Genomic DNA, 56,339 nt, shown 5'->3' with positions numbered 1-56,339 from the left:
GTTCGAGCTCACGCAGCTGGTCGGCGTCCAACACGTCGAACGCCACGCCGCGGTCACGCATCAGGCCACGTTCCCATTCGCCCTTCGCGAAGCTGGCCTCCTCGCTGTAGACGTGCAGGTAGCCGGTGTGCGCGATGAGGTCCTGCGCGCGGATCCGCTCGCCCAGTTCGAGCCACGCCGAGCGCGAGGCGGTATTGATCGCACTCAACGCATCGATGATCGGCAGCACGTGCTCCATCCTGCCCTGGTCGAGGAACTGCAGTAGCCAGCGCGCGTAACTCGGGCTGACGCCCCAATCGAGCTTCAATGGCGCCAACGGATTGGCGAGCATCCGCAGCGCCTTCATGACGATGCCGGGCGTGGACTGCGGCATCACGTTGCCGACGGAAATGGAGCCGGCGTTGCCGAACGACGTTTCGCCAGCGGGTCCCTTCGCATCGATCAGCGTGCACGACAGCCCGCGATCGAGGAGATGGTGGGCCGTCGACAGGCCGACAATGCCGCTGCCGATCACCGCGACATCGGTGGTGCGCGGTGCAGGGGAGGAAAGGGAAGCACTCATCGGATCGGAACGTCGTAGGCGGTCTTGGGGGAGGGTTCGGGGCGGAAGGTGTAGTGCCACCATTCCATCGGATAATTATGGAACCCATGCCGCGCCATCGCCTGCAGCAATTGGTCGCGGTTGCGTCGCTGCTCGTCGTCCAGTTGCGGATGCGCGGTATTGGCGCGCGGATCGAAGAAGTCGAACGGCGTACCCATGTCCAGTTCCGTACACGCGCCACCGTTGCAGCGCACGAGCGTCAGATCCAGCGTCGCGCCCCGGCTGTGCCCCGAGGACTCGGCGATGTAGCCATCGAGCAGGCGCGCCTTGTCCAGGTTCGGGTAGTACGCCGCCTTGGTGCGCTGGTCGGCAGGGTCGCGTGCCCAGGCGACGAAGTGCTTCACCGCGCGTACCGGGCGATAGCAGTCGAACACCTTCAGCGACAGGCCTTCGCGCTGCACGTCCTGCTGCACGCGGGCGAGCGCCCGTGCGACCGGTGCCAGCAGCAGGCACTTGGGCGCGTCGTAACCGGCGACCGGCGCGCCCACGAAATTGTCCTTGCCCGCATAGCGGATTTCCTGCTGCAGACCGGGCACGACCGTCGCCGCATCGACCAGGTCCGCCTGCGCTGCTTCCTGTGCCGGAGACACCTGCACGCCCGGCGCGGAAGCGCAGGCGCCGAGCAACGGAAGCGCACTCAACAGGAGCAGCGCCATGCCTCGCACGTCAGCGGCAGGCCTGCGTGCGGTGGAAATCGAGATCGGCATAGTCGTAGCTGAAGTCTGCTTCGGGGTCGACGTGCGACAGTTTAAGCCCGGCATCGCTGCCGGCCTGGGCTGGGGCGAAGTGAAGCCACGGCTCGGCATCCACGCTGTCATCATCCCAATCCACCAGCCAGCGCTCGTCCACCCGCATCACGGTACCCGTGAGCATGGGTGAGCGCGCCGCGGAAAAGCGCACGCGATCGCCTGTCGCACACAAGGTCACCTCACCGAACCAGGGGTCGCGGTAATGTCCCATCCACGGCGCCATCGCGCGCGCCGTCGCGCGCGTGCGATGCCCCGTGTCGGGCTTGGGCTTGGTGGCCCGCTCACCGGTGCGCTCCTTGTCCAGCAGCGCCGCATAGTGCGCGACGGTGGGCGATGTCCCTGGCGCGGTGAAATGCTTGGTGAGCACCTGTCCCAGCACCGTCCGCGCGGCCTCGCCTTCGCCATTGATCAGGATGACGATGCCGGTGCGCTGGTCCGGCAGCAGGATCACCGAGGAGTACATGCCTGCGAGGGTTCCGGTATGCGCGACCTTCCAGACCCCATCAACGTCGGACAGGCGCCAACCGTAGCCGTAAGCGGAGAAATGGCTGTTGTCCCAGGCACGCATGCGCGCGCTCACGGGCATCGGCATATGCGCGGTCCACACGGCCTTGCGCTGCGCGGGCGACAACCACGCCGGGGTACGCTCCGGCGACAGCCACATGTCCATCCACACCAGCATGTCGTCGAGGCTGCAGCGGATGCCGCCGGCCGCCATCGAGGTGAGATCCGGCACTACCTCGGCGTCTTCTCGGATGACACGATTGCCCTGCGCGGTACGCATGTGCGGTTGCGCCACGTTGCCGACCTGCGCACGGTTCCACTCCCCCACTTGGCACCGGTGCATGCCGAGCGGCTGGAACAGTTCGCGCTTCACCAGTTCTTCGTAAGAGGCGCCGCCTGCCGCCGCTGCGACCTCGCCGGCGACGACGTAGAGCAGGTTGTCGTAGGCGTAGTTGGCGCGGAAGCTGTGCGTCGGCTTCAGGTGCGCCAACCCGGCGATGATGTCCGCACGGGTGAACCGGTTGGGCTCCGGCCACAGCATCAGATCGCCCGCACCCAGGCCCAGGCCGCTGTTGTGGATCAACAGGTCGCGCACCTGCATCTGCTGCGTGACCCACGGATCGTGCATGCGGAACTGCGGCAGGTACTTGGTGACCGGGTCGTCCCATTTCAACTTGCCCGCGTCGACCAGGCGCGCCAGCACGCCTGCGGTCATCGCCTTGCTGTTGGAGGCGATCTTGAACAGCGTGTCATTGTCGATCTTCCCGCCGCCGCCGGCGCGTACCTCACCCAGTGTGCGCGTGTAGACGATCTTGCCGTCTTCGATGACACCGACCGCAAGACCGGGCAGCTGGTAGTGCTCGAAGGTCTGCTCCACTGCCGCATCGAAGGTTTCGTTGCCGGGCGCGGCATGCGCGAGCGGCGCGACCAGGGCGAGACAGACGAGAAGATGTTTCATGGCGTGGCTCAGGGCTCCGCGGAATCGCAGGCGAGGCATCCCGCATGCAGGCGGGCCGCCACCGGAAAGCCGGCGACGGCCCGAACCTTCAGGCGGTCCGATGGCGGATCAGGTCAGTCGAACTTGTACTCGACCATCAATGCGAACGAACGACCGCGCGGATCGGCGACACGCGGCTCCCACGCGGCGCCGGAAGCGAAGTCGTTCTGGTGCGCGGTGAACGGAGGATCTTCGTTGAGCAGGTTGCGTACGACGAAGGTGAACTTGGCATTGTCCAGACCCGTCCAGCCCACGCTGTAGTTGTACGTGATGTAGTCGTCCACGTCCGGGTTCCAGTCTTCCGGAATGTAGCTGCCGTTCCTCACGCTGACCGGCAACTCATCCTTGTACCCGTCGCGGTAGATCTGGGTCAGCGTGTGCGACCAGTCGCCCTTTGCCCAACTGACGCCCAGCGTATGCTTCCATTTCAACGGCAGACTGTAGTAGCGGACGTACTTGCCCACCAGATTGTCGCCATAGGGCGAGTTCTCCAGCGCCTTCTCCTGGAAACTGTCGATGTAGCTGCCGTTGAGGTTGACGCGCCACGTGCCGCCGGCCAGTTCGCCGGTCAGGTTGGCGTCCACTTCCACGCCGCTGATCAGCGTGCCGCCCGAGTTGATGAAGCGGCGGTCGATCGCCACCACTTCGCCGCTGGCGTCGCGGATCCAGTTGTCGACGAAGAGATCGTAGTTGGCGATCAGGGTCGCCTGGTTGGGCGTGCGGATGGTGTTGGTGCGCTCGATCTCCCACCAGTCCAGGCTGATGTTGAAGCGATCATTGGGCGCGAACACCACGCCGAAGCTCTTCTGGTCGGACGTTTCCGGCTGCAGGTCGGCCTTGCCGCCCGTGAAGATGGCGGGCTGGATGGCTTCGCAGCCCGGCACCGCGGGATTCGCCGCACCGCCGGGACAGGTAGCCGGGTCGGCCAGGTCGAAGCCGGTGTACGGGCTTTCGGTGACACCGCTGAACAGCTTGGTGAACTCGGGCACCTTGAAGCCTTCGCTGATGGCGCCACGGAATGCCAGCGAATCGATCGGCTGCCACTTGAACGAGAACTTCGGATTGACCGTGCTGCCGAAGCCGTCGTAATCGTCGCGGCGCACGGCCACGCTCACTTCCAGGCTGTCCAGTACCGGCAGGAAGGCTTCCGCATAGACCGCCTTCACATCGCGCTGCACCTTGGGCAGGTTGTTGGTCGCATCGAACGGCGCACCGAAGATGTAGCTGTTGTCCAGAACAATGCCGTCCGCGGTCGAGCCGAACTCGAACTCCTCGCGACGCAGGTCCACGCCGACCGCTGCCATCACCTCACCGCCCCAGAGGTTGAACCCCAGTCCACCGGAGAACGCCGCATCCAGCGTCGTGACCGTGGACTCGCCGCCGTACAGGCGGACGCCCGCCGCCGACGCGGCCTGCAACGCTGCAACGCCCGCCGGATCGTGCTGCTGGCCGGGCATCAGGAAGGGATTGAGCAGGCCACTGCCCAGCACCGCCTTGAACGCCGGGGTGAAGTAATAGCCGGTGCCCAGCACCGACTCGGCCTCGCTGGAGGCGCGCGACAGGCCGATATCGTAGTCCCAGCTGCCCAGGGTGCCGTCGAAGCCCACCAGGAAACGGTACGCCTTGGTGGTGGTCTCGATCTGGCGCGGTCCGCAGATCTCGCAGCGCCACCGATAAGGGATCGGACGGCCGTAGACGAGGTTGGCGGGACCGAAATAGCCGACCAGCGCGTTGTAGATCATGTTGTAGGTCGCCGTGGTATTCGCGTTCAGCGGATACCACGTGCTCGGCCCGAGCGCCGAGGCCGCGGTCGAGGTGCTGGAGGTGATCTGCTGCGCTTCGAACTGGCGGTTGGACTCCGAACGCGAGGCCATCGCTTCGGCGTAGAAGCGGTGGTTGTCACTGATCTTGAACGTGGCACGGCCCAGGGCCTGGAGGCTCTCCTGTGGCTGTTGCATCACCTGCGCGGCCGGGTAGTCCCACGCACAGGCGTACCTGGAGTTCGCCACGCCCCACAGCTGGTAGGCATAGGGCCCCATCATGTCGCCGCCGGCTTCGCAGCCCGCTGCGCCCGGCAGGTTGAGGATGTTGATCAGGGCCTGTCCGCCGCCGCCAGCCGGATCGGCCAGGGTGCCCGTGATCATGCCGCCGGCCAGGTTGGACACGGTGGCGAACGGCGTGCCGCGCGTGTCGGGCGACAGGCCGCGGTTGAGCTGGAAGGTGTTGGAGAAATCGCGATCACTGCCCAGCAGGATCTCGTTCTCGCGATAGTTCATCGTGCCCCAGACGTTCCAGCCATCGTTGTCGATGTCGCCCATGCCTCCCAGGACGCTGTAGGTGAAGATGTTGCCGCCACCTTCCTGGGTCATGTCGAACCCGGCATTGACCGTGATGCCCTGATAGTCGCTGCGGGTGATGAAGTTGATGACGCCGCCGATCGCATCGGTGCCGTAGACGGCGGACGCACCGTCGCGCAGCACTTCGACCCGGTCGATCGCCGCGAACGGAATCGAATTCAGGTCCACCGCCTGGCCACGCAGGCCGTGGGTGGCGACGCGGCGGCCATTGAGCAGCACCAGCGTGGCATCCGCGCCCTGGCCGCGCAGGTTGGCACCGGACACGCCATTGTTGCCGCGCAGATCCGCCGGAGCGATGCCCGCGTTGGAAGCAAGACTGTCGGAACCGTTGCTGGCGATGTTGAGGAACTGCAGCAGTTGCTCTGCCGAGGTGATGCCCTGCGCCTCGATCTCCGCCTTCTGGATGATGGTGACGGGCAGTGCGGCTTCCACGTCGGTGCGCTTGATGCGCGAACCGGTGACGGTGACGGTATCCAGCGTGCGCGCACCGCCTTCCTGGGCAGGCGCTGCATCCTGCGCGAGGCCGACTGCGGGGATGGCGAGTCCCAGCACGATGGCGGCGGCGAGATGGCTCGGCTTGAGCGGATGGGATCGAACGGGCATGCGGAATCTCCTGGATGAAAGAACGCTGCAATACGCGGCCACTACACTGTCGCTGCGATGCGCCGACGCGTTGTTCCAGGGGAGCTCGATGGTCCTCGCATGGCTTCCGCGACGGACGCGTTGCCTGCCATCTCCCCGGAGCGCACGAATCCCCACTGGCGCCTTCCGGCGCACCCGTCCCGGATGCGCACCGCAGTACGTTGGTACGTTGTTTTGATTGCTATGACGTGCGCCGGCACCCCGCCGGCACCCATGGATGGACGATGCCGCCATCCCTCACAAAAACCCTTGTACATCCGTGTAGCACGCCACCCGGAGTGAGTCAATAATTTATTCTTGTTGCACGAAAAAACTGACTTGAATATTCCTGATCAAGGCGACGGAGCGCCCGCGTCCTGTGCTGGCGCCACGCGGGTCAGCGCATGCAGGATGCGGAGGTCCTCCGCATCCAGTTCGGTTCCTTCCATGCCACGGAAGCGGTGATGGAACGCACGCACGGTGGAGCCACGATCCTCGACGGAGTAGCCGACCGCCTGCAGTGCAAGCCAGGGGTCGAATCCCGCAGGGGGGTCGCCTGCTCCTTCGGCGGGCCAGATGCCGAAGCCGGCATCGTGGAGGCGCTTCCACGGGAACAGCGGGCCCGGATCGATCTTGCGCGACGGTGCGAGATCGGAATGGCCGATCACCTGGGCAGGGGGAATACGCAGGCGTTCGGACAGGTCGCGCAGCAGTACGATCAGGCTCTCGATCTGGGCATCGGGATACGCCGTCTTGCCATCATTGTCGATCTCGATGCCGATCGAGGCATTGTTGACGTCGGTGATGCCGCCCCAGCGGCCGGCGCCCGCATGCCACGCGCGCTGTGAATCCTTCACCAACTGGTAGACCTTGCCGTCCCTGCCGACCAGATAGTGGGCACTGACGCGACCGCCGCTGTTGCGGGTGCGCAGCGTGTCCAGCGACTGCTCGACCGAGTCCTGTTCGGTGTAGTGCAGCACGATGACGACCGGGCGCCGCTCATCGAAGTTCTTCGAGGGTACCCAGCTGGCGAGCGGGTTGCGCGGGCCGGAATGGGCGCAGCCGCCGAGGAACAAGGCCAGCGCAGCAATCAGCGCAGCGCGGCAAGCGAACGGGACGGACGTGGTCATGATGAAACCCTCGTTGGGCAGCCGTGCCAAGAAATAGCACGGACGATGCCGACTGGCGCAGACGGCAGAAAAAGAAAGGCCTGCCGCGAACAGCAGGCCACCGGAGAAAAACCGCTTCGATCGCATGCGCTGCGCGATCAGAAGTTCCAGGTCACGACGAGTTGGGTGTAGCGCGGGGACTGCCAGCGCGTGCCGGTGCCGAAGGTGGAACGCATCTGGCCCGGCTGGCCTTCGTAGCGTGCGCGCACGTTGATGACCTCCTGCTCGTTGAGCAGGTTGAACACCGACAGCCGTGCCTTGAGGTCGATGCCATCGACTGGCAGCGTCCACGTGACATTGGCGCCGAGGTTGTAGATCCACGGCATGCGGCCAAACGCGCCGCGTGGCGAGTACTCATACGTGCGCTGACTGTTGGGCAGCGAGCAGTTCTGCACGCAGAGCCAGCCGGTACCACCGCCACTGCCCTCACTGGTATAGCTGGCAATGCTGTCTTCACCCGGCCGCGATACACCGAACGCCGTGATCGGGCCACCAGAAAGTGCGGTCAGCGTACCGCCAAACGACCACATTTCGTTGAACTTGTAGCTGCCGCGCAACTTGATCTGATGCCTGTGATCGTTGAACAGGTCGCCGTAGCGCTCGTTGTTGGCTGGATGGTCCCAGTGCTGGACCATGCCCGTGTCGCCATAGTTGGTGTCGGAGTTGACCGGGCCTTCATGATTGCCTTCCAGCTTTGACCAAAGGTAGGACGCATTGAACGCCCACTTGTCGTCCCATGCCCGGTCAATCTGGAGTTCGACGGCCTTGTAGGTGCGCTTTGGCTTCGAGTAACCGATGATCTGGTTGGTGCCCGCCGTTATATAACCTTCCTTGGAGGTATCGATCGTCACCCAACCGTCTTCCGCACACCCCATGGCCCGCGTGCCCCACAAGGTGAGCGACTCGCCTGGATTGGCGATTGGCCAGAGATTGGCGTGACGGACGCCGCACAGCGCGTTGATACGTACATCATCCATGGCGTTCGGCATGCGCCGATAGGTTGCATTGACGCCCCATGACCATGCCTGGTTGATCATCGACTGGAATCCGACGATCGCTTCGTCCTGGTAGACCGCATCCAGATCGCGGTCGACGGGTTCGTTGGACAGATTGAAACTGTCATCGATGGGGCCTATCTGCGCACCGATGATCGGCGATACATAAGGAGCGCCGGTAACCGGATTCGTCTGTGGCGTCCAGCCATTCAGCACGTAGAACGCACGCTCGTCGGTCAAACCTCCGGCGAAGTTGTAGCTGATGATGCTGGGAATCGGCAGGTAATAGCGTCCAAGGTTCGCGAAGAGCTTGGTCGTACCGTCACCCTTCATGTCCCAGGAAAATCCGACACGCGGCGAGACGAGGTTGTCGAGCTTTATGTAGCTGCCACCCGCGGCGTCGAGATTCTCGAAATTGTCCACGCGCAGACCGAGATTGATCAACAGATTCGGAGTCACGCTCCATGAATCCTCTATGTAACCTGCGCTGGCCTTGATATCGAAGACACCGCCGTCGGCACGGTTGCGCGCCATCAGGAATGCATTGACGCCGGTTGGGAGCACAGTACCGTTGTCAAGAACCTGCGTGGCACTCGTGCGTCCATACGCCGTGTATTGCGCGCCGCTTCCGGGGTAATAGCTCACCCGATCCGTGGTCATGAGTTCGTGGTCCCAGCCAAAACGCAGCAGGTGGTCGCCGAGGGTCCACTCGAAGTCCAGACGCTTGACCTTGCGTTCGTCCTCGTGGGAGACGACGTTGGAACCCGGGTGGCAGCCGAGGCGCGGCTGTCCCAGCGCCGCGTATGCCGCCCCATAGGACGCAGCGTTATAGGTGACCCAGTCGCAGAGCGAATCTGCGGGCGACAGCGTGAAGCTCGTGCTCCGGTTGATGCCATACATGGCCTTGGCGACGAAGCTTTCGCCGAATCGTCCCGTGTAGGTGACCGATCCGCTCTTGCCACCGCTCGACACTGTCGACTCGTTGGGCGCGCTTCCGCTGATCGTGGACGTATCGAAGTCGTAGCCATACTGCGCATAGTCGGTGTCGCCCTCATCGGAGAAGGCCAGCAACTCGAGGAGATGGTCGTCCGTGATGTTCCAGTCCAGCTTGGCGCCCCAGAACCCGTTGTTGGACTTGCTCTTCGTCCATGTACTTCCCACGGCGTTCGTATAACCGGAATTTCCGTCGCGTTGCTCATACATGGCGAAGAGGAAAAGCTTGTCCTCGACCACTGGGCCAGATGCCCAGACATTCGCCTTCGTAAAGCTGCTCCGGTCGTGGCTGGACCGCACGTTCGGCGCACCGTTGGTGTAGTAGTGGTCGTCTGCGCTGGTCTTCCATGCGCTCGGCTGGAACGTTACTTCAACACCTCCTTTGAACTCGTTGCTTCCGGAACGTGTGACCGCGTTGATGACGCCGCCCGTGGAACGCCCGAACTCTACCGAGTAGCCACCCGTCTTTACTTGGAATTCCTGGAAAAAGGCGAACGGTGCAGTCGAGAAGCTCTGACGCCTGTAGAAGTCGGTGACATTGAGGCCGTTGATGAACACGGAATTCTCGGCCACTGAAGAACCACCGAACGAAATGCCTCCGAAGCTTGAGTTGCCGCCAATCACGCCGGGCGCCAACAGCGCGACAGACGACGCGTCCTGCGCCACGGGGAGTCGGGCGAGTTCTTCACGATTGATGTTGGTCGCTGACTCCGTGGATCGCACGTCCACGCGGTTGACCACACGCGAGCCGACCACCTGCACCGCGTTGAGATTGACTACGCCGCCATCGGCGCCCAGGTTGACCGTGGTCGTGCCGCCGAGCGATACATTCACACCGACGGCGTCGCCGACGTTGGCGCCGTCGCGCTTGACCTGCAACTGGTAATCGCCAATCGGCAACTGGGTCAGGCGGTAACTGCCATTGCCTTCCACCGTGACGGTGCGGCTGGCACCCGTCGCGGTATTGACGATCGTGATCTGGTCGCCCGCACTGGCCCGTCCCGCGACAGCGCCGGTCGCGCTCTGCGCCATCGCCAACGGCGCCATGGTCGCGATGCATGCCCCCAGCGCGATGCCCAGCGCCGCCTTCTTCAATACCTTGCCTTTCATCCCCGCTCTCTCCTGCTAAAGATGTTGGTTGAACTGTCTGTCGTGGTCAGTCGTGCCCGTCCTGCGGCAACACGGTCCATTCGAACCGGTAATCCCATTGATCGAAGTAGAGGTTCCCGCCTTGCCACTCCGCTTCGCCGCGCTGGAGGTCCACCGTCTCCGAACGCACGTGCCGCTTGGCGGGAACGAACTCGCGCGAATAGTCGTCGTTGAATGCGATGCGGTAGGCGTCCAGCCCACCCAGGTAGAACCAGCGCAGCGCGGGATCGTCCGACTGCAGCTGGCCCGTGGTCACGTCCATCGGCACCCAGCCGTAGGGTGCCAGGTACACCCAGCCCCAGTCGTGCATGTTGTCGTAGCCGACTGCATCGTCCGAGTACACCCAGCCGGACTGCCAGCGCGCGGGAATACCGTTCATGCGCAGCAGGGTGATCAGCAACAGGGTCTGCTGCCCGCAATCGGCATGCCCGGCGCGGAACGCGTAGTCGCTGATGTTGCTGATGGTCGAGTACTCGCGCGCACCTGCCCACGGAATGCGATCCACGGCGGCAAACAGCTTCTGCGCGATGCGGTAGGGATGTGTCTCCTCGCCGACGACGCTGGCGCTGAAGCGGCGCAGGTCATCGCTGAAGACCACATGCGGCGCGCGTTCGGCCACGAACGGCGCCAATGCCGGCGTGATGTCCGCGGGCACCACTTTGTCCGGATCAATGGGGAAATGGCGCGCATGGACGGTCATCTCGTAGCTCACCGAGAACGTCGTCGGCGCATCGGCCAAGGCGGGCTGCTCGAGATAGGCCGTCCGCTGCAGCGCGGACTCCGGCGCGACCTGCGCACCCGCCGGCAGACTGCCCAGCAGGCGAATGCCTTCTTGCTGGCCGGGGATCGCTCTCGGGTAAGGGATCCACGCCCGCACCCTCTCTCCCGCCGGCACCGCACCCGGCTTCACCGTCAGCGACTGGGTTACACGGATGCGGCGCGGCGCCACGCTGCTCGATCGCGAGGCTGCGGCCGCACGCACCACTTCATGGTGGTGGGGATGCAGGGATTCGAACGGGCCCTCGGTGAACGGCTTGACCGGTGGCGCCCGGCGCGCGGCCGCCTCCGGGCTGAGCCGGAACAGGTTCGAGACGGAGCGGCTGAAATAGCGCGGCTCGCCATCGATATCCAGCCGCTCGATCAGGCCGGCACGATCCCAACGCTGGAACTCGTCCTCGCGCAGATCCGGTACCTGCGCACGGATCCGACGACGGACGGCGTCTGCGTCGAGCGTGAAGTCCAGGCGGATCCGGCGCATGCGTTCGCGCTGAAACAGCAGCGCCTGGCGGCCGGCGGCGTCGGTGGGGGCCGCCGCCAGCGCTCGGGTGATGGCAGCGTCGGCGTCGCGGAAGCGCCCCTGGTCCACATCGGCGACGATCTCCACCAGCGGGTCTCCCGCCCATGCACCCGGGGGAGCGAGGAGTACCATCGGCCACCCGCACAGGCACAGCCACGCCGCCAGCCGGCGCCTGGGGCGCCTGCCGCGTGCTGCAACCGTGTGCTGGCGCTTGCTGGCATCCACGTCGTACATCCCCACGTCGACTGGTCACGGCTGTGTAACACGGCATTAATGCATGGGTCAATAATTTATTCTTGATTTTTATCTCGGAAGAAATAAATATTCTTGCAGAACCTACCCCCGGCATGGCGTCATGTATGTCCGGCGGACCAGGCCTGACCAAGGGGAGCGGATGAACGCATCGACGCCTTACCGGCCCACGGTGGGACGGGACACTCCGGGGCACGCCCCCCATCGCCGGTGGCTGCACTGCTTCGCCCTGACGGCGTTGCTGTGCGCCACACCGCCCGCGCTGGCACGCGCGTCATTGCCGCTACCGCAGCATGCGGTGATCGGCGTGGAGGACCGCCACCTGCAAGCCGACTACTGGACGGGCAAGCTGGCGCACCCGCAGCGCGCGCTGCTCGATCGTGCCGGCGTGGCCGCGCAGAACCAGCGCATGCAGCAGACCGACCGTCACGTCCATGCACTGGAAGCACTGCCGGCGGAACTGACCCGCGCCGAGGTGCGGGCATGGCTGCTGCCGCTTTCGGCACCGCCCACCCGCACCCTGTACGACGCACAGGGTCGCGAGGTGACGAAGACGCAGTTGGCCGCGATCGCCGCCAATGCGGCCGTGGATACCGTCGCGGAGCGCGCGCCGGCACGCTACGGCCTGGTCGTGCACCGTGCCGACCTGCGCACGTTCCCGAGCCGCGAGCGTGTGTTCAGCAGCCAGGGCGACACGGATATCGACCGCTTCCAGGAAAGCGCCCTGTTTCCCGGTATCCCCGTCGTCATCGCGCATACCAGCGCTGACGGCGACTGGTACTTCGTGGTCAGCCCGCTCTACGCAGCATGGATCGAAAAGCAGTACGTCGCCGAGGGCGATAGAGGGATGGTGTTCGGCTATGGACGCAGCACACCTTCACTGGTGGTGACGGGCGCGACAGCGCGCACCGTCCACAACCCGGAGGAGGCCGGCCTGTCCGAACTGCAACTGGACATGGGCGTGCGCGTCCCGCTGCTTGCCGATTGGCCGGCCGACACGCCGGTGAACGGGCAGCACCCCTACACCTCGCATGTCATCCAGCTGCCCGTGCGGCGCGCCGACGGCGCACTGGCGCTGCTGCCCGCGCTGCTGCCGCGCACGGCGGACGTGGCACCGGACTACCTGCCGCTGACGCAGGCCAACCTGCTGCAGCAGAGCTTCAAGTTCCTTGGCGAGCGTTACGGCTGGGGCCACAGCTACAACACCCGCGACTGCAGCGGCTTCGTCTCCGAGGTCTACCGCAGCATGGGCATCACCCTGCCGCGCAACACCAGCGCGCAGGCCGTCAGTCCCGCTCTCGAGCGGGTAGGCTTCGAGGCTTCCGACAGCCACGAGAAGCGCCTCGCCGTGCTGCGTACGCTGCAGGTAGGCGATCTTGTCTATATCCCCGGCCACGTGATGATGGTGATCGGCCATGACAATGGCACCACCTACACCATTCACGACACCACCGGCATCACCTATCGTGGCGCGGACGGGAAGACCGTGCGCACCCGGCTCAATTCGGTGGCCGTCACCCCGCTGGAGCCGCTGATGTTCAACAGCGAGCAGCCCACCGTGGACCGCATCACCGCCATCCAGAGAATCCGTGCCCAAGGGGCTCCATGAAGATCACCGACATCAAGTTCGGCATGCTGCGCGTGCCGTTGAAGACCCCGTTCAAGACCGCCCTGCGCACCGTCGACACGGTCGAGGACATCGTGGTGATCGTGCACACCGACACCGGGCACACAGGCTACGGCGAGGCCCCCGCCACCGCCGTGATCACCGGCGATACGCATGGCTCCATCATCGAAGCCATCGGCAAGTTCATCCGGCCGCGCCTGATCGGGCAGGAAATCGCCCACCTCAACCGGATCACCGACCTCATCCAGACATCACTGGAGCGCAACACCAGCGCGAAGGCCGCGGTGGAGATCGCGGTCTACGACCTCTGGGCCCAGTTGTACGACGCCCCGCTCTACAAGATGCTCGGCGGTGGCGACCCGGTCATCACCACCGACATCACCATCAGCGTGGACTACATCGACAAGATGGTGGCCGATTCCATCAGTGCGGTGGAGCGTGGCTTCGAGTCGTTGAAGATCAAGGTGGGCAAGGACATCGGCCTGGATATCGAACGGGTGAAGGCCATCTATTCCGCCGTCGAAGGCCGCGCACTGCTGCGGTTGGACGCCAACCAGGGCTGGACCGCCAAGCAGGCGGTGTTCGCCATGCAGCACCTCGAAGATGCAGGCGTGGTGCTCGAACTGCTGGAACAGCCGGTCAAGGCGCGCGATCTCGAGGGACTGAAGTACGTCACAGACCGCGTGCACACCCCGGTGATGGCCGACGAGAGCGTGTTCGGGCCCACCGAAGTCATCGACCTGATCAAGATGCGCGCCGCCGACATCATCAACATCAAGCTGATGAAAACCGGCGGCATTTCCAACGCCATCCGGATCGCCGACATCGCGTCGCTGTATGGCGTGGAATGCATGATCGGCTGCATGATCGAGACCAGCATCAGCGTGGCGGCCGCCGTCCACGTGGCCGCCGCGAAGGCCAACGTGATCACCAAGGTGGACCTGGACGGTCCGTCGCTGGGCCAGTTCAACCCGGTCGAGGGCGGGGTGATCTTCAACGAATCCGAGATCACGATCACCGACGCGCCCGGCCTGGGCATCCGTGAGATCCGCGGCCTCGAGATGCTGCCGGGCTGAGCCCGGTGGCGAAGGCCCGTTGTCAGCACCGCCCACCGCCATCACACTCACGCCATGACAACGCCCCTGGTGAAGATCCGCTCCGAACGCGACCAGATGTCGGCCATCGAGCGCCGCATCGCCGACTTCATCCTCGACAACGCGCACCTGCTGCGCGACTACTCCTCGCAGCAGCTGGCCAGCGCACTGGGCGTCAGCCAGTCGAGCGTGGTCAAGTTCGCGCAGAAATTCGGCTTCAAGGGCTATCCCGACCTGAAGTACACCATCGGCGAGGCAGTCGCGCGCAACGGCAACGGGCAGGCGCAACCCCCGGCGTCCGCAGGTGACGAGGCGGGCGATGCTTACCAGCGACTGCAGGATGGGCTGCGGCGCAGCAAGGCCTCGGCCGAGGAAGAAACCCGCAGCCTCAACCCGCGCTCGCACATCGAGCCGATCGTCGAACTGATCGACCGGGCGGACAAGGTGTTCGTCTGCGGCCTGGGTGACGACGGCCTGTTCGCGCGCGAGTTCGCGATGCGGCTGTCGCTGCTCGGCGTACTGACCGTGCACCATACCGATCCGATCCTGATGATGGCCAACTTGTCGGCAACGCGGCCCGGCGACGTGCTGCTGATGTTCTCCGAATTCGGCAAGTTGCCCGAGCTGTCCCAGGTCAGCCGGCAATTCCAGGCCTGCGAAGGCAAGGTCATCTCGATCACGCGGCATACCGCCAATCCCTTGCGCGCGCATGCCGATGCCGCGCTGTTGATTTCCGCGCACGACCCTGCGCCGCACGTGGAACAACTGCTGTACCGTTCTTCGCTGCAATCGCTGCTGGATTTCGTCTTCGTACTGTTGTGCCAGACCAATCCGGACCGGAACCGGCAACTCGCCATCAATCTTGAACGCATCCATCATCTGCTGGAGTCGTGATGCCCGCACTGCCGTCCATGCGTCACTCGTTCCGCTCGCTCGCCTTCGCAGCCCTCATGCTCGCGTACGGCGACAGCGCATCCGCCGCAGGCACGCAGGCGTCCACTTCGCTACCCTGGCGCGATGCACGCCAGATGGTGCTGGTCCTGACCGATGGCTGGGATGCCACCAGCGGCACGCTGCAGCGCTTCGAATTCAGGGACGGGCGCTGGCAATCCGAGGCGTCCGCCGCGCCCATCACGGTGGGACGCAATGGATCGGCATGGGGCGACGGGCTGCACCCGGCGCAACCGCAGGGGCCGGTGAAGCAGGAAGGGGATGGACGCGCGCCCGCCGGTATCTTCACTCTGGGCGAGGCATTCGGCTACGGATCCAAGGCAGGCACGGCCATGCCGTATCGTCCGATGCATGCGACCAGCTACTGCATCGACGTGCCGGACTCCCCGCTCTACAACCGCATCATCGATACCCGCGAGCAGGGCGAAGCGGCCGCGAAGGGATCGACGGAACCCATGCGGCTGGACCTGCACAACAACGGCGACCCGCGCTACCGTAACGGCCTGGTGATCGGCCACAACCCCAACGCGACACCGCGTGGCGGCAGCTGCATCTTCGCGCACCTGTGGCGCACCCCCGGCGAAGCGACGGCGGGCTGCACCGCCATGGCATCCGGGACGATGGACAGCTTGCTGGCCTGGCTGCGGCCGGACGCACGGCCGGTGTTCGTGTTGCTACCGCGCGATGAATACGCGCGCCTGGCGCATGACTGGCGGCTACCGGAGGCGACGCGATGAGGTGGCCCGGCGCCACGGCGCGCGTACTGCTCGGATTGGGCGCCGGTGCCGTTGCCGGCCTGTCCCTGGCGCACTGGCTGCCGGACAGCGCGGGCACCGCGGTCGCGATCGCGCAGCCGATCGGCAAGCTCTGGCTCAGCGGCCTGCAGATGACCGTGGTGCCGCTGGTGCTGTCGCTGGTGATCCTGGGCGTCGCCACCGCCAGCGATGCGGCGGCCTCCGGCCGCGTCGCACGACGCGCGATGGTGGTCTTCATCAGCCTGCTTTCCCTGTTCGCCGCCTATGCCGCGATCGTCGCACCGCTCGTGCTGTCACTGGTGCCGCCGAGTGCCAGCCTCACAGCCACCTTGCGCGGCACATTGCCCGCAGCTGGCGAGATGGCAACACCCGGGCTCGCGGACTGGATAGGATCGGTGGTGCCCAGCAACGCCATCATGGCGGCGGCACAGGGCGCGATGCTGCCAGTGGTGGTGTTCGCGCTGTTCTTCGGGTTTGCGTTGACCCGCGTGCAGGAAGACCGACGCGTGCAGATCATCGCGTTCTGCCATGGCATCGCCGACACCATGATCGTGATCGTGCGCTGGATGCTGGTGGCGGCGCCGATAGGCGTCTTCGCGCTGGTGCTGGCCGTGTGTGCGCAGGCGGGTATCGGCGTGATCGGCGCGCTGGCCGGGTACATCGGCCTGCAATGCGGCATGTATCTCGGCGCCACGCTGATCTGCTACGTCCTGGTTGCGGCCTTCGCACGCCAGTCGCCGCTCGCTTTCGCCAAGGCGATCCTGCCGGCCCAAGTGGTGGCTGCCAGCACGCAGTCATCCCTGGCTTCGCTGCCGGCGATGGTGGAAAGCGCACGCTTCCGTCTGGGGCATCCGCGCGCGGTGGCTGCGCTGGTATTGCCGATGGCGGTGACGCTGTTCCGGATCACCAGCCCGATCCAGTACATCGTCGCTGCATGCTTCGTCGCGTGGGCATACGGCATCGACGTGAATGCGGTGACGCTGGCAGCCGGCGCCGCGTTGGCGGTGGTGATCAGTCTCGGCTCTATCGGCCTGCCCGGGCAGGTCAGCTTCATGGCAACGGTGATGCCGGTGACGCAATCGATGGGGCTGCCGATCGAGCCGCTGGGCCTGCTGCTTGCAGTGGATACCATTCCTGATGTCTTCGCGACCACCGGCAATGTCACCGGTGATCTCACCGCGACCAGCATCGTCGCGCGCCAGTCTCCCGACGCGCGCGATGCGGATGAAGTCGCCAACTGAGGCGGCGAACTGCTTCCAGGCACAACCGGTTGATGCGATGCGTCGATGCACCATCGGCATCACGGATGACGAGGCAGGATGTCTGGAGCGCCTACGGACCTGCGACCACGCTGCTCAGAGCGGCTGAGGCCGCTGCTCGGCACGCCGCGCGCTTGACGCGGGATGGTTCGAGTTCCGGTAGGCGCTGACAAGCCGGCGCAGGGCATCGGCGACGTCTGGATGGGATTCCAGGGATGCGATCACCACATCCCAGATGCCTTCATGGGTCCATCGCGTGAAGCGGACATAGACGCTATGCCAGGGGCCGCATGCCCTGGGCAACCGGCCCCAGGGCTGCTGCGTGACCGCGACCCACAGCACGCCTTCGAGAAAGCTCCGGGTGCCCACTCCGTTCAGTGCCCTTGCGCGCACCAGTGGCGGCAATGTCGCGACGATCGCATTCCATCGCATTTCATCGAGTAGAACGGCAGGCGTGTCCATGTCCCCGCACCCGTGTTCCAGCACCACCCCACCGCCGTGGTCTTCCATCATCGCGTAGCTCCTGCCGCTCCGAGAAAAGCCTGCGCGCCTGCACGCGCTGCGAAATCCTTCCGCTTGCCAGTTCAATTCGTTGCTTTTTGCCGGAAGAGGACAAACCCAGGTCCACATCAATCAAGGCGCGAAATACAACCGGCAAAAGTTCCCCGCGCGACCACTCAATTTATGTACTGCTAAGTTTGATATTCAGGGCTTGTTGTGAGCTGGAGCGGATACTTCGGCCACCGTCGCTTCCCCGAGGCGACGGATACACAACAACAAAATAAAAAGGCGTTCCCATGAAGAAGTCCTTGCTTGCCCTGACCCTGCTGGCTGCCGCTCCTTTCGCTGCGTCGGCTGCCGAAGGTGTGTCCTACAACTATGTGGAGGGCGGTTATGTCGCCTCCAACCTCAGCGATGGCCTGCCCGATGCCGATGGCTGGGGCGTGAAGGGTTCCGTTGCGATCGCGCCGAACTTCAGCATCTTCGGCGACTACACCACGCAGGAAATCGACAACACCAATTTCGATATCGACAACTGGCGCCTGGGCCTGGGCTACAACCACGAGATCAGCCAGCGTGCCGACCTGATCACCCGCGTGGCCTACGAGCGTTATGAAACGCCGGTCGACGACTTCAACGGCTACAGCGCCGAAGTCGGCGTGCGCGGTGCCATCGCCCCGAAGTTCGAGGGCTACGCCACCGTCGGTTACGAAGACGGCAGCGATTTCGACGGTGATTTCTACGGTCGCCTCGGCGCGCAGGTGAAGTTCAACCAGAACTGGGGCCTGAGTGGCGACGTGAAGTTCGCCGACAACGACACCCAGTGGTTCGTCGGTCCGCGTTTCACCTGGTAACCCGCAAGAGCGTTCCCCGCGACGCGTCCCTCTCTCCCCGCGTCGCACCCAGCCCGGCCCTTGTGGCCGGGCTTTTTCATGCGTCAAAGAAAAAGCCCGGCCACAAGGGCCGGGCTGATTCGGTACGCCGCGTCGGATTACTTGAACAGTGTTTCCGGATACTCCGGCTTCTGTTCGCGCGACAACAGGTGCTGCAGGCCGGCAGCAGGCGTGAGATCGCCATGCAGCACGGCACGCACCGCGCTGGAGATCGGCAGGTCGATGCCATGGCGATCGGCCTGGCGCATGACCTCGTCGGCGGTCTGCACCGATTCCACCACCTGGCCAATCTCGCGTACCGCGTCCTGCAACGACTGACCACGACCCAAAGCGAGGCCAAGCCGGCGGTTGCGCGACAGGTCGCCGGTGCAGGTCAGCACCAGGTCGCCCAGGCCGGCAAGGCCCATGAGGGTTTCCGGCTTGGCACCGATCGCTGCGGAAAGGCGCAGCATTTCGTTCAGGCCACGGGTGATGAGGCCTGCACGGGCATTGAGGCCCAGTTGCATGCCATCGGCTACGCCGGTGGCGACCGCCAGCACGTTCTTCATCGCGCCACCAAGCTCGGCGCCGACCATGTCATCGCCGGTATAGGCGCGGAACGCCGGACCGTGCATGACATCCGCCACGGCCTGGGCGAACGCGGCGTCGGCACCGTGCACCGTCACCGCCGTGGGCAGGCCCAGTGCGACTTCCTTGGCGAATGACGGGCCTGTGACCACGGCCAAGGGCACGTCCGGGCCCAGGATGTCCTCGGCCACTTCATGCAGAAAGCGGCCCGAGCCGGTTTCAAAACCCTTGGTGGCCCACGCCACGCCGGCACGCGCCGGGCGCAGCGGGGCGACCAGTTTCAGTGTCTCGGTGAAGGCGTGCGACGGCACCACGATCAGCACCTGGTCCGCATCGGCGAGCGATGCGGCCAGGTCGGTGGTGGCACGCAGGTTTTCCGGCAGCGGAATACCCGGCAGGTAGCGGGTGTTCTCGTGTTGCTGGTCGATGGCGGCGGACACCACGGGATCGCGGCCCCACAGCGTGACCGCGTGCCCGTGCCGGGCCATCAGGGCCGCCAGCGCGGTGCCCCAGGAACCGGCACCGAGGACGGCGATCTTCAGTGGATTGTCCGGCGCTGGTTCGGCCATCCGTCCCCCTGCGTTCTGCGTCGCGGTATCCGACGGTTGCACGGCCAATCAGGCGTTGCCGACAGGTTCCGAATTGGCCAGCTGGCCTTCGGCTCCGCCCTGGGCGGCGCGCTGGCGCAGCGATTCGGCATACAGGGCTTCGAAGTTGATCGGCTGCAGGAAGAACGGCGGGAAGCCGCCGGCCTGCACCAGGTCGCTGACCAGCTGGCGCACATACGGGAACAGGATGTTCGGGCACTGCGTGCCGAGCAGCACGTCGACAGCCTGCGGCTCCAGGCCGATCAGGCCGAAGATGCCCGCCTGCTGCACTTCCGCCACATACGCCGTCTTGTCGCCGGCCTTGCAGCTCAGGGTCACGCCGAGCACGACCTCGAATGCATTCTCGCCCAGGCGCTGCACACGCTGGTTGAGGTTGAGCTGCAGCTCCGGCTGTACGTTCTCGGCGAACACCGCCGGGGCGCCGGGGACCTCGAAGGAAACGTCCTTGACGTAGATCTTTTCGACAGTGAAAGCGGGGCCAGCGGCTTCGGCGGCAGGCGCGACCGCGCCGTTGGTGGTCTCGTCGGACATTTCTTGACTCCGGAATCTGGATTGCTGCGGTGAATGGAAATTATGTCATGGCGGCACGCGGCGCCCTGTTCAAGGGCGGGACCGCGGCCAAAGCGGACTCAGCGGCCCTTGACCAGCGGCAGGTCGGCCTGCTGCCAGGCGGCGATGCCGCCTTCCAGCGCATAGACCTTCTCGAAACCCGCTTTCTTCAGACGCTTGGCGGCACCCGCCGAGGCCTGCCCGGTGCGGCAGATCAGCACAACCGGCAGGGCCTTGGAACCGGCCAGCAACTTGCTTTCGGGGTCGAAGCTGCTGGGCAGCACGTTGCGGCTGCCCGCGATGTGGCCCTTTTCGAAGTCGTTGCTCGCCGACAGGTCGACCACCAGCGCGTTCTCGCTGTTGACCAGGTGGGTCAACTCGGCCGGGCGCAGCGCCGTGTAGCCGCGGAACAGGCGGGCGATCTCGGTGTAGATGATCGCGACCGTCAGGCCGACAAGGGCCAGTGACAGCATCTGGTTCCAGGGCGAACCGGTGGCAAAGGCCAGGATTTCTTCGAAATTCACGGGATTTGGAGGCAGTGGAGCGGGCGGCGATTGTCGCACAGGACGTCGCCGGGGCGTCGGACGGCTACTCCCCGTCCCACAGGTCCGGCAGACCCACCACCAGCCACCAGCGCTTCATTTCCGGATCCCAGCGCCAGCGTTCGCGGTAGCGCAGGGTCCGCTCGGCCATGGTGTGCTTGTTGATCACGCGCAGTTCGACCGCACGCTCCACCGTCCCGTCCGGGCCGGCACTGGTCGAGACGTCGCGGTACCCGGAGATCTGGACCTGCTGGTAGCGTTCGAACTCCAGTTCGGTCATCGGATGCTCGAGCTTGTAGGCGGGATCGACGGCCTGCCAGGCGTTCTCGAAATCCCCCCAGCGGATCGACGCCGCGTACATATCCTGCAACTGCTGCAGCTTGCCGCGCTGCAGGCGGCTCTGCGCGGCAGCGGGTGCCAGCACCAGCATCAGCAGCCCCGCAGCCAACAGCATCTTCCGGATCACGCGCATGGCACCCCCTCGGTCATGCCGGCATGCTACCGCTTTGCGATGGCGACGAACCGTCCCGCCAGCGTGGTAGCGCTGCCGCCTTCAGGCAACAGAACCCTGGCTTCGACCTGGATACGCGCGCGGCCACGCTGCACCAGCGTATCCACGAAGGTCTCCCAGGACTGTCCTTCGCCGAAGGTGGCGTCCGCCACCAGGTCGGCGTACAGCGGCGCGAGGTAGCGGATCTGGCTGTCGGCCACGTAGACCTCGGCCTTCAGGCCCGCCAGACGGAGTTTCAGCGTCACCAGTCCCCAGCCGGCCACGGTCATCAGCGAGGTCAGGCTGCCGCCGAAGGCGTTGCCTTTGTCGTTGACGTTGGCGGACAGCGGGGCGGTCAGGCGCAATGTCCCATCCTGGAAGCCATCGACTTCCACGCCCATCGCCGCCACGGGCGGCATGCCACGACAGTACTCACGCAGTTCCCGCAAGGCTTCTTCCGCACTCATCACTCATAATCCGCGCATGGGACACCCAACGCCGCCGGCATGGTACGTCATCTCGCTGCGGCCCCAGGGCGGCCACGATGCACTGCGCCGTGCCGCGCGACGCCACGGTGCCGGCTTGCTGGCCCTGTCGCCCTGGCGCATCCAGCGATGCGACGACAGCGCCACGCGTGCTGATCTGCGTGACGCCCTCGCCTGCCCGACCGTCGTGTTCACCAGTCCCGCCGCGGTTTCGGCGGCGCACGCCCTGCAGCCTCTGGAGGCGCAATCCGGGCAGTCATGGCTGGCGGTGGGATCCGGTACCGCGGCGGCGCTGCGCCGCGCCGGCATCGGGCACGTGTCATTCCCTGCGCGCATGGATAGCGAAGGCCTGCTCGCGCTGCCGGCGCTGACCGACGTGCGCGGGACGGATGTCGGCTTCGTCACCGCTCCTGATGGCCGCAACCTGCTGATACCCACGCTGGAATCCCGGGGCGCCCGCCTGCATCGCGCCGAGGTCTATCGGCGTGAACCCGTCGCGCTGACACCCCGCGCACGCTCGGCACTCGCCGGCCTGCACGCACCCGCCTGCCTGCTGGTGAGCAGCGGGGGGGCCCTGGAGCAACTCCTCGCGCAACTGCCGGGTGCGTTGCTGGCACGCCTGCGGGGCACCACCGTGGTCGCCGCGAGTGCGCGCTTGGCCGACGCTGCGCGCGATGCCGGGTTCACGCGCGTCCTCCAGGCGGCTGGTCCGCGCCCGGCGCAGATGGTCATGACGGCCTGCTCGGCCATGCTTCCCGGCATCCGGTAGCATCTGCGGCGTCCATCACGTTTTCGACCGCCGACAAGGATGCTTGTGTGAACGACGAACCCTCCCCTCCCCGCCATCCCGGTGGTGCCGGCCGCCTCATCGCCGTGTCGCTGGTGGTGCTGGTCGTGGGCATCGGCGCATGGCGTGGCTGGTCGTGGTGGCAGGCGCGCAATGCCGACGAGCTGACCGCGCAGTCCGCGCAGTCCGCGGCCATGCAACGCATCGAGGCCCTGGAAGCACGCACGGACGGCTTGCGGCGCGATCAGCGCGCGCAGGCGCAGCGCCTGCTCGATGCCGCGACCACCAATCGCGTGCTGCGCGACGAAGTGATCGGCCTGGGCCAGCGCGGCGCCTTGCTGGAGGAAAGCGTTGCCAAACTGACCGACCCGAATCGACACGGTGCGCAGGCGCTGCGGCTGGACGAAGTGGAACTCCTGCTTTCGCAGGCGGCGCAGCGACTGGACATCGCGCGCGACCTGGACGGCGCGCGACGCGCTTATGCGCTTGCCGCCGGCACCCTGGACGGGATGGACGACCACCGCCTGTTGAACCTCAAGCAGACGCTGGCGCAGGAGCGCGCTGCGATGGATGCGCTGGGCGCTGGAACGCAGGCGGAGTCGCTCGCGCAACTGGGCGCCCTGGCCGATGCGCTCGCGGGCCTCCCGCGCGACAGGATGGTGGATGCGCAGGCTCGCCCGGCGTGGCAGCGCATGCTCGCGCCCCTGGTCGACGTGCGGCCCACGCGCGATACCACGCTGGTGGCACCCGACGATCGCGCCACCGCGGACGCGGCACTGCAGATCGAGATCAGTCTTGCGCGGGCTGCGCTGGAACGCGGGGACGTTGCCGGCCAGCGCGCCGCCCTCGCACGCATCGCCACATGGCTGCCACGGTTGTGGCCCGATTCACCGCAACGACGGCAGGTTCAGGTGCAGCTGCGCACATTGCAGCAAGCGCCCGCACCCTCGCGCCCGGCCGTGCTGGGCAGCACGCTGCAGCAGTTGCGGGCAATGCGCAACGCGGGCGTGCACACGTATGTGCCGACCGCGCCCGCAAACACGTCGGAGGTGACGCCATGAAGCCGTTCCGCACCGTGATGTTGCTGCTGTTGCTGGTCATGGCCGGCGTGCTGGCCGCGCAATGGATGGCGGGCACCGATCGCGACCTGGGCGAGGTGTTCATCCGCTTCGGCGGTTACGACCTGCATACGAACGTGCCGCGCGCGCTGCTCTCGTTGATGCTGGTCGGTACGGTGGCGTGGCTGGCATGGCGACTGATCTCGCTGCCGTTCCGTGCCTGGGGTCGCCATCGCCGCAAGCAGGCGCGCGCACGCCTCATCGAGGGCCTGGACGCACTGCACGCGGGGCAGTGGCAGAAGGCCGAGAAACTGCTGGAGCGCGCCGCGGACGATGCCGAGGTCGGCCCGGTCGCGCGCACCGCCGCCGTGCAGGCGGCGCGGGAGCGTGGTGACGAAGCCGCCGTGCAGCGCCATCTCGCCGCGCTGCGGGATCGCTCCACCACCGCGCATGCATTGGCATCGGCACAGATCGCACTGGACACCGGACGGCCGGACGACGCGCTCACCACGCTCGATGCCGCCGATGTGCAGCCGCTGCCACCACGTGGCCTGGTGTTGCGCACGCAGGCGTTGGCCGCCACCGCGCGCGCGGGCGACGCCTATGGGCTACTCGGTGCGCTGAAGCAGAACCAGGCCCTGGCGCCTGCGGCGTTCGATGCGCTGGAGATCCGCCTGGCCTCGCAGTCGCTGATCGAAGCCGCCGATCCGAATGTATTGGCCGAACGTTGGGAAACGCTCACCAAGCCGCTGCGGCTCCAGCCGGCCGTCGTTGCGGCCTATGCCGAACGCGCCGCCGCGCTGCGCTGGGAAGACGCCGCCACCCGCAGCATCGAGCAGGCGCTGGAAGCGCGCTGGGACGAATCGCTCGCCGCGCTGTACGGGCGCCTGCCCGTCGGAAAGCTCGATTCCCGCCGCGCCAGCGCGCAGCACTGGCTGGCGGCCCATCCTGCCAGCCCTTCGCTGCTGCTTGCCCTGGGTCGACTTTCGCGCCTGCAGGGGCAGTGGACGCAGGCACAGGAATTCCTGCACCGCGCGATCGCGCAGGGCGCGGGTGCCGAGGCATGGGAAGAGCTTGGCGACGGCTTCGGCGCGGCAGGCGACGCCACAATGGCGCAGCAGTGCTACAGCAATGCGCTGAAGGCCGCGCATGGCGGCGCGACCGTCGAATTGCCCGGGCGCGACTTGAAACAGAAGATCCACGCTGAGGCCGTCGTGGAAGAACGCGACGCGCACGGGTTGCCGCGACTCAGGGACTGAGCGCGCGGCGTTCGGTCAGCCGGCCGCCGGCTTCCGGCGCCAGCGCCGCCAGCCCAGCCACAGCGCCAACACGCAGAGCCACAACGGCCACAGTGCCGCCAAGGCAACGACGACCTCCAGTCCCCCGCGCCAGCCGACTGCGAGCGCATCGCCCAGCCGGTTGAAGAAGCCCGGTCCGTTGTCGCGGAACACCGCGTCCACGTCGACGCGCTCGGCCTTCCGGACCTGCGCATCCTGGCGCAGCGACAGCGTGATCGTGCTGAAGGCGACGCGGTCTTCGAACTCTTTCTGCGCGATCAATGCTTCGTCGCGGCTGGCGCGCGCTGCGCCCCGTGACTGGATGGCATCGGTCTTGTCGCCCAGCTTGCCGCCCGCCTGCACGGCGTCGCCCAGCTCCTGCTGTTCGTCCTGCGCGCGCTGGCGTGCCAGCTGCTGGCGCAGCAGATCGAACTGCGCATCGCGGGCCGAGAAACTGCGCTGGTCCAGGAATTCCATCTGCGCAGCGACGGCGCGCAGGAATGCCTGCGTGCGTTCGCTCGGCACGCGCACCGTTAGCTCGCCCTGCAGGGTGTACTCGGTCAGTTCCAGTCGTTTGCCCTGTCCCAGCGGCCGGCTCAGCACGCGCTGCACCTGCGAGGTGATCTCGTTGTCGGCGACGAATCCGCCCTGCGCGGCAACCTCATCCTCGATCGCCAGCGCGGTGCGGTAGACATCCGCCACCTGGAACTGCGCCTGGGCGGTGCGGATGAAGCGGCGCTGCGGATCGACCTGGGTAGACACATCCGAGGCCATCTGCGAAGGGTCGACGCCGGGCCCCTGCAGGGCAGATGCATCCACGCTTTTCTGCGGTGCCCCAGCGCCAGCGAAGTCATCCGGGGCCGCTTCGGCCATCACCGGCGCCGCTCCGGCGTCGGCGCTCGATTCGGCGGCCGCAGTAGCATCGGACTCGGCCATCTCCCGCTTGCTGCAGGCGACAACGAGGATCGAGAAGGCCAACAGCGGAACGACGCAGTACATCCTGTGCAAGCGCATGGAGACTCCAGGGCAGCGGGGCAGTGGCCGGCGGTACCGGCCCGACTACCAACGCATGGCACGGCCCACCGGGGTTGGCCTGCATCATTCCACGCCTGGATGCGTTGTGGTGAAGGTCGCCGCGTGGACCAGCGGGACCGTGTGACAATCGGTTCGCCTGCCCTTCGGTGATCCGCGATGACCCGATTCCTGCGTGCCGCTTTGCTCCTGGTCCTGCTGACCGCCACGGCCACGCATGCCAGGACACCGGTCGCCACTGGCACCGGCGGGGCCGCGGCAACGATCAGCGAGCAGGCCACCCGGTCGGCCATCGCGGTCCTCGACCGCGGCGGCAATGCGGTCGATGCCGCCGTCGCAGCGGCAGCCACGCTCGGGGTGACGGATCCCTTCAGTTGCGGGATCGGCGGTGGCGGCTTCATGGTGGTGTACCTGGCGAAGGAGAAGCGCGTGGTCACGCTCGACCATCGCGAGACGGCACCCGCCGCGGTCACGCCCGCCCTTTTCATCGAAGACGGTCGGGAAATGGATTTCGATACCGCCGTTGCCAGTGGCCTGTCGGTCGGCGTGCCGGGCACCGTGCGCGGCTGGCATGAGGCGCTGCAGCGTTACGGCACGATGTCGTTCGAACAGGTCCTGGCGCCCGCCATCATCGTGGCAGAGCAGGGCTTCACGGTGGACGCGAACTTCTCGGGGCTGGTGGCGCGAAATGAAGGCAAGTTCCGCCGCTTCCCTGCCACCGCCGCGCTGTATCTGCGGGGCGGCAAGGCAATTCCCGCCGGCACGACGCTGCGCAACCCCGATCTCGCACGCACCTACCGCCTGCTGGCTCGCGGCGGGGTGGAGGCGTTCTACGAAGGCCCACTGGCGCGCGCGATCGTCGATGCCGTCAATCGTCCGCAGACCGCTGTCGGCGTTTCCGTGCGCGGCGGCCGCATGACGCTGGCGGATCTGGCCGACTACGAAGCCCGCGTGCGCGCGCCGGTGCGCTCCACCTACCGCGGCTATGAGCTGTACGGCATGCCGCTGCCGAGCAGTGGCGGCGTGACCGTGTTTGAAGCGCTGAACATTCTCGAAGGCTACGACCTGAAGACGCTGCCGCGCGCGCAGGTCGAACATCTTTACCTGGAAGCGAGCCGCCTCGCCTTCGCCGACCGCGATGCCTACCTGGCCGATCCCGAATACGTGGATGCGCCCGTGGCCGGCCTGCTGAGCAAGGATTACGCGGCCCGGAGACGCGCGTTGATCGATCCGGCCCGCGCGGCGTCCGGTCCGGTCACCGCGGGCGATCCGTTCGCCTTCCAGCAGGATGCGAGTTACCCGCTGCGCCCCGCGCCGCGCGCGCTGCTGCCTGAAAGCGCGCACACCACGCACCTGACCGTGTCGGACAAGGACGGCAACGTCGTCGCCTACACCTTCACCATCGAGGACTGGGGCGGCAGCGGCATCGTCGTGCCGGGTTACGGCTTCCTGCTCAACAACGAGCTGACCGACTTCGATTTCACCGGTCCGCATCCGAACGTGCCCGAAGGCGGCAAGCGCCCGCGCAGCAGCATGACGCCGACGCTGGCACTGAAGGACGGCAAGCCCGCGTTCTCGATCGGCAGCCCGGGCGGCTCGACGATCATCACCACGGTGCTGCAGACCATCGTCAACCACGTGGACCTGGGCCTGCGCATGGACCAGGCCGTGGATGCGCCGCGGCTGTCGCAGCGCAATGGCGCGATGACGTACATCGAGCCCGGCTACGCGGACAGCGTGCAGGCGAAGGCGCTGATGCAGCGCGGGCATCGCTGGTCAGGCCTTGTGGAGGAAATCGGCGCCACCAATGCGCTGGTGTTCAACCCAGACGGCACGGTGACGGCGGTCAGCGAAGGTCGCCGCCACGGCATCGGCAGCGCGCAGGTGCAGACGCCAGCGCGGTGACGCGGCGCCTGCTACCGGAAGAAAACGATGAAGGCACGCATCGCGGCATTCACGCCGCGACGGCTCATCGCTCGATGATCGCCACCACGCCCATGCCGCCGGCGGTGCAGATGGACACCAGCGCGCGACCACCGCCCCGTTGCTTCAGTTCCTTGGCGACGGTAGCGACGATGCGCGCACCCGTGGCAGCGAACGGATGGCCCGTCGCCAGCGAGGAGCCGTTGGGGTTCATCTTCGCGGGATCGATCCTGCCCAGCGGTGCGTCCAGGCCCAGACGGTTGCGGCAGTAGTCCTCGCTCTCCCACGCGCGCAGCGTGCACAGCACCTGCGCGGCGAAGGCTTCATGGATCTCGTAGATGTCGAAATCCTGCAGCGTCAGACCATGCCGCTTGAGCATCTCCGGCACGGCCACGGTCGGCGCCATCAGCAGGCCTTCGCCGTGGACGAAATCCACCGCGGACACCTGCGCGTCTTTCAGGTAGGCCAACGGCTCGTGGCCGTGCGCCTTCGCCCATTCGTCGCTGGACAGCAGCACGGCGGCCGCGCCGTCCGTCAGCGGCGTGGAGTTGGCCGCCGTCAGCGTGCCGCGGCCGGACGTCTTGTCGAACGCCGGCTTCAGTGTGGCCAGCTTTTCCAGCGAGGTGTCCGGGCGCAGGATGTTGTCGCGCTCCAGGCCGCGGAATGGCGCGATCAGGTCGTCGAAGAAGCCGCGCTCGTACGCGGCGGCCAGCTTCTTGTGCGAAGCAACGGCGAGTTCGTCCTGCGAGTCGCGCGAGATGCTCCACTCCTTCGCCATGTCTTCGCAGTGGTCGCCCATGCTCTTGCCGGTGCGCGGCTCGGCCACGCCGGGGAACTCGGGCTTCAGCTCGCCGAACTTGAAGCCGCTCACCAGCGCCTTCAGCTTGTCCTGCGTGGTCTTCGCGCGGTTGGCGGCGAGCAGGCGCGCGCGCAGCTTCTTGCCGTAGACGATCGGCACTTCGGAGGTGGTGTCGGAGCCACCGCCGATGCCGGAGTCGATCTGCCCCAGCGCGATCTTGTTGCCGATGTGGATGATGGTGTCCAGGCTGGTGCCGCAGGCACGCTGCAGCGTGATGCCCGGGGTCAGCGGCGACAGGCCGGACGACAGCGCGGCTTCACGGCCCAGGTTCCAGTCGGACGAATGCTTGATTACCGCGCCCATCGCCACTTCGCCCAACTGCTGGCCATGCAGGCCGAAGCGCTCGACCAGCGCGCCCAGCGTACGCACCGACATGCCCAGGTTCCCCACATCCGCGTAGGCCGTGTTCTGGCGGCAGAACGGAATGCGGACGCCGCCGAGGATGGCGACGGGGCGGGGTGCGGGCATGGGGACCTCTTTGCAGGTGATGGTGGTGGGGATGGAGTGAAGACGCCGTGCATGCGGCAGGCATAATGGGGGAGTGTAATGCGCCCCTCCACCGCCTCCAACCGCTGACATGACTCCATCCACAACCAGCCCCGTCGTGATGGGCGTGATCGCCCTGGAGTTGGCCGCCGGCAACCTGCCGCAGCGTGCGGCGCTGGCGGCCGCGGAAGCAAGCGAACTGGCCGGGAAGCTGGGGCGCGACCTCGCCACGCATGCACCACAGGTGCGTGACCTGGATCTCGTCTTCGCCGCTGCGCACTTCGATCCCGCCGAAGCCCTGCGTCCCGGCTGGCCGCTGCACCAGCGGCTGCGCGAACTGCACCAGCGCGCGCCCGGGCGCGGCGATGGTGCCCGTGTGATCGCGTTCGGTGCAGACGATGCCGGCGATGTGCCTTTGCCGCTGCAGGCCGATGCTGGACTGGGCGGCGGGTTGTTGCGCGTGCTGCCTTTCGTGCTGGCCGGCGACCACCATACGGTCGATGTCGTCGCAGAACGGTTGGAAACAGTCTTGCTGGAAACCGGCATGGCGCAGGCCGATACCGCATTGCTCGCACAGACCGCCTTCGGTGCGCAGATCGAGCACGCGCGCTACATGACGCTGCACGACCTCGCCGCGATGACCGCGATGCAATACGAGCATGGCGGCCTGGGCGCGCTGTGGCCGGTCATCGAAACCGCGCTGATGGCGCCGGCGGAAGAACAATGGCTGGATACGCTGCCGGAACCGCTGCTGCGGTATGCGGAGGGTGAAGTGCATATCGCGCTGTTCGAGCCCATGGCGTGGCGCGCGCGTTACGCGCCACGGGAAGCCACCGACGAGCGCCTCGAGCGCGCCTACCAGCACTTCCAGGCGCGACAACAGCAGATCGCGGCGGTGCTGGAAGCACACGGCATCCCGGTGACCTTCGCACACTGCCCGGCCAACGCGGATCCGCGGACTGCGATGGCGTGAAGGCGGACCTCCGCCCCACGCAATCCCTGTAGGAGGGGCTTCAGCCCCGAGGCTTTTTGCGGGGATGTCTTAGAAGCAAGAGCCTCGGGGCTGAAGCCCCTCCTACAGCACCAAGCCGGGTTACCGGGTGATCTTGATGATGCCGCAGGCCACGCGTGCGCCGGCGTTGCCAGCGGGCTGGCTGGCGTAGTCATCCGGTGCCGCGTGCACGATCAGCGCGCGCGTGGCGACGTCATTCACCGCGCCGCCCCCGAGCGTGACACCTTCCACGTGTGCATCCACCTTCGCCACCCCGTCGGCATTGGCGGCGAGGTTGTTCATGTCGCCCGCATGGTGGGCGCCGCTGCCGGCCTTGCCATGGGCCGTGTTGAACGGATTGAAGTGCGGACCCGCGCTGCTGGCATCGGCGGCGCTGCAATCGCCCTTCTCGTGGACGTGGAATGCATGCGTGCTGTTGGCCGGCAGGCCACCGATCTCGCCGGTCAGATGCAGCCCCTTGCCCATCGGGGTGAGGGTGACGCTGCCACTGACCAGGCTGCCGGACGCGGAAGCCAGCACCGCGACGGCCTGCTTGGCGGTGCTGGTGGTGGGAACGTCGGGCGTTGCGGTCGACGGGGGCGAAGACGAGGACGGCGTGGTGCCGCAGGCTGCGAGCGTGAGGACGGATGCGGCGGCCAGCAGGGCGATACGCATGGGAAGCTCCAGGTGCAGGTCGTGGCCCGCTACCGTAACCATCGCTACCTTCATGTTCAATGAAAGAAGCGACGCCCGCCTAGCCGCGCTTGCGACCGGGACCCAGCTTCCGCGTCACGGTGTTGCGCCCCACGCCGAGCCGTGCGGCCGCTTCGGCGCGGCGGCCGTGGGTCAGCTCCAACGCGACTTCCAGCAGCGTGCGGTCCAGTCTTTCGCGCGCCTCGGCATGCAGCGACCCTGCGCCTTCCAGCAGGCGGCGGCGCGCCCATTCGCCCAGCGCATGGTCCCATTCACCACGGGCGCCGGTTGCAGGCGCATGCAGCAACGCACCCTGCAGGTCGGCGGTGTTGATGACGTCGGCCGGTGCCAGTGCGGCCAGCCGCCAGCACACGTTCTCCAGTTCGCGCACGTTGCCGGGCCAGTCATGGGCCTGCAGCAGGTCCAGCGCCGGCGCGCTGAAACGCTTGGGCGCGATGTCGAGCTTGCGGGTGGCCGTCGCGAGGAAGTTCTCGGCCAGCTGCGGCACATCCGCACGCCGTTCGCGCAGGGGTGGCAACTGCAACCGCACCACGTTCAGACGATGCAGCAGGTCGGCGCGGAAGCGGCCTTCGGCCACCAGGCCGTCGAGGTCCTGGTGGGTGGCGGCGATGACGCGCACGTCCACGCGGATCAGCTCGCGCCCGCCGACGCGGAAGAACTCGCCCTCGGCCAGCACGCGCAGCAGCCGGGTCTGCAGCGGCAGCGGCATGTCGCCGATCTCGTCGAGGAACAGCGTGCCGCCATCGGCCTGCTCGAACCGCCCGATGTGCCGTTTCTGCGCGCCCGTGAAGGCACCGGCTTCATGGCCGAACAGTTCGCTTTCCAGCAATTCCGATGGAATCGCCGCGGTGTTGAGGGCCACGAACGGTTTGCGCGAGCGCGGCGACTCATGGTGCAACGCATGCGCAACCAGTTCCTTGCCGGTGCCGGTTTCACCGGTGATCAGCACCGACAGCGGCGCCTGCGCCAAGCGACCGATCGCGCGGAACAGCGCGCGCATGGCGGGCGTGTCGCCGATCAGCTGCGGCGTTGCCGATGCCGCTACGTCGCCATCCTGGGTCGTCCCCGCCGCCTCTTCCGCGTCCGGCAGCGTGCGCGCGGCCAGCGCCACGGCATCGTCCAGGTCGAACGGCTTGGAGAGGAATTCATGTGCGCCACCACGGAACGCGCCCGCCGTGCTGGCGACATCGGTGTAGGCCGACATCACGATGACGGGCAGCTGCGGATGCGTGGCCTTCAGCTTGTCCAGCAGCACCAGGCCGTCGTCGCCCGGCATCCGCACGTCGGTGAACAGCAGGTCGGGGGCGCCGCGCGCGCCAAGTGCGTGCAATGCCGCCGCGGCGCTGTCGAAGCCATCCACCGTGTAACCCGCGTCGCGCAAGGCGGTGGCCAGCACGAAGCGGACCGAGCGGTCGTCATCGACCACCCAGATGCGGCGTGCGTCGGTGGCGCCGCTGGTGGCGGCCAGGCGATCAGTGGACATGACGTTCCTCGTCGTGGTCGTGCAGCGACTGCGGCAGCAGCAGGGTGAAGACCGTGTGGCCGGGGCGCGAGCGGTAGGTCAACGACCCACGGTGTTCACGCGCCACCTGCTGCGACAGCGCCAGACCCAGGCCGCTGCCTTCGGCGCGGCCGCTGACCAGCGGCAGGAACAGGTGTTCGGCGAGCTCTTCGGGCACGCCGCGGCCGTCGTCGACGATCTCCACCCGCAACGCCATCGCGTGCAGGTGGTCGTGGATGCGCGACCCGTGTTCGACACGGGTGCGCAGGATGATGTTGGCGGCGCCCGCCTGGATGGCGTTGCGCACCAGGTTCCAGACCGCCTGGGTCAGGCGGTCGGCGTCGCCGGACAGTTCCGGCAGGCTGGGGTCGTAGTCGCGTTGCAGGCGCACCGACCAGCCACCTTCGTTCTCGGCCAGGCGCAGCACGCGCTCCAGCACGGTATGGATGTTCAACGGCGCGTGCGGTCGCTGCGGGGACGGCGACAGCAGCTGTTCAAGCAGAGTGTTGAGGCGGTTGATCTCGGATTCGATCAGTTCGATCAGCTCGCGCTCGTCGTCGTTGTCGTTGCGATGCGCAGCCCGGCGCGCCAGCAACTGGGCAGCGCCCTTCAGGCCGGCCAGCGGATTACGCAGCTCGTGCGCCAGCCCCTTCAGCGCGGCGCTCAAGGCATTGGGCAGGACCTGGGTGGGATCCAGCGCGGGGAATTCGTCCACCGGATGCGCTTCCAGCAGCCAGCCCCCGCCATCCAGGCGCGACAGCCAGCCCTCGGCGAAGCACGGCGACTCGCCGGGCATGCCCAGCGCCATGCGGTGCAGCCGCAGGACGTCGCGATCAGTGTTGTCCAGGAACCGTGCCATGGCGTCGCCTTCGATTTCCAGGGCCGCCAGGGGTTGTCCCAGCAGGCGGCGGCTACTGACGCCCAGCCAACGGGCGAAGGCAGGATTCACGCCGCGGATCAGGCCGTCGGCATCCGCCCAGGCCACCGGCGTGCTGAGCGCGTCGGTGGTGGGCTCGAAACGCATGCGGGACGGGTCCGGGGACGACATTGCACCAGTTTAGTGCAAAGCCGTCCCCGGTGATCCATCAGGCCTCGTAGGCCGATTCGCCATGCGAGGTGATGTCCAGCCCCTCGCGCTCGGCGTCCTCGGAGACGCGCAGGCCGACCGTGTACTTCACGATCAGGAAGGAGACCAGGGCCACCACGCTGGACAGCACCACCGTGATCAGCACGCCCTGCGCCTGGATCCACACCTGCGAGCCGATCGAGTACTCGGCCAGGGCGGTCTCGGTGACGTAGTCCCAGATGCCCGCACCACCCAGCGAGGGCGCCGCGAACACGCCGGTCAGCAGCGCACCAGTGATGCCGCCCACGCCGTGCACGCCGAACACGTCCAGGCTGTCATCCGCGCCCAGAAGCTTCTTCAGCCCGCTGACGCCCCACAGGCACAGCACGCCGGCGATGGCACCGATCGCCAGCGCGCCGTTCAGGCCCACCAGACCCGCGGCCGGGGTGATGGCGACCAGACCGGCCACCGCGCCCGATGCCGCACCCAGCAGCGACGGCTTGCCCTTGGTGATCCACTCCACCAGCAGCCACGCCACCACCGCCGCGGCCGTGGCCAGGAAGGTGTTGACGAAGGCGATCGCGGCCACGCCGCCGGCTTCCAGCGCCGAGCCGGCGTTGAAGCCGAACCAGCCCACCCACAGAATGGACGCGCCGACCATGGTCAGGGTCAGGTTGTGCGGCTTGATGGCCTCGCGTCCGTAGCCCGTGCGCTTGCCGATGACGTACGCACCCACCAGGCCGGCAATCGCGGCATTGATGTGTACGACGGTGCCGCCGGCGAAGTCCAGCGCGCCCTTGGCCCACAGGTAGCCCGACTTGGCCAGCACGCCGTCGACGGCATCGGTGCCCGTGAACGCATCCGGGCCGGGGAAGAACCACACCATGTGCGCCATCGGCAGGTAGGCGAAGGTGAACCAGAGCACGGTGAACAGCATCACGCCGGCAAACTTCACGCGCTCGGCGAACGCACCGACGATCAGCGCACAGGTGATGCAGGCGAACGCACCCTGGAACACGAAGAACGCCAGTTCCGGGATGTAGACGCCCTTGGTGAACGTGGCGCCGATGGACGAGGCATCCAGACCGGCGGCGAACAGGCGATCGGTGCCGCCGATGAACGGATTGCCCTCGGTGAACGCGAAGCTGTAGCCGTACACCGCCCACAGCACCGCCACCAGCGAGAACACGGCCAGGTTCTGGATCAGGATCGACAGCACGTTCTTCGAACGCACCAGGCCGCCGTAGAACAGCGCCAGGCCGGGCAGCGTCATGAAGATCACCAGCACCGCCGACACCAGCACCCACACGGTGTCGGGCTTGCTGATGGTCGGTGCAGGAGCTTCCTCGGCAGCGGCTTCCTCGGCGGGGGCGGCGACGGCTTCAGCGGGAGCCGCAGCGACCTCCGCAGGCGCGGCGGCGGCTTCGACCGGCGCAGGCGCGGCGTCGGTGGCGGGGGCTTCGGTCGTCGGGGCGGCAGTGTCCTGTGCGGCGAGCGCCGCAGCCGACACGCCAACCGTCATCAGGCCGCACAGCGCGGCCAGGCACAACGTCTGGGCACGGGTCTTCCACCCGGAGAACAGTCGAGTCTTCATGTGGGGCTCCGAGTGTTAGAGCGCGTCCGCGCCGACTTCGCCGGTGCGGATGCGGATGACCTGGTCGATGGTGGTGACGAAGATCTTGCCGTCGCCGATCTTGCCGGTACCGGCCGCCTGCTGGATGGCCTCGATGACGGCATCCAGTCGCTCGTCGGTGACGACGGTTTCGATCTTGATCTTGGGCAGGAAATCGACGACGTACTCGGCGCCGCGGTACAGCTCGGTGTGGCCCTTCTGCCGACCGAAGCCTTTGACTTCGGTGACGGTGATGCCGGACACGCCCGCCTGCGACAAGGACTCTCTGACCTCGTCGAGCTTGAACGGCCGGATGATGGCGGTGATCAGTTTCATGCGCATACCCCGATGGTGGATGGAACCGGCCGACCGGAGCCGGCCGGCGGTTTCAGGTCACCCGTGTGCGCAGCCCCCTGGCGGCGGACACGTTGTCGGTGCGGATCGATGCATGAACCGCATCCATGCCCACCGCGATCATTTGCGGCAGGAACGGATGACGTGGGAGGGAGCAGCGGTTCATGGACCTCTCCTGTGTTTCCCCTGGTACAGCGTTGGCGCGATCTCCGGAAATCGAAGACGGGTGGTGCCCCGGTTCCCCAACCGGGCGAACGCATCGCAGAACGATGCGCTCGATAAGGTGCGGCGATGGCGACGGGTGGGAGGGGAGATCCGTCGCCATCGCCGCGAGAACTCAGTGCGCGACCGCTGCGTCGCGGAGGGCCGGTACCCGGCCCTCCGCATGCATGGCGATGTGCGCGTTCGACGGCATCAGCTGGCGTAGTACAGCTGGTATTCCAGCGGGTGCGTGGCTGCGCGGAACTTGGTCACTTCCTGCATCTTCAGCGCGATGTAGGCGTCGATGAAGTCGTCGCTCATCACGCCGCCGGCCTTGAGGAAGTCGCGGTCCTTGTCCAGCGCGTCCAGCGCCTGGTCCAGGCTGGAGCAGACCTGCGGGATGTTCTTCTCTTCTTCCGGCGGCAGGTCGTACAGGTCCTTGTCGGAAGGCGCACCGGGGTCGATCTGGTTCTTGATGCCGTCCAGACCGGCCATCATCAGCGCGGTGAAGGTCAGGTAGCCGGACTGCAGCGGATCGGGGAAGCGGATCTCGATGCGGCGCGCCTTCGGGTTGGCGACCCACGGAATGCGGCACGAGGCCGAACGGTTGCGTGCCGAGTAGGCCAGCATCACCGGCGCCTCGAAGCCCGGCACCAGGCGCTTGTAGCTGTTGGTGCCCGAGTTGGCGAACGCGTTGATCGCCTTGGCGTGCTTGAAGATGCCGCCGATGTACCACAGCGCCAGCTGCGACAGGCCGCCGTAGCCGTCGCCGGAGAACAGGTTCTGCCCGCCCTTGGCCAGCGACTGGTGCACGTGCATGCCGCTGCCGTTGTCGCCGACGATCGGCTTCGGCATGAAGGTGGCGGTCTTGCCGTTGCGATGGGCGACGTTGCGCACCACGTACTTCATGCGCTGCAGTTCGTCGGCCTTCTGCACCAGCGTGTTGAACTTGGCGCCGATCTCGCACTGGCCGGCGGTGGCGACTTCGTGGTGGTGCACTTCGACTTCGATGCCGACCTGCTCCAGCGTCTTGCACATCTCGGCGCGCAGGTCGTGCAGCGAGTCGGTCGGCGGCACCGGGAAGTAACCGCCCTTGATGCCCGGACGGTAGCCGCTGTTGGCGCCGTCGTAGCTCTTGCCGCTGTTCCAGGCGCCTTCTTCGGAATTGATCTTGAAGAAGGTGTTGCCCATGTCGTTGGCGAACTGCACCGAGTCGAAGATGAAGAACTCGGGTTCCGGACCGAAGAACGCCACGTCGGCGACGCCGCTGGCCTTCAGGTGGGCCTCGGCGCGCTTGGCGATGCCGCGCGGATCGCGCGTGTAGCCCTGCATGGTGGCCGGGTCCAGGATGTCGCAGACCAGCACCAGGGTCGGGTCGGCGTAGAACGGATCGAGGTAGGCGGTGCTCGGGTCGGGCAGCAGCACCATGTCGGACTCGTTGATGCCCTTCCAGCCCGAGATCGATGAGCCGTCGAACATCTTGCCGTCTTCGAACAGGGACGCATCCACGATGCTGACGGGGAAGGTGACGTGCTGCTCGACACCGCGCATGTCGACGAAGCGCAGGTCGACGAACTCGACCTTGTGGTCCTTGATCAGCTTCTCAACGTTGTCCAGGGACATCTTTGGAACCTCGGGTTGGATAAGGGTTGTGCCAACACACAGCAATCCCCGTGCCAACCCCGATATCGCGCCAAGTCACTGATTCATATGGAGGTCGTTGACAAAACCATCACGCGAAATCCCTTTTCTGGTGCGTTCTGGATTCGCCATGAACCAACGCGGTGCGTTGCGGTTTCCACTATTCTTTGCCGCCCTTCTCACTTTCCACGCCCCGATGACCGACCTGCTCGCCGCGCTGCTGCTCGGCATCCTCGAAGGCCTGACCGAATTCCTGCCCATCTCGAGCACGGGCCATCTGCTCATCGCGCAACACTGGCTTGGCGAGCGCTCGGACTTCTTCAACATCGTCATCCAGGCTGGCGCGATCCTGGCCACCACGCTGGTGTTCCGCCGCCGGATCTGGGAGCTGACGACCGGCTGCTGGCGCGATGCCGAAGCCCGCGACTACTCCATGAAGCTGGCGGCCGCCTTCCTGGTCACCGCGCTGGTCGGCCTGCCCGTGCGCCTGGCCGGCTGGGAACTGCCGGAGACCGTCACCCCGATCGCGTGGGCGCTGATCCTGGGCGGCGTGTGGATGCTGGTGGCCGAGCATTTCGCCGAAAAACGCGGCGATGTGGCGACGATCACGTGGAAGGTGGCGATCCTGGTGGGCCTGGCGCAGGTGGTGGCCGGCGTGTTCCCCGGCACCTCGCGCTCGGCGGCGGCGATCTTCATGGCCATGCTGGCCGGCACCAGCCGGCGCTCGTCGGCGGCGGAGTTCGTCTTCCTGCTGGGCATTCCCACCATGTTCGCCGCCAGTGGCTATGCCTTCCTGGAACTGGTGAAGGACGACGCGCTGGGCAGCGAGAACTGGGGCGAAGTGGCGCTCGCATTCGTCGCCGCCACCGCCACCGGCTTCGTGGTGGTGAAGTGGCTGCTGGGCTTCATCAAGGCGCACCGCTTCACCGGCTTCGCGATCTACCGGATCGTGCTGGGCGCGCTGCTGCTGTTGCTGATGCCCGTGGGCAGCTGATCCGCCGCGCTCCCTGCTCCCTGCAGGAGCGACGTCAGTCGCGGCCGCGCCCCGATAACAGTACCCCCTGCAGGAACAGGAACCGCGCCGCAGCGCGCCCGCACGGAGAACCACCGGGTTTCCACGTGGAGGTTCGCCGTGCGGTCGCGACCGACGTCGCTCCTGCAATCAAGCGCGATGCCCGGCCTTCACCCCATTCCAACCTGCCGCGCGTTTGCATTGGGCCACCTTCGACGGAGAACGCCATGAAACGACTGCTGCTGCTTGCCTTGCCACTGGCCCTTGCGGGCTGCCCCAAGCCGGCGGAACAGGCCGACACGCCCACCGTGGCCACCACCCCGGATACCCCGGTTGCCGCATCGGTCGACGCGGCTGCCTTGCTGTCCCAGCACCACTGGCAACTCATGGACGCCACCGACGCCCAGGGCAAACGCATCGACGCCCTGTTCGCACGCGCCGACAAGCCGGTGCAACTCGACTTCAAGGAGGGGCAACTCGGTGTGGCCAACACCTGCAACCGCATGGGGGGAACCTACACACTGTCGGATACCAGCCTCACCATCGGTCGCCTGGTGTCCACCATGATGGCCTGCACCGACAACGCGCTGATGGCGCTGGACCAGGAAGTCGGCAAGCGCCTCGAAGGGACGCTGAAGGTGGCGGCGACGCAGGACGGCGTCACCCAGCTGGCACTCACGACGGCGACGGGCGACAAGCTCCTGTTCGCGGGCAATCCCACCGCCGAAACCCGCTACGGCGGTCCCGGCGAGCGCGTGTTCCTGGAAGTCGCATCGGAAACGAAGCCGTGCAGCCATCCACTGATTCCCGACAAGCAATGCCTGCAGGTGCGCGAGATCCAGTACGACGACAAGGGACTGAAGGTCGGCACGCCCGGTGAATTCAAGCACTTCCACGACAGCATCGAGGGTTATACCCACGAGCCGGGCGTGCGCAACGTGCTGCGCGTGGACCGCTACACCGTGAAGAATCCGTCTGCCGATGCGCCGCCGAAGGCGTATGTGCTGGACATGGTGGTGGAATCCGCCAACGAGAAAAAATGACGCTTCCGTCCCCGCACGGCGCGCACGGTGGCAACGCCGCGCGCGCCGTGGCGACGTGACGCTCCGAAGGCACCGCAGCGGCCGGTATAGTGCGCCGTCACCGGACACGACGCGCGATTGATGAGCCTGCCAGCAAGGAACGCCTCTCCCCTACCCTGGATCGCCGCCGCGCTGCTGGCGGCCTCCGCGTTGCTGATGTGGCTGCCTGCGCTGCAGACCCCCTTCTGGGGCGATGACTACGCGTTCCTGCACGCGGCGCATGCCACGAATGCATCCGGCGCGCCATGGTGGTCGGATTTCTGGCCTGCATCGCCGCCCCGATTCTGGCGACCGCTGTCGCAGGAAGGGTACTGGCGCTGGGTCGATGCCGCGCTGGGGGGCAGCGCACATGCCGCCCACGTCGTGAGCCTGGTGCTGCACCTGCTGGCCACCCTGGGCGTGGCACTGCTCGGGTTCCGCCTCGCACGCGCCTGCCAATGGCCGCACGCTGGCCGGATCGCCGCGCTGGCGGGGGCCGTCTACGGTGCATTGACCTTGCACACGCTGCCCGTGCACTGGGCCGCCGCCGCCAACAACGCGATGCTCACCCTGTTCACCACGCTGCTGTTGGCGGCATGGGTGAGCGCGCGCGAGGCGAAGCACGCGACACGCTCGGCACTGCTGGCTTCCGTTCCGCTGCTGCTCGCACTGGCGCTGCTGAGCAAGGAGTCGGCAGCCTTGACGCCGGCCCTGATGCTCATCGTCAGCGGATTCGTCGCCGCGCGCCGGCTGGACCGTGGCGAACTCGTCGCGTGGCTTGCCTGTGTCGCCGTCGTGGCGGCATGGCTGGTGCTGCGCGCGCGGTTCACCGCCAATACGGACGCGTCCTATGCCATGACCCTGGGTGGCAACGTGGTGCGCAACGCGGCCTCGTTCGTGGCGTGGCTACTGAATGTCCCGCGCGAAGCCATGCGCATGGCGGTGGCCGGGGAGCGAATGCAGGGGCTGGCCTGGATCGCGGCGACGGCGCTGCCGATGCTCGCGGCGTGGGGCATCGCGGGCTGGCGTGGCCGCAGGCTGCTCGCAACGCGTCAATGGCTCTGCATCGCGGCGTTTGCGGTGTTCGCATACGCGCCGTACTTCCTGTTCGCATGGAACAGCTACGAGTACTACGCAGCCATCGCCGTGGTGTTGCCGGTCATCGCGCTGGCGCGCTGCATCGCCACGGATCGCCTCGCTCCCGTGGTCGCCGTGCTGATCGCGGTGTCGTCATGGATCGCGGTGGAAGGCACGCGCCGCCTCGACCACCCCGGCCTCATCGGTCGCGCCCGCTGGGCGGAAACAACATTGCAGGCCCTGGCGCGGCAGCCGGTCGCCACGCCCTTGCACGTGCAGGTGGCGGACGAACAGCGCTTCTATGCCATCGGCCAGATGGGCCTGGCATGGCGCCTGGGCGTGGCACCGGACACCATCCGCAGGGTGCGCGAATGCCCGCCTTCCGGCGCGTGCCTTGTCATCGAAGCCGATGGGCGCTGGCGCTTGCAGCCCGTCGCGGGCGGCGTGCAGCCGCGTTAGCCGCGCAGCGGCGCATTCAACGTATAGGTGCCATGCACGGCGGCTTCGGCCAGCACATGGCCCTGCATCGCGCGCTCCACATCGCCGGCGGTGAATCGCACCGGCAGGTCGAGCGTGGCGAGATCCAGCGCAAACAGGCGGAAGAAGTATCGATGCATGCGCAGGTCGTTGAAGGGCGGGTACGGGCCGTCGTATCCGTAGTAGTCGCCCCCCATCTGCGCGTCACCGGCAAACCAGCCGGTGTAGTCGTTCAGGCCCTGCCGCGCACCCGCCGGCCCCGCAGGCTGCTGCTTGCCTTTGGCAGTGACGCCGTCGCTGCAGCTGCCGGCGGCGATCTCCCGCACTTCCGGCGCGATGTCGGCCATCGCCCAGTGGATGAAATGCCCGCGCGGCTGCTCGACCGGGATCTGCAGGTCGTCGCGACCGACCGTCTCCGGCACGGTGGGCACGTCGGGATCGATGCACAGCAGGGCGAAGGACTTCGTCCCGGCAGGCACGTCATCCCAGGCCAGGTGAGGATTGCGGTTCGCGGCGAATCCGTCGGGCTGGCCCATCGCGAAGCCAGCGGGGATGGGCTTCGCATTTTCGAAACTGTCGCTCCAGAGGCGCATGCATGACTCCTGCAGATGCGGGGAAAAGGGATCAGGCTTCCGGGTAACCCAGTCGCACCGCCACCGGCGTCAGCGCGGCGAACGGGCCCGCCAGCACGTCGGCATAGTGGCGCCAGTGGCCCGCCGGGAAGCGGCGCGCACCGGAAGACGGCGGCTCCGTCAGCTGCGCGCCCAGCGCCCGGCTCAGCGCCTGCGCCACGGCCGCGGCATCGTCCTTGATCGCATCCATCGCGATCAGCCGGCTCGGGAACAGGTCATGCTCGTGCACATCGGCGACCTGGTCGAACAGCTGCGCCAGCCAGCGCGCGCCGGCGTCCAGGTCGTCCAGGGCCAGCGGGGCCGGGGCACCGAATGCCAGCCAGTCGAGGAAGGCATCGCGTGGATCGCGCACCGCGATGATCAGCAGGGCCTCCGGCAGGTGCGGACGCAGGGCCAGCAGCAGCGCGTTGTCCCACCACGGCAGCCAGTCGACGATGCCGCCATCTTCCGAGCGGGTGGCCAGCGTCTCGCGCCATCCTGCCACGCAGGCTTCGCCCGACAGCTCGCCGGACAGGAGCCGTGCCGGCGTGTGGTAGTTCTGGAAGGCGTCCACCGGCGGATTGGGCAGGAAGCGGTCACCGCGCAGGCGATGGCTGATCGCGCCCAGGACGCCGGCGATCGATTCGACCACGGTGCCCGGCGCGCCCCACAGCAGGATGGGGTACGGGCGGCCGGCGGACGACATCGGAATCGGCGCCACGTCGGGCCAGGGGCCCTGGGCACCGCTCGGGGTCCACAACGGCAGGCGCGTGGGGGCCAGTTCGTGGGCCAGTGCGGCCCACGTGGCGGCGGCATCGGCATAGCGGCCGGCGCGGTCGCGGACGAACGCCTGCCAACTGCGCAGGCTGCGCTTGTGGTGCGGTTCGGAGGCCTGGTCGGCGAGTTCGCCGACGCGTGCGATCGCGGACACCGGATCGCGTTCGAACAGTGCCTCGACCAGCCGCTGCTCGGCACTGGCACGGCCCGGGTCGAGCGCGACGACCCGCCGCGCCACGGCTTCGGCCGCATCACGCTCGCCCACCGCATCCAGCACCGACATCTGGGCCTCCATCGCGGGCACGTGCTGCGGCATCGCCGACACCCAGCGCTCGACCACCGCGCGCGCCTCGGCGCTGCCCACGGGCTCGAACAACAGGCGCGCCAGCCACAGATCGTGCTCGTCCGGCGTGGTGGCCAGGGCGGCATCCAGCGTGTTGCGTGCATCATCCTGCATACCCAGGCGACGCCACGCCTCGATGATCGCCAGCACGGTGTCGCGATCGCGCGGCTGTCCGGCCAGGGCGATACGCAGCGAGGCCAGCGCTTCCTCGTCCTGTCCTGCGGCAAGGCGCAGGTGGCCGATGTAGCGGTGCAGCGCGGGCGCGTTGTTGCGCGCCACCAGCGGGACCAGTTCGTCGGCGGCATCGGCGGGACGCCCCTGCCGGCGGATGATGTCCGCGATCAGGCTGCGCAGGCTGTCCGCACCCGGCGTCCGCTCCACCACACCACGGAACGCCTGTTCGGCGAACGCCCAGTGCCCGAGCGCCATGTGGATGAAGCCGAGCGAATAGCGCAGCTGCACTTCCTCGGGCGCCACCTGCAACGCCGCACTCACGATCTTCAGGGCCGTGTCGGCATCGCCGCGACGCAAGGTCACCATGCCTTCGACGGCGGCAAGCTGCGGATGATCCGGTGACACGCGGGCGGCCAGGCGGTTCAGGCGTTCGGCTTCGTCCAGGTCGCCGCGACCCAGCGCCAGCTGTGCCTGCACCAGGTACGCGGTGAACTGGTTGGGATCCAGCCCGGTGGCCTGGGCCAGCGATGCCTGCGCCTCGTCGGGACGCCGGCTGCCCACCAGCACGCCCGCACGGGCCAAGTGCAGGTCGGCGTTGTCCGGCGCCAGGGCAATGGCGCGGTCGATGCTGGCCAGGGCGGCGTCGGGCTGGCCGCTCTGCAGCTGGGCGGCGGACAGCCAGCGCAACGCCTGGGCGTCGTCGGGGCGTTCTGCCACCAGCGCTTGCGCGGCGGTCAGGGCATCGGCCACTGCGCCGCGGCGAAGGGCATCGAGGATCGGGTCGTACATGGAGAACTACCAGGATTCGGGCAAACGCCGATTGTACCGGCCGTTCCCCGGCTCAGGCGGTGCCGCCGGCCAGGCGTTCGGCCACCCAGCGCTCGGCGTAGCCGTCGCAGGCGGCGTTCTCGATGAAGGCGCAGTGCCCGCCCCAAGGGGCGATCTCCAGCGTGGCCTGCGCCGGCAGCGCCCAGTCGCGGAAGGTCTCGAACGGGATCACCGGATCGTCCTCGGCCATCAGGATGTGCGCGGGCACGGTCAGCCCCGCCAGGCGGCCGCCGGCGATGGCGTAGCCGTCGAAGTAGTCCTCGAGCGTGCCGAAGGCCGTGTGCCGCTGCACCAGCCAGTCGGTCAGCGCGCGGATGTCCAGCGCCAGCACGGTGTCGTCGAAGTCATGCCGCTGCGGGAACAGGCTGCGCTTGCGTTCGAGCGAACGGCGCCATTTGCGCGCGAAGTACCAGTCGTACAGCGGCAGGCCATTCTCGATGCGATCCATCGTCGTGGCCGGATCCAGCAGCGGGCAGACCGCCGCCACGTGAGCCAGCGCCAGTCCCGCCTCCGGTGCGCGCAGTGCCAGCCGCAGCGCGAAGTTGCCGCCCAGCGAATAGCCCGCCACCCGCATCGGCACGTCGCCGGCGAACCGCCGCGACACGTCGAGCGCCGCGTGCACGACTTCATCCAGGCGGTTGGAGTGGAACAGGTCTTCGTTGAGGTGGTGGGTATCGCCGTGGTCGCGGAAGTTCAGCCGGAACACGTCGAACCCGCGCGCCAGCAGCTGCACGGCGGTCAGGCGCATGTAGCTGGAATCGGCACTGCCTTCCCAGCCATGCAGCAGCAGCACCAGGCCGCGCGGACTCTGTCCGGACATCCGGCTGAGGAACCCCTGCAGGCGCACGCCATCGCCGCCATCCACGATGTGCTCCACCGTCACCGCACCACTGCCCGCCAGCGCGCGCAGCCCGCGGCGGCGGCGCAGTGCGCTCGAACCCAGCACCGATTGCAGGTGCGGATTGCGCAGCCAGCGAGGCGGGCGGTAGTCGGCGGCAGTGATCATGGGGTCATCGCAGCGGTGTCGGGACGAGGGTGGCACCGCAGTGTGGAGTATTCCTTCGATTCCGTCGCGATGCCGGCCGAACGCATCCGCTCAGGCTTCCGACATCGCCTGCACGATGCGCTCGCGCGACAGCTCGGCGATGCGGCGGCGCCCTTCCACATCGGCGATCCGGATCGGCTCCAGGAAACAGATGTCGGCCGTGCGGGCCGGCTCACCCAGCAGGCGCACGAAGTTGGCGAAGAAGCTCTCCTTCGGCCCGAACGCCACCACCGGCTGCGCACTGCCGCGCGCACCGTAGCGCAGCGCCACCGGTTGTACCGGCACTCCGGCCTCCACCGCCGCCAGGAAAATGCGCGCGTGGAACGGGCCCACCGACCGGCCGTCGCGGGTACGTCCTTCCGGGAACACACCCACCGGACGGCCCTCGCGAAGGCGCTGCATCATGGCCTGCAGCACGCCGCCCAGTGACTCCTGGCTGCCGCGCTGGTGGAAGATGGTGTGGCCCTGCGCCGCCAGCCAGCCAACCACCGGCCAGCCGCGGATCTCATGCTTGGCGACGAATCCCATCATGCGCTGGCTGTGCAGCGCTTCGATGTCGATCCAGCTGACGTGGTTGGCCACGAACATCGTGGCGCCGGGGAGCGGCGTGCCCACGCGACGCAGGCGGAACCCGAAGATGCGCATCAGCCCGCTGGACCACCAGCGCACCGCCACCTCGCCCACGCTCTCGTCGCCTACCCGCACCCAGGCCAGCAGTGGCGACAGGCACAGCAGGATGATCGGCAGGAAGACCAGCAGGTGGACCAGCAGCAACGGCACGCGGTAGAGGTAGCGGATCGCCCGCGCCACACCGCTGCCGCCAGCAACATGAACAGGGGGCGGCGTCATCCCGTCACGATACCGGATGCGTCGCCGCAGCGGAACGTGCCGTGGTCGATGGAGGTGGCAGGCGTCATGAAGACCTCAGTGCCGCGTGCGTGCGGTCAGCGCCCTGCCTGCCAGCGCGCCCACCAGGAAAGACAGCTGATACAGCTTGAAGCGGCCATCGACCGGCAACAGGCCCAGCAGCTTTGCGGGCAGCCAGAACACCAGTGCCGTCACCACCACCCAGACCACGATGGCGAGCAGAAAGCGCGGCAGCCCGGCCGTGGTGATCCTGCGGGACGCGCGACCGGCGACCTTGTCGAACAGCGGGGTCAGCAACGGAAGCCACGCGCACCCGGCCACGCCGCCCGCGCCGACGATCGCCAGAAAGTGCGTGTCGATCATGCCCATGTCGAGCCCGTCGCCGCTGCCACGCCGGGTCTCAGGCCTTGGGCAGGGGCACCACCGCCAGGGTCAGCCGGGACACGCAGACCAGTTTTCCTTCATCGTTCTCGATGCGGATCTCCCACAGCTGCGTGCTACGGCCCACATGCAGCGCACGCGCCGTACCGGTCACCACGCCACCGCGCATCGCGCGCACATGGTTGGCATTGATCTCCAGGCCCACCACCATCTCCTTGGTGATGTCCACGCACAGATTGCCCGCCACGCTGCCCAGGGTCTCGGCCAGCGCCACCGAAGCCCCGCCATGCAGGATGCCGTAGGGCTGCACGGTACGTGCATCGACCGGCATCGTGCCGCGCAACCAGTCCTCGCCCGCCCCGGTGATGACGATGCCGAGATGGGACACCAGCGTGTCGGCGGCGTGGGCGTTGACGGCGGCGAGATCGACGGGGGCGCGGAAAGCCATGGCATGCAGACCAGGAGGGAGGGTGTCCGGATTCTACCCACGCCCATGTAGGAGGGGCTTCAGCCCCGATGCTTTTCCATCACCGTCCGACAGGCCCGAGGTCGACCAGGCTGCATTCGGGGGCTCTCTGTCGTCTGGTCGAAAAGCATCGGGGCTGAAGCCCCTCCTACAGACCTGCAGACCTACAGGATCGGCACCAGCCCCGCACCGAACGCGGTCAGCACGCGCGTGTACAGCCATTTCGGACCGACATTGACCTCGGGGAAGTCGCCCACGGCCACGTAGCACCGGTGGAACGCCGGATCCTTCGGTCCGACCGGCAGCGGGCAATCGGGGCCGGGCTGGAATTCGTAGCTGGTCGCATACCGCCACGGCCAGATGTCGAAGATCGGCAAGGACTCGGAGACCTTGCCCAGGCTGTAGTCCAGGCCGGAGAACACCAGCGGCTTGGCGCGCGGCGCGATCACCCACGCGTTGCGCGGCGACATGTCGCGGCGGATGCTGTCGGCCAGCGCCTGCGCGAAGGCAGGGTCCTGGATCACCACCGCCGCTTCGGTGTTGTAGTTCTCCGAGCGCGGATCGAAGTTGTGCGTGCCGATCACCGCCGTGCCGCCGTCGATGACCATCGATTTCGCGTGCAGGCCCATGCGCACGCCGGCACGCTTCAACGGCAGCGGCTCGGAACCGGCGCCGCTGCTCAGGAACGACGGGCGCGACTCGGTACGCTGCAGGCGACGCGTGGTCTCGCCCTCGGAGCCGGCCGACGGCCCGAGGGATCCCGACGGCCCGCGAACGCGTCCGCTGCCGCTGCTGCCGCTGCCGCCGCTACCACCGGTACCGCCGGCGGAGGTCGCCAGCGGCGGCCCTTCCGGCATCAGCGCGGCGTAATCCACCGGCGCGTCTTCCGGAAACGGCTTGTACTCATGGATCTGGAAACCGAACTCGCGCAGGTAGCGGCGCTTGTACTTGAACGACATCGAATAGACGACCGGGTTGTCGGTCGCGGCCAGGCTGTTGGTCGACACCAGCACGCGCGGCGGTGGCTGGCGTTCGCGCATCTCGCGGAACATCGCCTGCGCCTGCTTCGACATCACCAGGTACGGCGTCTGCAGCAGCACTTCCGACTGCGCACTGCGCATCAGCGCTTCCAGTTCCGGCGCGGCGGGCGCATCGTCGTCGCGGCGCTCGCGCCGGTGCTTCTGCGGCAGGTCGGCGATGTAGCGCACCGCACCGACCGGAAAGGCCGCCTCCACGAACCGCGTCCGCATGACCTCGGGGTCGCTCGCCTGGCCGCTCGCGGCCTGCACGCGCTCCGGGCGCAGATAGCGCGGCACCGGCATCGCCGGCACGCCTTCGTCGAGCAGCGTGCGACCGACATCGTTCAGGCGTTCCGCCGGCACGCTGCGCCGTGCCTCCCAGAACGCCTGGAAGTTGTCCGCCATCGCGGCCGCTTCCGGGCCGGCCACCAGCACGTCGCGGTCGCGGAAGTTGTATTCCGCGTCCCAGTCGAAATAGTCGTCCTGGTAATTGCGCCCGCCGCTGATGCCGATGCGGTCGTCCACCAGCAGCAACTTGGTGTGCATGCGCTGGTTGAAGCGGCGGAAGCAGCACAGCACGCTGCCCGCATAGTCGAAGTAGTTCAGCTTGGCCTTGCCGAAGCTGGGGTTGTAGATGCGGATGGCGAAGTTCTCGTGCGCGCCGGACAGCGCCGCGAGGATCTCCAGGTCGGCGATGGCGGACAGCTGGTCGATCAGCACCCGCACCTTCACCCCACGCCGCGCCGCCGCCAGCAGTTCATCCAGCACCAGCCGCGCGCTGTCGTCCTTGTCGAAGATGTAGGTTTGAAGGTCGATGCGTTCGCGCGCGCTGCGGATCAGGTTCAGGCGTGCCAGCAGTGCATCGGAGCCCTGGTCCAGAATCACCGCGTAGTGGCGCGGCGCCTGCGGCGTGGACGCGGCGCGCGCCTGTCCGGCCAGGTCGTAGAGCGGCGATGACAGCGCACAGGCATCGGCCTGCGTGCATTCGACCACCGAAGAACGCGCGCCTGCGGCGATGCCGGCAGCACGCTCACGTTGGCGGTCGGACAGGCTGGCGCAGGCGCTGCCCAGCAGCGCGACACACAGCACCGCGCACCGCGCGGCCAAGGCGGGGAAACGGCGGTTCACGGTGTCTTCGCACTCCGGATGCGCGCACGCAGTACGAACACCACGCGGTCACTGACCGCCAGCATCCAGTCGTCCATGTCGTAATCGCTGCGGCGCACCGCGCCCGTCGCCACCACATCGCAACCCACCGCGGGATGCGAGCAGGTGGCCGGGGCCACGTCCAGGCTGCGCGGCCGGTTGATCCCCTTGATGCTCAGGTCGCCCTCCAGTGTGCCGCCGTCGTACAGCAGCATCGGGTCATACGGCTTGGAGGTGAACGTCACCACCGGGTAACGGTCGGCATCGAAGAACTTCTCGCTGCGCGCCCACTCGCTGTAGCGCGGATGCCCGGCGATCTCCACCTCGCGCGTGTACATGCGCAGGCGGACCTGCTGGCGGCCATCGGGCAGGTGTTCCACCGAGCCCTCGTAACGCTGGAACACGCCATCCAGCACCTGCCCCCAGCGCGTGCGCAGTTCGAACCCCAAGCGCGTGTGCGAGGGGTCGAAATCGTTGCGTCCATCGGCCAGGGCAGGCGTTGCCAGCAGCGCGCCCAGCCCCAGCGCGGCCAGCCGCATGATCCCCGGGACTGCCTGTGTCATGGCCACCAGAAAGCGGAAAGCTGTGCCACTCCCGGCTCGATCGCGGTGTCCACCGGCAGCGTCAGCACGACCACGCCGGCCGGCGGCATGCCGCGGTACTCGCTGGTCACGCCGGAATACATCAGCGCAGCCAGCTGCTCGAAACCGGGGTTGTGGCCCACCATCAGCAGGCGCTCGGCTTCACGGTGCTGGTCGGCCAGGTCGGCCAGCGTGCCCGGCGTGGCTTCGTAGATGCGCTCCTCCAGCCGCTGCTCCACGTAGCCGACGGCACCCAGCACCGCCTCCAGCGTTTCGCGGGCCCGGCGTGCGGGCGAGCACAGCACCCGATCCGGCACCAGGCCCTTGTCCTGCAACCAGCGCGCGGCGGCCTCGGCTTCGGCCAGGCCTTGTGGCGACAGGGGACGATCCAGGTCCGACTGCCCGGTGGTCGCGGGTTCGGCATGGGCATGACGCAACAGGATCAGTTCACGCATGGGACAACGACTCCTTCGGGTTTGGCCTGTTCAGGCCTTCTTGATCCATTTCAACAACGGGTCCCAGTCGGCCTGGTGATCGCGCACCTGGGCCGAGCGGTAGTCGAACAGGCTGCGGCCCAGGCCGGCCATCACGACATAGGCCTGGGTATCGCGCAACTGGGTGATCACCGGGTACGGCCAGGTCTTCAGCATTTCGACCGCCTGCTGCGACGCATTCGTCCACGGCTTGCTGCGGTTGACCACCAGGCCTACCGGCAGCTTGCGCTTGTGCACGCGCGGCACCTTGGCCATGGTGTTCAGGAAGCCCACCGTCGCCTCGATGTCCAGCGCCGACGGCAGCACCGGCACCACCACCGCATCGGCGTGCTCCAGGAAGCCGCCCAGGTCGTCGGCCATCGCGCCGGCCGGGGCATCGATCACCACCCGCTCCGCGTCTTCCGGCAGCCAGGCGCGCCAGGCGCGCTTGCCACTGGCATCGATCGGCAGTACGGCGGTTTCCAGCTCCGCCCGGCGCTCGGCCCAGCGGGTGGAGGAATGCTGCGGATCGGCATCCACGAGGACCGTGCGCTTGCCGTCCAGTGCGAAATGTGCGGCCAGATTGGTCGCCAGGGTGGTCTTGCCCGCGCCGCCCTTGGAGCTGGCGACCAGAATCGTCTTCATGCGCGCACCTCGTTGCTGGAGAACCCGGAGGGTACACCGGGGCAAGTTAAGCGGGAACCGGCGCGGCGAAGCACGACCCGTTGTCGCGGGCCGGTCGGCTCCCCGTTCCCGTGCGCGCTTGCTATCGTGCCCGTCCCCACGGACCGGATGCCCCATGAACGAGCTGCAGGACCTGACCGCGCTGATCCGCGCCAACACCCCGCTGATCGTCATCGAGACCCAGGACGAAGCCCGTGTGGTCGACCTGTTCCGGCAGGCCCTGGGCCAGGTGTGGCGGGCGCTGCACCGCTGGAGCATCACCGAAGGCCTGCGCCGGCTGGACATGGACCGCGAAGACGACGCCGTCGGCCCGCCCGACGCCAGCGCCGCCCTGCAGGCGATCAAGCAGGCCGACCAGCGCGGCATCTACCTGCTGCTCGATTTCCATCCCTACCTGGGCTACGCCAGCAGCCAGCGCCAGCTGCGCGACATCATGCAGCGCCGCCACAGTCTGCCGCACGTGGTGGTGCTGGTGGGCGCCAAGATCGAACTGCCGGCCGAACTGGAAGCGCTGGCCGTGCGCTTCAACCCGCGCCTGCCCGACGGCAACGCCCTGCTGAAGATGGTGCGCGAGGAAGCCGACCACTACGCCCGCGAGCACGGCGGGCGCCGCGTGGAAGCCGATGGCGAGGCGGTCAGGCAGATCGTGCGCAACCTGCAGGGCCTGAGTCTGGTGGATGCGCGCCGCATCGCGCGGCAGCTGATCTTCGCCGACGGCGCGCTGACCGCCAGCGACCTGCCCGCGCTGAACAAACTCAAGTTCGAACTGCTCAACCGCAGCGGCCACCTGCACTACGAATACGACACCGCGAAGTTCGCCGAGGTCGCCGGCGCCAGCCGCCTGAAGCGCTGGATCGAGCAGCGCCGCGCGGTGTTCGTCTCCGGCAACCCGCCGCCCGGGCTGGACCTGCCCAAGGGCGTGCTGTTACTGGGCGTGCAGGGCTGCGGCAAGTCGATGCTGGCCAAGGCCACCGCTGCCGGTTTCGGCGTACCGCTGCTGCGGCTGGACTTCGGCACGCTGTACGACAAGTACCACGGCGAAACCGAGAAGAACCTGCGCGCTGCGCTGGCCTCGGCCGAACAGCTGGCGCCGTGCGTGCTGTGGATCGACGAGATCGAGAAGGGACTGGCCAGTGGCGGCGACGAGGACGGCGGCGTCTCGCGCCGCGTACTCGGCTACCTGCTCACGTGGATGGCGGAACGCAAGGCCGGTGCCGGCAGCGCCCAAGTCTTCCTCGTGGCCACGGCGAACCAGGTACAGGACCTGCCGCCGGAACTGCTGCGCAAGGGCCGCTTCGACGAGATCTTCTTCGTCGACCTGCCCTCGCCCGAGGCGCGCGTCGAGGTACTGCGCGTGCACCTGACCCGCCGCCAGCTGGATCCGGAAGCCTTCAACCTGCCCGCACTCGCCGCCGCGGCGAACGGCTTCTCCGGCGCGGAGCTGGAACAGGCCATCGTCTCCGCGCTGTACGCCGCGCATGCTGAGCAGAAGCCGCTCGACACCGACCTGGTGATGCACGAGATCCGCAGCACCCGCCCGCTCTCGGTGATGATGGCCGAACAGGTGCAGGCGCTGCGCGACTGGGCGCGCGAGCGCACTGTCCCCGCCGACTGACTACCTGTTCCGTGGCGTGAGCGACGCGGGCGGCAAGCGCACGCCCCGCCCCAGGCCACTGCATTCACTGGCTGCATACGCGCGCCATCGCATCATGCCGTTCCCACGGAGACCGCCATGACCCGCCGTCGCAGCACTGCACGTGCCCTGGGCACGCAACTGGTTGAACTCGGCACCGCGGCACCGTTCGTCATCTCCCATCGCATGGCGCGGCTGGCGACGGCCGGCGCCAACCCGTCGGCCCGCGACCGGCGCGAGTTCGCGCTGATGTCGAACGAGAAGGTCGCAGCCGCCTGGGAATCCTGGCGCGCCATGGCCGGCTACGCGGTGACGTTGAACACCACGGCAACGCAGGCCGCGCTGGCGTTCTGGATGCCTTGGGCATTCACGGCGAAGCCCCTGCCATCCCCCGAGGACGCCGTGGTCAACATGGCAAGCGCCGGCATGAAGCCCTACCGCCGCATCACCGTGGCCAACCAGCGCCGCCTGAGCAAGCGCAAGCCGTCCCGCTGATCCAGGGCCAGCGGAGGGTTGGGCTGCAGGACTGCAGGATGGGTTGAGCCGCAGCCGATATCCATCGATCCGTTTCTCTGCCATAGCGTGAAGCCGCGACATGAACCTCGCTGCGGCTGATCTGCACGTTGCACTCGGCACTTCATGGGATGGATATCGGCTGCGGCTCAACCCATCCCGCAAGCGGACCACGGAACTCAGGCATCCACGATGACGTTGAAGCCCCCGTAGATCATGCGCCGTGCGTCAAAGGGTGGGACTTCATCGCCGCGGTCCATCCTCGGATCGGCCATGACCTTGCTGTTTCCCTCGTCGCGCGCCTCTTTCGAAGGCCACGAGATCCACGCGAAGACCACCACTTCATCCGGTTCCCGCTTGACGGCCGAGTGGAACGAGGTCACTTCGCCCTCCGGCACGTCATCGCCCCAGCACTCGACGACATTGAGCGCACCATGTTCACGGTAGATCGCGGCGGCCTCGCGCGCCATCTTCCGGTAGGCCTCCAGGTTGGCTGCCGGTACAGCGGCTACGAATCCATCGATATACATATCGCCCTCTCTGAGGTCTCCCACGTCGCTGGTCGATCAACTGTCATGCGAAGCGGGTTCGGTTTGAGTGAACTTCCAGCCAACACCTGGTGGATACATGGCCTCCCACTGCGCTTCGATGACCGAGTCGAATTCATGATTGGAGTAAGGCTTTCCATTTCGATGAGTCATGTAGCAAGCGAGGGCACGATTGCCGAGGACAAACATCTCTCGATCATTCAGGCGCTCAGGCAGGCCCGATTGGATCTTGGACAGGCATTCAGTCCGAGCAAGCTCAACGCGCCGCGCGCACTCGTCCGCGCTGATTGCAAGCAGACCCATGATGGCCCTACTACATTCTGCGTAATTGGATACAGCCAAGCGTGCGGTATCCAGCCGGTCCGCAGGAGCAGGAACGTCTTGAGCGATGGATCGGCCGGGTAGAAGGCACAAGAAAAGCACAATAGCCGCGATCTTCATCATGGCGTCCAACATCCGCATCAGCCTGACCCGCGAGGAGGCTTCATCTCGAATGACCTGTCAGGCAACCACTTGCGTGCCGGAAGGTGCCTCATTGAGCAAGTTTATCTTGTAGTTGAAGTGAAGCGGAGTAAACAGGAGAGTCCAAAGCCCCTTGACCCTTCTCGGGTCCGTTTCAGAGAAAGACATCAGCTTGTTCAATGCGCCGCGTGCATAGAAGCCCCACACAATCATCAGAAGCATCCAGAGCTTATCTGCGACGTTGCTCGCTATTGCAACAGGATGGGTCTCATCGACAAGCAGATAGCCAAAGAACAATGCGAGGGAGGAGTAAGCAAGGACGTAAAGCGAGACGACCAGAGCCCGGGGTATCACCTCAGAGTCAGAGTGGCGATTGATGACCCGGGATTGCCGAGCGCAGTAGTGAGCATAGTAGGTTCCGATAGTGATCAATCCGAAACCTAGCAAGCGCCAGGTATTCTGGCTTTTGAGCTCTTGAAGCAGTCTGTCGGACGTCGTCGGGTCTGTGCAGTCTGCAACCGGCGGGGCATACGGGTTAGTGGTCACAAGGAAAGTTCCTAGCTCTCTGGCGCCCGAATTGAGCCGACCCGCGAAGCGACTTCGACCCGGATGAATTGTTACGCGCCAAACGCGTCACCACAGGCGCATGCTCCGAGGCCACATCAATGACATGGTTGCCGCAGATGAGCCGGTAATGCTTGAACGGCCCAGGATAGCCATCGCTGGCGAACGTTGCAGCTGCCGTGAATTCCAGAAATTTTGATCTGGAGTAGACACGCAGACGCTCTCCAGCCCACACCTCAGTGTCATCCTGGTGGCAGTAGGACTCATTGTGGACGGCGTACGTGATGTACGTGCCCCAGAGAACCTCGAACCGGCGCGACCCATGCGTAACCTCTATGGGCCGAATACCGGTGAGTGAAACACCATTGACCTCAAGCGATTCTTCTCGCTCAAGCACCAGCGCCTCGTCAAGGACAAGGCGCAAGGAATTTTCCTCGGGCTCGCCAATGCCCGCGAGCAACAAGTAGGCGCAAGAGTCAAGTTCTTCGGCTGCACTGATGTTGGTCATTGGCGCCTGACGCCTTAGTTAAGCCGCGCCGAAGGCGTCGGCTTGAATGATGAGTTAGGCCTCACCCTAGAAGTGCTGCCCTTTGCGAGGCTTGGCGATTACTTGCCAGTCATCCTCGTGAACAACAATACCGGGGTCCGTGGTCCGAAGCACGTCTACGTGGAACCCATGGATATCCAGCAGTCCTTTGAGCTGCCACATGCGCCTAATTGCCTCTGCTGCGGCGGGTTTGAACCAGGAGATTGCGCGTCGGTGCTCGGTGCGCTTGAGGACGGCCGGGATGCTGAGGTTCTCGTTGAACCACGACAGGGCAAGCCGCAGCTCCTGATGCTCGTCAACCGTCAGGTCTCCCTCATCGCGAAGCGTGTGAGCAGCTACCAAGACTCCGCTGGTGCGTCCGGAATCTGGGTCCTCGGCCAGAACTGTGAAACGGATGAGCATGAGGTCTGTAGTGAGGCCTAACGCCTGAGTTAAGCCGACCCGCGAAGCGGGTTCGGCTTGAATGAATTGTTAGGCACTGCCCCGCCTACTGGCAATGCCAAATGAGTACGCCTCAAAGGGAAAGTCCTCGCCTGGCGCATAGAACACCGCGCCACCTTGCTCTTTGAAGCCGTGAAGTAGATCGAGTGCTAGTGACGACGCGAGGTAGAGAGCCTGAAACGAGCTCCCGCCATGAGCATCGTGAAGTCGATTGTGAAGTGGAGGTAGCGCAACTGGGCACGCCCACTCGTGCGGATCGTCCCCGACTTGGTAGGGCGCGCCAATCTGAATGCGGATTTCGAATACATCCTCACCGGGGCGCTGCCCCCAGACTCTTTCACTGGCAATCTCTGAGGCCATGAGTGCAGTGCCTAACGCCGGAATTAAGCCGACCCGCGAAGCGGGTTCGGCTTGAATGAATTATTAGCGCTCAACGCGGCGGAAACTGCCACCACTTGAGCTCCTTGACTTTGGAAGGTCCTATGATCGAAGCCAGTTGCTTGGTGAACTGACCAAGTCCCTCTAAGCCCTCAAGCTGCACCGTGAGGCCAGCGGTCCTTTGTAGATAAACAACGCGAGTCTCCTGCGCCTTGCGGGCAACAATGATCGAGGCGATTGATGCAGTTGGCATGATCTGCGAGCCACCCAGCTCAACAAAGCGCAGCGAATCATCAGATAGCTCAATTGCGACCGATGAAAGATGGGAGGCCGCATCCCTGCTCAGCTTTCGATTCTTCATCAGCATGAACAGCGATGCCGCAACAAAAAGACCAATGGAGATTGCAGGATGCCAATCTCCCTCGATCGTCATGCCGGCAGATATGAGTGCCATAAGTGCAGCGAAGACAATTGCGCCCACTAAAGGGCCTCGAACTTTGGATCTAATGTAGCTCTCGCTGAATCGATAAGTGGTTGGTTGCATCTGAGCGCTAACGCCTGAATTAAGCCGACCCGCGAAGCGGGTGGCACTTCCTACGAAAAAGTGGACACCGGTTCTCTAGCAGCACTGCTCGAATTCCACCGGTGATCGATAGCCCAGCGCCGAGTGCAGGCGCTGGTGATTGTAGAACTGGATGTAGTTGTTGATCGCCGAGCGAAGCGC

55 protein-coding genes (1 of these 55 running past the window's edge) are annotated in these 56,339 nt (G+C 66.7%); 16 read left to right on the top strand and 39 right to left on the bottom strand.

Going from position 1 to position 56,339, the window contains the following annotated elements:
* From IB223_RS00270 to IB223_RS00240, 7 genes are all read right to left on the bottom strand, one after another.
* Positions 1–562: the beginning of an FAD-dependent oxidoreductase gene (locus tag IB223_RS00270; RefSeq protein ID WP_192199712.1), read on the bottom strand. Its footprint begins 704 nt before the window's first position; only the first 562 of its 1,266 coding nucleotides appear in the window; its start codon is at positions 560–562; its stop codon lies beyond the left edge, outside the window.
* The gene (locus IB223_RS00265; RefSeq protein WP_192199711.1) at positions 559–1,257 is read right to left on the bottom strand and encodes a M15 family metallopeptidase; all 699 of its coding nucleotides are present in this window, start codon (positions 1,255–1,257) and stop codon (positions 559–561) included. Before IB223_RS00265 ends, IB223_RS00270 begins: the two co-directional genes overlap by 4 nt.
* A 10-nt stretch (positions 1,258–1,267) precedes the next feature.
* On the bottom strand, positions 1,268–2,812 hold the full coding sequence (locus IB223_RS00260) for a serine hydrolase (RefSeq protein ID WP_192199710.1): 1,545 nt from the start codon (positions 2,810–2,812) through the stop codon (positions 1,268–1,270).
* 113 nt (positions 2,813–2,925) lie between these two features.
* On the bottom strand, positions 2,926–5,811 hold the full coding sequence (locus IB223_RS00255; RefSeq protein ID WP_192199709.1) for a TonB-dependent receptor: 2,886 nt from the start codon (positions 5,809–5,811) through the stop codon (positions 2,926–2,928).
* A 371-nt stretch (positions 5,812–6,182) separates the two neighbouring features.
* A complete protein-coding gene (locus IB223_RS00250) occupies positions 6,183–6,959 on the bottom strand; it encodes an N-acetylmuramoyl-L-alanine amidase (protein WP_192199708.1) in 777 nt (258 codons plus the stop codon).
* A gap of 137 nt (positions 6,960–7,096) precedes the next feature.
* Positions 7,097–10,096 (bottom strand): TonB-dependent receptor, encoded by a 3,000-nt coding sequence (locus tag IB223_RS00245; protein WP_192199707.1) that lies wholly within the window; start codon positions 10,094–10,096, stop codon positions 7,097–7,099.
* 46 nt (positions 10,097–10,142) lie between these two features.
* The gene (locus tag IB223_RS00240) at positions 10,143–11,564 is read right to left on the bottom strand and encodes a transglutaminase-like domain-containing protein (RefSeq protein WP_192201181.1); all 1,422 of its coding nucleotides are present in this window, start codon (positions 11,562–11,564) and stop codon (positions 10,143–10,145) included.
* Between the two features lie 262 nt (positions 11,565–11,826).
* Between IB223_RS00240 and IB223_RS00235 the strand changes: the two genes are divergently transcribed.
* The 5 genes from IB223_RS00235 to IB223_RS00215 are packed head-to-tail and all read left to right on the top strand — an operon-like array spanning position 11,827 to position 17,352.
* Entirely contained in the window at positions 11,827–13,293 is a 1,467-nt protein-coding gene (locus IB223_RS00235; RefSeq protein WP_192199706.1) for an SH3 domain-containing protein, read from the top strand.
* A complete protein-coding gene (locus IB223_RS00230) occupies positions 13,290–14,387 on the top strand; it encodes a dipeptide epimerase (RefSeq protein WP_192199705.1) in 1,098 nt (365 codons plus the stop codon). The genes IB223_RS00235 and IB223_RS00230 overlap by 4 nt, the downstream gene beginning before the upstream one ends.
* 54 nt (positions 14,388–14,441) lie before the next feature.
* A complete protein-coding gene (locus IB223_RS00225; RefSeq protein WP_192199704.1) occupies positions 14,442–15,299 on the top strand; it encodes a MurR/RpiR family transcriptional regulator in 858 nt (285 codons plus the stop codon).
* 17 nt (positions 15,300–15,316) lie between these two features.
* The gene (locus tag IB223_RS00220; protein WP_192201180.1) at positions 15,317–16,093 is read left to right on the top strand and encodes a hypothetical protein; all 777 of its coding nucleotides are present in this window, start codon (positions 15,317–15,319) and stop codon (positions 16,091–16,093) included.
* Positions 16,090–17,352 (top strand): dicarboxylate/amino acid:cation symporter, encoded by a 1,263-nt coding sequence (locus IB223_RS00215; protein WP_192199703.1) that lies wholly within the window; start codon positions 16,090–16,092, stop codon positions 17,350–17,352. Before IB223_RS00220 ends, IB223_RS00215 begins: the two co-directional genes overlap by 4 nt.
* Before the next feature lie 114 nt (positions 17,353–17,466).
* On the opposite strand, the gene IB223_RS00210 is transcribed toward IB223_RS00215, so the two are convergent.
* Positions 17,467–17,883, bottom strand: a complete 417-nt coding sequence (locus tag IB223_RS00210) for a transposase (RefSeq protein WP_192199702.1) — start codon at positions 17,881–17,883, stop codon at positions 17,467–17,469.
* A gap of 284 nt (positions 17,884–18,167) precedes the next feature.
* On the opposite strand from IB223_RS00210, the gene IB223_RS00205 reads away from it, so the two are divergent.
* On the top strand, positions 18,168–18,725 hold the full coding sequence (locus IB223_RS00205) for an Ax21 family protein (protein ID WP_192199701.1): 558 nt from the start codon (positions 18,168–18,170) through the stop codon (positions 18,723–18,725).
* A 137-nt stretch (positions 18,726–18,862) separates the two neighbouring features.
* Here IB223_RS00205 and IB223_RS00200 read toward each other — a convergent pair whose 3' ends face one another.
* From IB223_RS00200 to IB223_RS00180, 5 genes are all read right to left on the bottom strand, one after another.
* The gene (locus tag IB223_RS00200) at positions 18,863–19,900 is read right to left on the bottom strand and encodes an NAD(P)H-dependent glycerol-3-phosphate dehydrogenase (protein WP_192199700.1); all 1,038 of its coding nucleotides are present in this window, start codon (positions 19,898–19,900) and stop codon (positions 18,863–18,865) included.
* A gap of 48 nt (positions 19,901–19,948) precedes the next feature.
* Positions 19,949–20,470, bottom strand: a complete 522-nt coding sequence (gene secB, locus IB223_RS00195) for a protein-export chaperone SecB (protein ID WP_142122975.1) — start codon at positions 20,468–20,470, stop codon at positions 19,949–19,951.
* Positions 20,471–20,568: 98 nt separating this feature from the next.
* Positions 20,569–21,012 carry a rhodanese-like domain-containing protein gene (locus IB223_RS00190; protein ID WP_192199699.1) on the bottom strand — a complete coding sequence of 148 codons (444 nt, stop codon included), beginning with the start codon at positions 21,010–21,012 and terminating at the stop codon, positions 20,569–20,571.
* A gap of 64 nt (positions 21,013–21,076) precedes the next feature.
* On the bottom strand, positions 21,077–21,502 hold the full coding sequence (locus IB223_RS00185) for a hypothetical protein (RefSeq protein ID WP_192199698.1): 426 nt from the start codon (positions 21,500–21,502) through the stop codon (positions 21,077–21,079).
* A 26-nt stretch (positions 21,503–21,528) separates the two neighbouring features.
* Entirely contained in the window at positions 21,529–21,987 is a 459-nt protein-coding gene (locus IB223_RS00180) for a YiiD C-terminal domain-containing protein (protein ID WP_192199697.1), read from the bottom strand.
* A 16-nt stretch (positions 21,988–22,003) separates the two neighbouring features.
* On the opposite strand from IB223_RS00180, the gene IB223_RS00175 reads away from it, so the two are divergent.
* The 3 genes from IB223_RS00175 to IB223_RS00165 are packed head-to-tail and all read left to right on the top strand — an operon-like array spanning position 22,004 to position 25,109.
* Positions 22,004–22,774: a uroporphyrinogen-III synthase gene (locus tag IB223_RS00175; RefSeq protein WP_192199696.1), complete on the top strand. Its 771-nt coding sequence runs from the start codon at positions 22,004–22,006 to the stop codon at positions 22,772–22,774.
* 47 nt (positions 22,775–22,821) lie between these two features.
* Positions 22,822–23,853, top strand: a complete 1,032-nt coding sequence (locus IB223_RS00170) for a hypothetical protein (RefSeq protein ID WP_343227117.1) — start codon at positions 22,822–22,824, stop codon at positions 23,851–23,853.
* Complete coding sequence (locus tag IB223_RS00165) at positions 23,850–25,109, top strand: heme biosynthesis HemY N-terminal domain-containing protein (RefSeq protein WP_192199695.1); 1,260 nt, start codon at positions 23,850–23,852, stop codon at positions 25,107–25,109. The genes IB223_RS00170 and IB223_RS00165 overlap by 4 nt, the downstream gene beginning before the upstream one ends.
* 15 nt (positions 25,110–25,124) lie before the next feature.
* Here IB223_RS00165 and IB223_RS00160 read toward each other — a convergent pair whose 3' ends face one another.
* Positions 25,125–26,141 (bottom strand): DUF4349 domain-containing protein, encoded by a 1,017-nt coding sequence (locus tag IB223_RS00160; protein ID WP_192199694.1) that lies wholly within the window; start codon positions 26,139–26,141, stop codon positions 25,125–25,127.
* 177 nt (positions 26,142–26,318) lie between these two features.
* On the opposite strand from IB223_RS00160, the gene ggt reads away from it, so the two are divergent.
* Positions 26,319–28,064 (top strand): gamma-glutamyltransferase, encoded by a 1,746-nt coding sequence (gene ggt, locus IB223_RS00155; RefSeq protein ID WP_192199693.1) that lies wholly within the window; start codon positions 26,319–26,321, stop codon positions 28,062–28,064.
* A 64-nt stretch (positions 28,065–28,128) separates the two neighbouring features.
* Here ggt and IB223_RS00150 read toward each other — a convergent pair whose 3' ends face one another.
* On the bottom strand, positions 28,129–29,409 hold the full coding sequence (locus tag IB223_RS00150) for an acetyl-CoA C-acetyltransferase (protein ID WP_192199692.1): 1,281 nt from the start codon (positions 29,407–29,409) through the stop codon (positions 28,129–28,131).
* Positions 29,410–29,518: 109 nt separating this feature from the next.
* Here IB223_RS00150 and IB223_RS00145 point away from each other — a divergent pair, with 109 nt between their 5' ends.
* On the top strand, positions 29,519–30,400 hold the full coding sequence (locus tag IB223_RS00145) for a hypothetical protein (RefSeq protein WP_192199691.1): 882 nt from the start codon (positions 29,519–29,521) through the stop codon (positions 30,398–30,400).
* A 120-nt stretch (positions 30,401–30,520) separates the two neighbouring features.
* Here IB223_RS00145 and IB223_RS00140 read toward each other — a convergent pair whose 3' ends face one another.
* From IB223_RS00140 to glnA, 7 genes are all read right to left on the bottom strand, one after another.
* Positions 30,521–31,093, bottom strand: coding sequence for a superoxide dismutase family protein (locus IB223_RS00140; protein WP_192199690.1), 573 nt, complete (start codon positions 31,091–31,093; stop codon positions 30,521–30,523).
* A 79-nt stretch (positions 31,094–31,172) separates the two neighbouring features.
* Positions 31,173–32,615, bottom strand: a complete 1,443-nt coding sequence (ntrC, locus tag IB223_RS00135) for a nitrogen regulation protein NR(I) (RefSeq protein WP_192199689.1) — start codon at positions 32,613–32,615, stop codon at positions 31,173–31,175.
* Complete coding sequence (locus IB223_RS00130) at positions 32,605–33,657, bottom strand: ATP-binding protein (RefSeq protein WP_192199688.1); 1,053 nt, start codon at positions 33,655–33,657, stop codon at positions 32,605–32,607. The genes ntrC and IB223_RS00130 overlap by 11 nt, the downstream gene beginning before the upstream one ends.
* Positions 33,658–33,718: 61 nt before the next feature.
* Positions 33,719–35,293, bottom strand: a complete 1,575-nt coding sequence (locus IB223_RS00125; protein ID WP_225590740.1) for an ammonium transporter — start codon at positions 35,291–35,293, stop codon at positions 33,719–33,721.
* A gap of 15 nt (positions 35,294–35,308) precedes the next feature.
* Entirely contained in the window at positions 35,309–35,647 is a 339-nt protein-coding gene (locus IB223_RS00120; RefSeq protein WP_056880236.1) for a P-II family nitrogen regulator, read from the bottom strand.
* Between the two features lie 52 nt (positions 35,648–35,699).
* Positions 35,700–35,831 carry a hypothetical protein gene (locus tag IB223_RS18945; RefSeq protein WP_255431467.1) on the bottom strand — a complete coding sequence of 44 codons (132 nt, stop codon included), beginning with the start codon at positions 35,829–35,831 and terminating at the stop codon, positions 35,700–35,702.
* 248 nt (positions 35,832–36,079) lie between these two features.
* A complete protein-coding gene (glnA, locus tag IB223_RS00115; RefSeq protein WP_192199687.1) occupies positions 36,080–37,489 on the bottom strand; it encodes a type I glutamate--ammonia ligase in 1,410 nt (469 codons plus the stop codon).
* Positions 37,490–37,703: 214 nt separating this feature from the next.
* Here glnA and IB223_RS00110 point away from each other — a divergent pair, with 214 nt between their 5' ends.
* The 3 genes from IB223_RS00110 to IB223_RS00100 all read left to right on the top strand — a co-directional run bounded on the left by IB223_RS00110 (position 37,704) and on the right by IB223_RS00100 (position 41,116).
* Positions 37,704–38,501 (top strand): undecaprenyl-diphosphate phosphatase, encoded by a 798-nt coding sequence (locus IB223_RS00110; RefSeq protein WP_192199686.1) that lies wholly within the window; start codon positions 37,704–37,706, stop codon positions 38,499–38,501.
* Between the two features lie 245 nt (positions 38,502–38,746).
* The gene (locus IB223_RS00105; RefSeq protein WP_192199685.1) at positions 38,747–39,562 is read left to right on the top strand and encodes an META and DUF4377 domain-containing protein; all 816 of its coding nucleotides are present in this window, start codon (positions 38,747–38,749) and stop codon (positions 39,560–39,562) included.
* 120 nt (positions 39,563–39,682) lie between these two features.
* Positions 39,683–41,116 carry a hypothetical protein gene (locus tag IB223_RS00100; RefSeq protein ID WP_192199684.1) on the top strand — a complete coding sequence of 478 codons (1,434 nt, stop codon included), beginning with the start codon at positions 39,683–39,685 and terminating at the stop codon, positions 41,114–41,116.
* On the opposite strand, the gene IB223_RS00095 is transcribed toward IB223_RS00100, so the two are convergent.
* The 10 genes from IB223_RS00095 to IB223_RS00050 form a co-directional block, all read right to left on the bottom strand.
* Positions 41,113–41,727 carry a YbhB/YbcL family Raf kinase inhibitor-like protein gene (locus IB223_RS00095; RefSeq protein ID WP_192199683.1) on the bottom strand — a complete coding sequence of 205 codons (615 nt, stop codon included), beginning with the start codon at positions 41,725–41,727 and terminating at the stop codon, positions 41,113–41,115. The genes IB223_RS00100 and IB223_RS00095 overlap by 4 nt on opposite strands.
* Before the next feature lie 31 nt (positions 41,728–41,758).
* The gene (locus IB223_RS00090; protein ID WP_192199682.1) at positions 41,759–43,828 is read right to left on the bottom strand and encodes a tetratricopeptide repeat protein; all 2,070 of its coding nucleotides are present in this window, start codon (positions 43,826–43,828) and stop codon (positions 41,759–41,761) included.
* A gap of 52 nt (positions 43,829–43,880) precedes the next feature.
* Entirely contained in the window at positions 43,881–44,870 is a 990-nt protein-coding gene (locus tag IB223_RS00085; protein ID WP_192201177.1) for an alpha/beta fold hydrolase, read from the bottom strand.
* Positions 44,871–44,963: 93 nt separating this feature from the next.
* Positions 44,964–45,761, bottom strand: a complete 798-nt coding sequence (locus IB223_RS00080) for a lysophospholipid acyltransferase family protein (RefSeq protein ID WP_192199681.1) — start codon at positions 45,759–45,761, stop codon at positions 44,964–44,966.
* Between the two features lie 75 nt (positions 45,762–45,836).
* Complete coding sequence (locus tag IB223_RS00075) at positions 45,837–46,142, bottom strand: hypothetical protein (protein WP_192199680.1); 306 nt, start codon at positions 46,140–46,142, stop codon at positions 45,837–45,839.
* A gap of 37 nt (positions 46,143–46,179) precedes the next feature.
* Positions 46,180–46,608 carry a hotdog fold thioesterase gene (locus tag IB223_RS00070; RefSeq protein WP_192199679.1) on the bottom strand — a complete coding sequence of 143 codons (429 nt, stop codon included), beginning with the start codon at positions 46,606–46,608 and terminating at the stop codon, positions 46,180–46,182.
* Between the two features lie 182 nt (positions 46,609–46,790).
* Positions 46,791–48,773 carry a phospholipase D family protein gene (locus IB223_RS00065; RefSeq protein WP_343227116.1) on the bottom strand — a complete coding sequence of 661 codons (1,983 nt, stop codon included), beginning with the start codon at positions 48,771–48,773 and terminating at the stop codon, positions 46,791–46,793.
* A complete protein-coding gene (locus tag IB223_RS00060; protein WP_225590738.1) occupies positions 48,770–49,354 on the bottom strand; it encodes a YceI family protein in 585 nt (194 codons plus the stop codon). The genes IB223_RS00065 and IB223_RS00060 overlap by 4 nt, the downstream gene beginning before the upstream one ends.
* A complete protein-coding gene (locus tag IB223_RS00055; RefSeq protein WP_192199678.1) occupies positions 49,351–49,827 on the bottom strand; it encodes a histidine phosphatase family protein in 477 nt (158 codons plus the stop codon). The genes IB223_RS00060 and IB223_RS00055 overlap by 4 nt, the downstream gene beginning before the upstream one ends.
* Positions 49,828–49,857: 30 nt before the next feature.
* A complete protein-coding gene (locus IB223_RS00050) occupies positions 49,858–50,490 on the bottom strand; it encodes a ParA family protein (protein ID WP_192199677.1) in 633 nt (210 codons plus the stop codon).
* Positions 50,491–50,644: 154 nt separating this feature from the next.
* On the opposite strand from IB223_RS00050, the gene IB223_RS00045 reads away from it, so the two are divergent.
* Both IB223_RS00045 and IB223_RS00040 read left to right on the top strand, forming a co-directional pair.
* Positions 50,645–52,144 carry an AAA family ATPase gene (locus IB223_RS00045; RefSeq protein WP_192199676.1) on the top strand — a complete coding sequence of 500 codons (1,500 nt, stop codon included), beginning with the start codon at positions 50,645–50,647 and terminating at the stop codon, positions 52,142–52,144.
* Between the two features lie 117 nt (positions 52,145–52,261).
* Entirely contained in the window at positions 52,262–52,657 is a 396-nt protein-coding gene (locus IB223_RS00040; protein WP_192199675.1) for a polyhydroxyalkanoate granule-associated phasin, read from the top strand.
* Between the two features lie 197 nt (positions 52,658–52,854).
* Here IB223_RS00040 and IB223_RS00035 read toward each other — a convergent pair whose 3' ends face one another.
* From IB223_RS00035 to IB223_RS00005, 7 genes are all read right to left on the bottom strand, one after another.
* Positions 52,855–53,205, bottom strand: a complete 351-nt coding sequence (locus IB223_RS00035; protein WP_192201174.1) for a DUF1428 domain-containing protein — start codon at positions 53,203–53,205, stop codon at positions 52,855–52,857.
* A 36-nt stretch (positions 53,206–53,241) separates the two neighbouring features.
* Positions 53,242–53,667: a hypothetical protein gene (locus tag IB223_RS00030; RefSeq protein ID WP_192199674.1), complete on the bottom strand. Its 426-nt coding sequence runs from the start codon at positions 53,665–53,667 to the stop codon at positions 53,242–53,244.
* Between the two features lie 57 nt (positions 53,668–53,724).
* Entirely contained in the window at positions 53,725–54,231 is a 507-nt protein-coding gene (locus tag IB223_RS00025) for a hypothetical protein (RefSeq protein ID WP_192199673.1), read from the bottom strand.
* The gene (locus IB223_RS00020) at positions 54,221–54,757 is read right to left on the bottom strand and encodes a hypothetical protein (protein WP_192199672.1); all 537 of its coding nucleotides are present in this window, start codon (positions 54,755–54,757) and stop codon (positions 54,221–54,223) included. Before IB223_RS00020 ends, IB223_RS00025 begins: the two co-directional genes overlap by 11 nt.
* A 66-nt stretch (positions 54,758–54,823) precedes the next feature.
* Positions 54,824–55,198, bottom strand: coding sequence for a hypothetical protein (locus tag IB223_RS00015; RefSeq protein WP_192199671.1), 375 nt, complete (start codon positions 55,196–55,198; stop codon positions 54,824–54,826).
* A 469-nt stretch (positions 55,199–55,667) separates the two neighbouring features.
* Positions 55,668–56,096, bottom strand: coding sequence for a hypothetical protein (locus IB223_RS00010; protein ID WP_192199670.1), 429 nt, complete (start codon positions 56,094–56,096; stop codon positions 55,668–55,670).
* A gap of 138 nt (positions 56,097–56,234) precedes the next feature.
* Positions 56,235–56,339: IS3 family transposase (locus IB223_RS00005; RefSeq protein WP_192199669.1), on the bottom strand; the 105-nt coding region annotated here is incomplete at its 5' end.

The organism is Pseudoxanthomonas sp. PXM03, from assembly GCF_014852005.1.
GTDB lineage: Bacteria > Pseudomonadota > Gammaproteobacteria > Xanthomonadales > Xanthomonadaceae > Pseudoxanthomonas_A.
Note: the sequence above shows the minus strand (reverse complement) of the source record. Positions and strands in the feature narration are given on the sequence as shown.

Bases quoted from the DNA above. Each gene is read 5' to 3' on its own strand.
- IB223_RS00265 (WP_192199711.1), bottom strand. From the start codon at position 1,257: ATGGCGCTGCTCCTGTTGAGTGCGCTTCCGTTGCTCGGCGCCTGCGCT.
- IB223_RS00260 (WP_192199710.1), bottom strand. From the start codon at position 2,812: ATGAAACATCTTCTCGTCTGTCTCGCCCTGGTCGCGCCGCTCGCGCAT.
- IB223_RS00255 (WP_192199709.1), bottom strand. From the start codon at position 5,811: ATGCCCGTTCGATCCCATCCGCTCAAGCCGAGCCATCTCGCCGCCGCC.
- IB223_RS00250 (WP_192199708.1), bottom strand. From the start codon at position 6,959: ATGACCACGTCCGTCCCGTTCGCTTGCCGCGCTGCGCTGATTGCTGCG.
- IB223_RS00245 (WP_192199707.1), bottom strand. From the start codon at position 10,096: ATGAAAGGCAAGGTATTGAAGAAGGCGGCGCTGGGCATCGCGCTGGGG.
- IB223_RS00240 (WP_192201181.1), bottom strand. From the start codon at position 11,564: ATGGTACTCCTCGCTCCCCCGGGTGCATGGGCGGGAGACCCGCTGGTG.
- IB223_RS00235 (WP_192199706.1), top strand. From the start codon at position 11,827: ATGAACGCATCGACGCCTTACCGGCCCACGGTGGGACGGGACACTCCG.
- IB223_RS00230 (WP_192199705.1), top strand. From the start codon at position 13,290: ATGAAGATCACCGACATCAAGTTCGGCATGCTGCGCGTGCCGTTGAAG.
- IB223_RS00225 (WP_192199704.1), top strand. From the start codon at position 14,442: ATGACAACGCCCCTGGTGAAGATCCGCTCCGAACGCGACCAGATGTCG.
- IB223_RS00220 (WP_192201180.1), top strand. From the start codon at position 15,317: ATGCGTCACTCGTTCCGCTCGCTCGCCTTCGCAGCCCTCATGCTCGCG.
- IB223_RS00215 (WP_192199703.1), top strand. From the start codon at position 16,090: ATGAGGTGGCCCGGCGCCACGGCGCGCGTACTGCTCGGATTGGGCGCC.
- IB223_RS00210 (WP_192199702.1), bottom strand. From the start codon at position 17,883: ATGATGGAAGACCACGGCGGTGGGGTGGTGCTGGAACACGGGTGCGGG.
- IB223_RS00205 (WP_192199701.1), top strand. From the start codon at position 18,168: ATGAAGAAGTCCTTGCTTGCCCTGACCCTGCTGGCTGCCGCTCCTTTC.
- IB223_RS00200 (WP_192199700.1), bottom strand. From the start codon at position 19,900: ATGGCCGAACCAGCGCCGGACAATCCACTGAAGATCGCCGTCCTCGGT.
- secB (WP_142122975.1), bottom strand. From the start codon at position 20,470: ATGTCCGACGAGACCACCAACGGCGCGGTCGCGCCTGCCGCCGAAGCC.
- IB223_RS00185 (WP_192199698.1), bottom strand. From the start codon at position 21,502: ATGCGCGTGATCCGGAAGATGCTGTTGGCTGCGGGGCTGCTGATGCTG.
- IB223_RS00180 (WP_192199697.1), bottom strand. From the start codon at position 21,987: ATGAGTGCGGAAGAAGCCTTGCGGGAACTGCGTGAGTACTGTCGTGGC.
- IB223_RS00175 (WP_192199696.1), top strand. From the start codon at position 22,004: ATGGGACACCCAACGCCGCCGGCATGGTACGTCATCTCGCTGCGGCCC.
- IB223_RS00165 (WP_192199695.1), top strand. From the start codon at position 23,850: ATGAAGCCGTTCCGCACCGTGATGTTGCTGCTGTTGCTGGTCATGGCC.
- IB223_RS00160 (WP_192199694.1), bottom strand. From the start codon at position 26,141: ATGCGCTTGCACAGGATGTACTGCGTCGTTCCGCTGTTGGCCTTCTCG.
- ggt (WP_192199693.1), top strand. From the start codon at position 26,319: ATGACCCGATTCCTGCGTGCCGCTTTGCTCCTGGTCCTGCTGACCGCC.
- IB223_RS00150 (WP_192199692.1), bottom strand. From the start codon at position 29,409: ATGCCCGCACCCCGCCCCGTCGCCATCCTCGGCGGCGTCCGCATTCCG.
- IB223_RS00145 (WP_192199691.1), top strand. From the start codon at position 29,519: ATGACTCCATCCACAACCAGCCCCGTCGTGATGGGCGTGATCGCCCTG.
- IB223_RS00140 (WP_192199690.1), bottom strand. From the start codon at position 31,093: ATGCGTATCGCCCTGCTGGCCGCCGCATCCGTCCTCACGCTCGCAGCC.
- ntrC (WP_192199689.1), bottom strand. From the start codon at position 32,615: ATGTCCACTGATCGCCTGGCCGCCACCAGCGGCGCCACCGACGCACGC.
- IB223_RS00130 (WP_192199688.1), bottom strand. From the start codon at position 33,657: ATGCGTTTCGAGCCCACCACCGACGCGCTCAGCACGCCGGTGGCCTGG.
- IB223_RS00125 (WP_225590740.1), bottom strand. From the start codon at position 35,293: ATGAAGACTCGACTGTTCTCCGGGTGGAAGACCCGTGCCCAGACGTTG.
- IB223_RS00120 (WP_056880236.1), bottom strand. From the start codon at position 35,647: ATGAAACTGATCACCGCCATCATCCGGCCGTTCAAGCTCGACGAGGTC.
- IB223_RS18945 (WP_255431467.1), bottom strand. From the start codon at position 35,831: ATGAACCGCTGCTCCCTCCCACGTCATCCGTTCCTGCCGCAAATGATC.
- glnA (WP_192199687.1), bottom strand. From the start codon at position 37,489: ATGTCCCTGGACAACGTTGAGAAGCTGATCAAGGACCACAAGGTCGAG.
- IB223_RS00110 (WP_192199686.1), top strand. From the start codon at position 37,704: ATGACCGACCTGCTCGCCGCGCTGCTGCTCGGCATCCTCGAAGGCCTG.
- IB223_RS00105 (WP_192199685.1), top strand. From the start codon at position 38,747: ATGAAACGACTGCTGCTGCTTGCCTTGCCACTGGCCCTTGCGGGCTGC.
- IB223_RS00100 (WP_192199684.1), top strand. From the start codon at position 39,683: ATGAGCCTGCCAGCAAGGAACGCCTCTCCCCTACCCTGGATCGCCGCC.
- IB223_RS00095 (WP_192199683.1), bottom strand. From the start codon at position 41,727: ATGCGCCTCTGGAGCGACAGTTTCGAAAATGCGAAGCCCATCCCCGCT.
- IB223_RS00090 (WP_192199682.1), bottom strand. From the start codon at position 43,828: ATGTACGACCCGATCCTCGATGCCCTTCGCCGCGGCGCAGTGGCCGAT.
- IB223_RS00080 (WP_192199681.1), bottom strand. From the start codon at position 45,761: ATGACGCCGCCCCCTGTTCATGTTGCTGGCGGCAGCGGTGTGGCGCGG.
- IB223_RS00075 (WP_192199680.1), bottom strand. From the start codon at position 46,142: ATGATCGACACGCACTTTCTGGCGATCGTCGGCGCGGGCGGCGTGGCC.
- IB223_RS00070 (WP_192199679.1), bottom strand. From the start codon at position 46,608: ATGGCTTTCCGCGCCCCCGTCGATCTCGCCGCCGTCAACGCCCACGCC.
- IB223_RS00060 (WP_225590738.1), bottom strand. From the start codon at position 49,354: ATGACACAGGCAGTCCCGGGGATCATGCGGCTGGCCGCGCTGGGGCTG.
- IB223_RS00055 (WP_192199678.1), bottom strand. From the start codon at position 49,827: ATGCGTGAACTGATCCTGTTGCGTCATGCCCATGCCGAACCCGCGACC.
- IB223_RS00050 (WP_192199677.1), bottom strand. From the start codon at position 50,490: ATGAAGACGATTCTGGTCGCCAGCTCCAAGGGCGGCGCGGGCAAGACC.
- IB223_RS00045 (WP_192199676.1), top strand. From the start codon at position 50,645: ATGAACGAGCTGCAGGACCTGACCGCGCTGATCCGCGCCAACACCCCG.
- IB223_RS00040 (WP_192199675.1), top strand. From the start codon at position 52,262: ATGACCCGCCGTCGCAGCACTGCACGTGCCCTGGGCACGCAACTGGTT.
- IB223_RS00035 (WP_192201174.1), bottom strand. From the start codon at position 53,205: ATGTATATCGATGGATTCGTAGCCGCTGTACCGGCAGCCAACCTGGAG.
- IB223_RS00030 (WP_192199674.1), bottom strand. From the start codon at position 53,667: ATGATGAAGATCGCGGCTATTGTGCTTTTCTTGTGCCTTCTACCCGGC.
- IB223_RS00020 (WP_192199672.1), bottom strand. From the start codon at position 54,757: ATGACCAACATCAGTGCAGCCGAAGAACTTGACTCTTGCGCCTACTTG.
- IB223_RS00015 (WP_192199671.1), bottom strand. From the start codon at position 55,198: ATGCTCATCCGTTTCACAGTTCTGGCCGAGGACCCAGATTCCGGACGC.